Here is a 57,671-nt window from a genome sequence, read left to right on the forward strand (position 1 = left end):
CATGAGCAGGAGCATCAAAACTGATTGTTGAATAACCTGCTTTAACTAATTCATCAGCTATTTTAACCAATTGTGTTCCTCTTCCGGACCATCCGTGAACCAATAATATTTTCTTGTTACTTGTACCATACTTATAAATATGGACTTTTTTATTTACAGCTGGAATGTGAATGGTTTTTTGAATGCTATTGCGATCCATTTCTAATTCTCTCTTCGGAACTTTATGTTTTATAGGGGTTGTAAATAATTTGGCAGCATATAAGGTTACTAGTTTTGGGGATATAAATGCGATTAATTTGCCAGTTAATACTATAATCCTTGGAATTTTTAGTGTTTTTTCAGGATTGTTGCTGTTTTTTGTCATTTCAATAAATATTCATTCGGTTTCTTATTGTACGTATTTTTTTCTAAATTTAGAAAACTTAAATGTAGTATATTTTTCAAAAAAAATAATACATAAATAGCATTTACTTAACCATAAATAAAGGTAGGGATTAACAATAGTGCGTAGTATTGTTATTCAATAATAATTATCAATAAAAATTACAGATGGAAATTTTTCATATAAGTGCCGAATGTTATCCCGTTGCAAAAGTTGGTGGTTTAGCCGATGTGGTAGGTGCATTACCAAAATATCAAAATAAAGCAGGGCATAAGGTTAGAGTTGTAATTCCATGTTATGACACTAAATTTAGAAAAGAAAATGTTTTCGAAAACGTATATTCTGGTAATGTACTAATTGGGAATTTTAACTATTCTTTCAATGTTCTTAAAGAAACTACAGACAAGTTGGGATTTGAATTGTACTTGATTGATATCCCAGAATTATTTGAAAGAAAAGATGTTTATGGCTATACGGATGATATTGAAAGATTTTTGTCTTTTCAAATAGCTACTTTAGATTGGGTCCTTTCTAGAAACAAAATTCCAGATGTAATCAATTGCCACGATCATCATACTGGTCTGATTCCGTTTATGATGTTATATGCAAATAAATACCAAAAACTAAAAGAAACACCTTCAATAATTACTATCCATAATGGTTTGTACCAAGGTCAATTTGGTTTTGATAAAATGAATTATTTGCCAGAATTTGATAGGTCTCATACTTCAATTTTAGAATGGGACAATTGTATTAATTCATTAGCTGTTGGAATAAAATGCGCTTGGGCCGTGACAACAGTTTCCCCTAATTATTTGAATGAAATCAATTATTCTGCCAATGGATTAGAATCTTTGTTTAATTCCGTAAGGTATAAATCAAGAGGGATTTTAAATGGGATAGACATTGAAGTTTGGAATCCAAAAACGGATGAGATGTTAGCTAAAAATTACTCTATTAAAGATCTAGTGAAAGGGAAACAAGCTAACAAAGAAAAACTATGCTCTCAATTCAATTTAGATCCATCTAAACCTCTTTTTAGTTTTATTGGAAGACTATTTGATGAAAAAGGAGGAGATCTTTTACCAAAAGCCTCAGAAATTGCTTTGACTGATAATAAAGAGGCTATTAACATCTTGATTCTAGGTTCTGGAAATCCAAACATAGAAAAAGAACTTACTCATTTGCAATCCGTCTATAATGGAAATTTCAATGTGTTTATAGGATATAATGAAGAATTGGCTCACTTGATTTATGCGGGAGCCGATTTTATATTGATGCCCTCAAGGGTAGAACCCTGTGGTTTAAACCAAATGTATTCTCTAAGATACGGGACTATACCTATAGTTAGACGAACGGGAGGTTTAAAAGATACCGTAATAGACTTTGGCGATGATGGAAACGGAATATGTCATGACCAAGCTAGTGTTGAAGATATTTGTTATTCGATTCAAAGGGCCGTGAATTTATATAAGGATAAAACACATTTAAACAAAATAAGAAAAATAGGGATGAGCACTGATCATTCTTGGGAGCGTGTTTGTCAAGAATACTTAGATGTTTACAATTTAATAATTAACAAAATATGAAACCAAAAAAGAAAAATGTTATTGCAATTATTTTAGGTGGAGGACAAGGTTCTAGATTATATCCATTGACTGAATCAAGGTCTAAACCAGCTGTTCCAATAGGAGGTAAATATAGACTTGTAGATATTCCGATTTCAAACTGTATGAATTCAGATATTTATAGAATGTTTGTATTGACCCAATTTAATTCAGCATCCCTAAATGCTCATATAAAAAACACCTATGCATTTAGTGTTTTTAGTCAATCTTTTGTTGACATTCTTGCTGCTGAGCAAACTCCTGATAACCCTACTTGGTTTCAAGGAACTGCTGATGCTGTTAGGCAATGTATGCCACATTTTTTAAACCATGAATTTGATTATGCTTTAATTCTTTCAGGAGACCAGTTGTATCAAATGGATTTTAATGAAATGATAGAAGCGCATATTAAAAGTGAAGCTGATATTTCAATAGCTACTTTGCCAGTAAACGCAAAAGATGCACCGGAATTTGGGATTCTTAAAACGAATAATGAAAGTTGTATCGAATCATTTATTGAAAAACCAGCTAAGGAGTTGTTGCCAGATTGGAAATCAGATGTAAGTGAGCAAATGAAAAGTGAAGGCAAGCATTATTTAGCCTCAATGGGGATTTATATTTTCAATAAAAAACTATTGGTTGAAATAATGAAAAACCCTGATACTAAAGATTTTGGTAAAGAAATTATTCCCCAGGCTGTCGGTACTAAAAAAATATTAAGCTACCAATACGAAGGGTATTGGACTGATATTGGAAATATTGATTCCTTTTTTGAAGCAAATATTGGTTTGACAGATGATGTTCCTAAATTTAATTTATTTGATAACAACAATAAAATATATACGAGACCAAGATTATTACCTCCATCAAAATTCAAAAAAACAATAATTGATAAATCACTAATTTCTGAAGGTTGTATTTTGAATGCAAAAGAAATTAAAAATTCTGTTATAGGAATTCGATCCAGAATAGGAGAGGGTACTATTATTCAAAACTGTTATGTGATGGGTAATGATTTCTATCAAAGTATTGAGGGGATGAACGAGGAAAAAGCAAATAATAAAACATTAATTGGAATTGGTGAAAGATGTTTTATTAATAACGCAATTGTGGATAAAAATTGCCGTATAGGGAATGATGTTTACATTAATGGAGGGAAACATTTAGATGATTTCTCAAATGAATTATATTCTATAAAAGAAGGAATAGTTGTAATCAAAAAAGGATCTACCATTCCAGACAATTATAAAATTAATTAAGCTTTATAATTTTTATTAAATTAATATTCTAATTTGTTTTTATTCAAATGGAATTATACTCTAACATATGACCAAAGTTACCCCGCATTCTCTTTTTACTGATTTTGATATTGATTTATTTAAAGCAGGAAAGCATTTTAGACTTTATGAAAAGCTAGGTGCTCACCTGATAGAATTAAACGGCGTCAAAGGAGTTTATTTTGCTGTATGGGCACCAACAGCGCAATCAGTATCAGTTGTAGGTGATTTTAATTTTTGGACTCAAGGAGAACATCTTCTAGAAGTTAGATGGGATTCTTCAGGTATTTGGGAAGGATTTATCCCAGATCTTGATAAAGGAGCGATTTATAAATATAAAATAGAATCTAATAACGGAGGAATTACAACCGAAAAAGCGGATCCTTTTGCATTTTACTGCGAAAAACCACCACATACCGCCTCAGTAATTTGGGATTTAGAGTATAAATGGCAGGATGCTAAATGGATGGATACCCGTAAAGATCATAATGGTTTAGACAAACCTTATTCGGTTTATGAAGTACATTTAGGCTCTTGGAAGAGACATCCTGAAGACAATCGTTTTTTAACTTATCTAGAATTTGCTGAGGATTTAGTGGATTATGTGAAAGAAACTGGCTTTACTCATGTAGAGTTTATGCCTATCATGGAATATCCCTATGATCCTTCATGGGGATATCAATTAGTGGGTTATTTTGCCCCGACTTCTCGTTTTGGGAAACCTCAGGATTTTATGGTATTGGTTGATAAATTACATCAGGCAGGAATAGGAGTAATCCTGGATTGGGTTCCATCACATTTTCCGGATGACGCTCATGGCTTAGGATTTTTTGACGGATCGAATCTTTATGAACACCCAGATCGTAAAAAAGGTTATCATCCTGACTGGAAAAGTTTAGTTTTTAATTATGGACGTAATGAAGTACGTTCTTTTTTAATCAGTAATGCGATCTTCTGGTTGCAACATTATCATGCAGATGGTTTGCGTGTAGATGCTGTAGCCTCAATGCTATATTTGGATTATTCTAGAAAAGAAGGAGAATGGGAGCCTAATATTTATGGAGGACGTGAAAATTTAGACACGATCAGTTTTTTAAAAGATTTCAATGAAGCTGTTTATGCTAATTTTGAAGGTGTTCAAACCATTGCTGAAGAAAGCACTTCTTTTCCAATGGCTTCAAGACCAACAGATATGGGAGGTTTAGGTTTTGGTATGAAATGGATGATGGGATGGATGCACGATACTTTAGAATATTTTCAAAAGGAAACGGTGTATCGTAAACACCATCAAAATGATTTGACTTTTTCAATGACCTACGCTTTTTCTGAAAATTTTATGTTGCCATTATCTCATGACGAAGTGGTTTATGGTAAAAAATCCATAGCAGGTAGAATGCCTGGGGATGAATGGCAGAAATTTGCTAATTTGCGATTAATATATGGATATATGTTTACTCACCCAGGGGCCAAATTATTATTTATGGGTTGTGAGTTTGGGCAAAGTAAAGAATGGAATTTTGAAGGAAGTTTAGATTGGCATCTTTTGGAATATCCGTATCATGAAGGAGTGAAGCAAGCTGTTACTGATTTAAATTCATTGTATAAAACGCAACCAGCACTTTATGAAAAACAATTTAGTGACGATGGTTTCGAATGGATTAATTATTCAGATCATCAAAATGCAGTTATTTCTTTTATTCGAAAAGGGAACGACCCTAAAGATGATGTGATTGTGGTTTGTAATTTCACTCAAATAGTACGTTCTGATTATAGAATCGGTTTACCGAGAAATGGTAAACTAATAGAGATTTTTAATAGTGATGCCAATTTATATGGAGGAAGTGGTGTACAAAACTCTGGTAAATTAAAAATAGAATCTACCCCTTACGATGGTAGAGAATATTCTATAGCATTAACTCTACCTCCTTTAAGTGTTGTTGTTTTTAAAATTTCATAATTCAATTTTATTGAATTATTCAGGCATTTAAGTTAGCTATACAATATTCTTACTTTAAGATTTAAGGTATTGAATAACTACATCGTTTTCGTGAATAATACCTTTATTCCAAATAGTTAGAATAGAATTTTCGTATGTTTGAACCCAGTAAATTAAGGGTTTAAAATTAATTTTTTTTAAGATGATTACAAATACAGAATTAGAATTTAAGGGTGATTTATACCCATCAAAAATAGTTTCATTTGAGCATGATGTTGATTCCGTATATTTTCATACAGACAACAGTGTAATTTTAAAAGTCAGTGTATTAAGAGACAGTTTAATCCGTTTTCGTTTCACAACAAAAGGATATTTTAGTAATGATTTCTCCTATGCAATTGATAAAAGCCATTCCCATGGATATAATTTTCTTGAAGTCACTGAAGAAGCTGAATACTACCAGATAAAAACCAGTAAAGTACAATGTAGAATTCAAAAAATAGACATGAGATTGTCTATTTTTGATTTAAAAGATAATGTTATACTCGAAGATGAATTGGGTTTTCATTGGGAAGAGAGCTATGAGTACGGTGGAAATATTGTAAAAATGAGCAAAGCCTCAAAAGACGGTGAATGTTTTTACGGTCTTGGAGATAAAGCAACCCAATTAAATTTAAAAGGGAAAAGGTTAGAGAATTTTGCCACTGATCAATATGCTTTTCAAAAAGATCAGGAACCATTGTATAAGGTAGTTCCGTTTTATATTGGATTACAAAATAAACAATCTTACGGTATTTTCTTCGATAACACTTTTAGAACTTTTTTTGATTTTTGTCATGAAAGAAGAAACGTAACCAGTTTCTGGTCAGAAGGTGGTGAGATGAATTATTATTTCATTTATGGACCTCAGATGCAAGATGTGGTTACTACATATACAGACCTAACTGGAAAACCTGAACTACCTCCATTATGGACTTTAGGTTACCACCAATGTAAATGGAGTTATTATCCTGAGAGCAATGTGAAAGAAATTACAGCTAAATTTAGAGAACTTAAAATTCCGTGTGATGCAATTTATTTAGATATTGATTATATGGATGGTTTTCGATGTTTTACTTGGAATAAAGAATATTTTCCAGACCCTAAAAGAATGGTGGCAGAATTAGCTGCTGATGGTTTTAAAACTGTAGTTATAATAGATCCAGGAATAAAGATTGACAAAGATTATTCGGTTTACAATGAAGCATTAGAGAAAGATTATTTCTGTAAAAGAGCGGATGGACCTTATATGAAAGGAAAAGTTTGGCCTGGAGAATGTAATTTTCCAGATTATACAAATCCCGAAGTAAGAGAATGGTGGGCTGGATTATTTAAAGAATTAATTTCAGATATTGGGGTAAAAGGTGTTTGGAATGATATGAATGAGCCTGCAGTAATGGAAGTTCCTAACAAAACTTTTCCTATGGATGTGCGCCACGATTATGATGGAAACCCATGTAGCCATAGAAAAGCACATAATATTTATGGAACCCAAATGGCAAGAGCCACTTATCATGGAGTAAAAAGATTTGCCTACCCTAAACGTCCTTTTATTATTACAAGGTCTGCTTATTCTGGTGCACAGCGCTATTCTTCTTCTTGGACTGGAGATAATGTAGCTACCTGGGAGCATTTATGGATTGCAAATATTCAAATGCAAAGAATGTCTATTTCGGGAATGGGTTTCACAGGATCTGATATAGGTGGTTTTGCTGAACAACCTTCTGGAGAATTGTACGCACGATGGATTCAATTAGGGGTTTTTCATCCTTTTTGTAGAACCCATTCCTCAGGTGATCATGGAAGTCAAGAACCATGGGCATTTGACGAGGAGGTCATCAATATCACCCGTAAATTTGTAAACCTCCGTTATCAATTATTACCCTATTTATACACAATGTTTTGGCAATATATTGAAGAAGGAATTCCTATGTTGAAACCTTTAGTATATTATGATCAAGATGACACGCAAACCCATTATAGAAACGACGAATTTATATTTGGAAATCAAATTTTGGTTTGCCCCATTCTAGAGCCAAATGCTTTAGGTAGACGTATGTATGTTCCTAAAGGCGAATGGTATAATTATTGGACCAATTCCTTAGTTGTTGGAGGAAAGGAAATGTGGATAGATACTAAATTTGATGAAATTCCACTTTTTATAAAATCTGGTGCGATTATCCCAAAATATCCAGTTCAACAATATGTAGGCGAATTAGAATTTGACGAGTTAACTTTAGATATTTATTATAAAGAAGGTAAGGAAAAATCAGTTGTATATGAAGATGCACAAGATGGTTATGATTATAAAAAAGGAAGGTATAGTTTTCTGTCTTTTCAATTGACTGGGAAAGCTAATAAATTAATCATTCAATTGCATAAAGAAGGAAAGTACGTTACTACTTATTCAAAGTATAAATTAAATCTAATAGGCTTGCCATTTAAAATAAAGAGTATCAAAATTGATAGCGAAAAAGTTGCTTTTGATAAAGAAGCTTTTGAAATAGATAATTATCTTATTGTAGATAAGGAATTTGCCGTTTTGCAACTTATCGGTGAATAGAAATACCAAAAAAATGAAACATTTGAATTTAATTTTATAAATAAATGTTTAACTTTAATTGTATTTTTGTTCTATTAAACTCAATTATCATGAAAAAACATATAATATTAGGAGCTTGCACTTTGGGATTACTATTTTCTTGTGCTACAAATCCTGTTACAGGTAAAAGAACATTGAACTTTGTTTCCAATAGTGAATTGTTTCCGTCTTCTTTTCAGCAATACGGTACTTTTTTGAAAGAAAACAAAGTGATTACGGGTACATCCGATGCAAGAAGTGTAGAGAATGTTGGGATAAAAATTAAAGTGGCAGCAGAGAAATACCTTGCCTCATTAGGGCAAACTGAATATTTAAATGACTACCGATGGGAATATAAATTAGTAGACAGTAAAGAAGTTAACGCTTGGTGTATGCCAGGAGGAAAAATCGTTGTTTACTCCGGAATTTTACCTATTACTAAAAATGATGCTGGTTTAGCTACAGTTATGGGACACGAAGTATCTCACGCACTAGCAAATCATGGAGCCCAACGTATGAGTGCTTCGCAACTTCAAGGACTTGGAGCTGTAGGTGTAGCTGTTGCAACTGGGGGACAAAGCGAGGAAAAACAACAAATGTGGCAGCAATATTACGGTATTGGTTCTCAAGTAGGAGTAATGTTACCATATAGTAGAAATCATGAAACGGAAGCTGATAAAATTGGCCTTACATTAATGGCTATTGCAGGATACAATCCTGATGATGCAATTGCATTTTGGACCAGAATGGCACAAAATTCAAGTGGTCAAGCACCACCAGAATTTTTAAGTTCTCACCCTTCAGATGCTACAAGGATTGCTAATTTAAAAGCGATGATTCCAGAAGCAAAAGCAACAGCTGCAAAATTTGGAGTGATATTTAAATAAAAATATGAAACGTATAAACAGAAAGCCATTTCAATCGATTTGGCTTTTTTTTGGTTTATATACAAATGAAATTTTTATATTATTTAACTTTTTATTGGGTTTACTGTTAAAAAATAATAAATTCGTAAAAAATAAAATACAATGTTAGATTTAAAAAAAGGGGATAAAAAGTTAATAAACGCTTGGGCATTTTACGATTGGGCTAATTCAGTTTACAGTTTAGTTATTGCAACTGCAGTTTTTCCCATTTATTATGAAGCAGTAACTAGTGACAATAATGGTATTGTCCACTTTATGGGTACTGATTTCAATAATTCCTCTTTGTTATCTTATTCTTTATCATTTTCCTTTTTAATTATTGCAATTCTTTCTCCAATATTGTCTGGGATAGCTGATTATACAGGGAACAAAAAACGGTTTATGCAGTTTTTTTGTTATTTGGGTTCGTTATCAGTTATGGGGTTGTTCTTTTTTAAGGGTCAAGACACTTTGTGGATTGGAATTACAGGTACTATTTTAGCCAGTATTGGTTTTTGGGGAAGTATTGTATTTTATAATTCCTACTTACCTGAAATTGCTCATCCTGAACAATATGATAGAGTAAGTGCAAAAGGATTTATGTATGGTTATATTGGATCTATTCTTTTATTGGCTTTTAATTTAACTATGGTGATGATGCCTGAATGGTACGGGATAACAGATTCTTCATTACCTGCTAGGATTTCATTTTTAACTGTTGGTATTTGGTGGATTGGTTTTGCACAAGTGACTTTTCATTATTTACCTAATAATGTTTATCATAAAAAACCGGAGAAAGATTTTATCTTTAAAGGATTGAGAGAGCTCAAAATAGTTTCAAAAAGCATCAATAACCAAACAAATCTAAAACAATTCTTGACTGCTTTTTTTCTTTACAGTATTGGTGTGCAAACAATTATATTACTAGCTGGAATTTATGGAAAAAAAGAATTAGGTATTGGCACAAGTAAACTAATAATTCTAATTTTATTAGTAAATGTAGTTGCTATTTTTGGCGCATACATATTTTCAAGAATATCAGAAAAAATAGGGAACATAAAAACACTTAAACTGACTATAGCAATCTGGGGATTTATTTGTTTTTCGATTTATTTATTAGAAGCAAAAAATAAATACATTGACATTCAGTTTATGGCTATAGGAGGTGTGATAGGAATGGTTCTTGGTGCTATTCAATCATTGTCACGTTCAACATTTTCTAAATTATTACCAGAAACAGAAGACCACGCAACCTATTTTAGTTTTTTTGATGTAACCGAAAAAATATCAATTGTCGTAGGGACATTTATTTTTGGATTTGTTGCCTCCATAACAAATTCGATGCGAAATTCAATTTTCATACTTGCTATTTTTTTTCTATTAGGTTATATCGTTCTTAGCTTTATGAAAAACAACAAAAAAATATCTAAATTATAAACCATATAATTTGTCAAATAGACATTTTATTTTTGTGTGATATCTCCTGAACCATTTACTTTGGTGTCTTTAGTTTTTGGGTTACCCTTGTAATCAATGTTTCCGGATCCAGATACTCTTGCTTTTATGTTATTAGTGCAAAATACTGATGTATCTCCAGAACCTGCAATTGAAACATCGGCATTTTCAACTCTAAAAGCATAAGCTTCTATATTTCCTGATCCCGCTATTTTAGACATGAAATCTTTTGCGTTTCCTTTTAAAATAATATTTCCGGATCCATTTAAACTTGCTTCAGTTTTTGATGCTTCAACAGTTAATTTGATATCTCCGGAACCTGTTAATTTTGTAGCAAAATGAGCTGATTTTATAGTGTTTTTTGAGACTATGCCACCAGAACCTGTAAGCGAAATGCTATTGATACTTTCAAACGGAACAGTAATCACTAATTTTTTTCCGGTACTGATACTAATGTTTTTATCGGTATATATTTTCAAAGCGGAACCTTTCACCTCAATTTTAATATATGAGACTATGTTTTCTTCTCCATAAATACTGATATTACCTTCTTTTCCAGAAACTAATTCTACATCGAGAAAACCGGAAACATTAATTTCATCATAAGAAGTTGTATTTCTTTGTTCAGTAATCATTTTTCCGTTTCCTTTTATTCTGTCTTTTAAGTACCATTGTGCATTTGCAATAGTGGTAAAAAACAATGTAATACAGATCACTGATTTTAATGTGGTTTTCATAATTAATGGTTTGTCATTGGTTAATCAAAACAAATTTAACGATATATGAATTAATTTGAATCTATATGACGTTTTTATTTTATAGTATATTACGTATGTTTTAATTATAGTTATAAAATCTAAATTTAATATAAATTGGATTTTCTGTATCCTTAATATAAGTTTTAGGCTATTATTAATTCTATTATGGCACAAAGATTGCATTTTTTATATGTTCGAATGAATATCTGGGTTTAATGCCTGTTTTATATAAAATTATAATGAGGATGCCTTATATTTGTTTTCAAATGAATTTTTTTAATGACAAAAAGACTTAAATATAATATGTCAAACCATAAAATACTTACTATTGACAATCTGTCACTTCAAGAATTTGACTCTGAAGCAGAATTAATACCATTATTGACTCCCGAAGACGAGGAAGAAATGATTAATGAAGAATTACCAGATTCATTGCCTATTTTACCTCTTCGTAATATGGTTTTATTTCCTGGTGTTGTAATTCCAATTACTGCCGGACGTGATAAATCCATAAAATTGATAAATGACGCTAATGCTAATGGAAAAATCATTGGAGTTGTTTCTCAAAAAAATGAGGAAGATGAAGAACCAACTAAAGATGATATTCATACAGTAGGAACCGTTGCTAAAATTTTACGTGTTCTAAAAATGCCTGATGGAAATACAACTGTTATACTTCAAGGGAAAAAACGATTCGAAATTGACACTGTTGTCTCTGAGGATCCTTATATGACAGCCACTATTAAAGAGTTTACTGAGGACAGACCAAATAGTGAAGACACTGAATTTTTAGCTATTCTTGAATCTGTTAAGGAATTAGCGATCCAGATTATTAAGGAAAGTCCAAATATTCCTAGTGAAGCTACTTTTGCAATTAAGAACATTGAAAGCCAGTCTTTCTTAATTAATTTTGTGACCTCTAATATGAATCTTTCTGTTGAAGAAAAGCAAGGCTTGCTTGAAATTAACGGACTTAAAGAAAGAGCATTAGCGACTCTTCGTTATATGAATATTGAGCTTCAGAAACTGGAACTTAAAAACGATATTCAGTCTAAAGTTCGTTTTGATTTAGACCAACAACAAAGAGAATATTTCTTGCACCAACAAATGAAAACCATTCAAGAAGAACTAGGTGGTGTTTCACAAGAGGAAGAAATGGATGAAATGCTTCAAAAGTCCAAAACTAAGAAGTGGGATGAAAAAACGCAGAAGCATTTTGAAAAAGAATTGTCAAAAATGCGTCGTATGAATCCTCAAGCGCCTGATTTTGGGATTCAAAGAAATTATCTTGAGGTATATTTAGAGTTGCCTTGGGATGTTTATTCGAAAGATAATTTTGATTTAAAAAGAGCACAAAAGATTCTAGACAGGGATCATTTTGGATTAGAAGAAGTTAAGAAAAGAATGATAGAACATTTGGCTGTTTTAAAACTTCGTAATGATATGAAATCGCCTATTATTTGTTTAACAGGACCTCCGGGTGTTGGAAAAACTTCAATTGGTAGATCAGTAGCAGAAGCTTTAGGTAGAGAATATGTTCGAATTTCTCTTGGAGGGTTACGTGATGAAGCTGAGATTCGTGGTCATAGAAAGACCTATATTGGAGCTATGCCAGGTAGAATTATTCAAAGTTTAAAGAAAGCAGGAACATCAAATCCTGTGTTTGTATTAGATGAAATTGATAAATTATCGAGTAGCAATCAAGGAGATCCGTCTTCGGCTTTGTTGGAAGTTTTAGATCCGGAACAAAACAACTCTTTTTACGATAATTTCCTTGAAATGGGTTATGATTTATCGAAAGTGATGTTTATTGCCACTTCAAATAATATGTCTACAATTCAGCCTGCATTGAGAGATAGAATGGAGATTATAAAAATGTCTGGTTATACTATTGAAGAGAAAGTAGAAATTGCTAAACAACATTTATTTCCAAGACAGTTGAAGGAGCACGGAATGACTTCGAAGCATTTAACTATAGGAAAAAAACAACTTGAAAAAATCGTTGAAGGGTATACACGTGAGTCTGGAGTTCGTGGATTAGAAGCCAAAATTGCACAGGTAATCCGTAATGCAGCAAAATCAGTTGCGATGGAAGAAGAGTACAATAAGAAGGTTACAGATGAAGATATTATTAAAGTTTTAGGTGTACCAAGATTAGAAAGAGATAAGTACGAGAGTAATGACGTTGCAGGTGTCGTAACAGGTTTAGCTTGGACGAGTGTAGGAGGAGATATTCTTTTTATTGAGTCTTTAATTTCTCCGGGTAAAGGAACTATGACCATTACAGGTAATTTAGGAACTGTGATGAAAGAGTCGGCAACTATTGCATTAGAATATATTAAAGCCAATGCGGAACTTTTAGGTTTAAATCCAGAAATTTTATCTAAGTACAATATTCACTTGCACGTTCCTGAAGGAGCTACGCCAAAAGATGGACCAAGTGCGGGAATAGCTATGCTTACTTCACTAGTGTCGTTATTTACTCAAAAAAGAGTAAAGAAAAATATCGCTATGACTGGTGAGATTACTCTAAGAGGAAAAGTATTGCCTGTGGGTGGAATCAAAGAAAAAATACTGGCAGCTAAACGTGCTAATATTAAAGAGATTATTTTGTGTCATGAAAATAAAAGTGATATTGATGAAATCAAACCAGAATATATTGAGGGACTTTCGTTTCATTATGTAAAGGAAATGAGTGAGGTATTGAAAATTGCAATTACGGATCAAAAGGTAAAAAACGCTAAAACGCTTTAATTCCCTTTATAATTTATAATAAGATTCCAAAATCAAAGCTTATGGTAAATAAGTGATGATTTTGGAATTTTATTTTTTAAGAAGTTGAAGTTAAAAAAAGATAAGTTTCACTAATATAATTTTATCTTTACATCCGCGTTTTATTATAGTAATGGAGACATAAAATATGCTCAGAAAATTGATGTTGGTTTTTTTATTTCTTTTTTGTGTCGTATCATACGGCCAGATAGGAGGGAAGTACGTATATCAGTTTTTGAATCTCGTGACATCACCGAGACAGGCAGCTTTGGGAGGTAAAACGATCACGATTTATGACAATGATGTGAATCAGGTTCATTTTAATCCGGCTACTATAAATGCAGATATGGATAATAATCTGGCTTTGAATTACGGTAGCTATTTTAAGGAAGTGACTTATGGAACTGCTTCTTATGCTTATACCTATGACAGACATTTGCAAACATTTCAGGCAGGAGTTAATTATGTTAATTATGGTAAATTTGATGGTTATGATCAAAACGGACAGGCAACATCACAATTTACAGGAAACGAAATAGCTCTTTCATTGGGATATGCCTATTCGATTCCTAATACGGATCTATTCATAGGTGTAAATACTAAATTAATTTCGTCTACTCTAGAGAGTTATCATTCTTTTGGAGCGGCAGTGGATTTGGGGTTTTTATATATAGATGAAAAGAATGATGTCAATTGGGGGCTTGTGGTGCGAAATATTGGTACTCAGATTACAAGTTATTCCGGTGTAAATGAAAAATTACCCTTAGAAATAATAGTTGGTGTTTCTCAGGAGTTAGAAAATGTACCAGTAAGATGGCATCTTACATTAGAGAATCTGCAACAATGGAATATTTCTTTTTCAAATCCTTCCAGTACAGAGTTATCTATCGACGGAAGTGTAAAAGAGCAAAAAGTGAGTTTTATAAATAACGCTATGCGCCATGTTATTTTTGGCGTTGAGCTTTTTCCTAAAAAGTCTTTTAATCTTCGATTAGGATATAACTTTAGGAGAGCCGAAGAGTTACAGGTTTTAGAACAACGAAATTTTTCGGGAGTATCTCTGGGTTTCGGGTTGAAAATGAACAAGTTGAAATTCAATTATTCCTATTCCAGGTATACATTGGCAGGGAATACAAGTCTTTTTGGGTTAACTATTAACTTTCAAGAATGATTTTTAATCAATACAAGGCGAGAGTGATAGATGATAGTGATTTGGATTAAAAATATAATATTAAAAATTAAAGAAATGAAAAAGCTATTTTTTGTTTTGATTTTTATTGGGCTGGTATTTTCGAGTTTCAATAAGAATCCTAAGAGTGAATTAATTGGAGAAAAACTCGATGATCAGGTAAAAGAAGTAAAAGCAATAATTAATAAAAATCCAAAATACAATAAAGAAATTGCTTTTTTTATTGATATGAGTATTCCATCAGGTAAAAATCGATTTTTTATATATGATTTGAAAAATGATAAAATTATTGATGAAGGTTTAGTTGCGCACGGTTTGGGATCAGAAACAGAAATTAAAGGAATTCTGAAATTTAGTAACACAAATAATTCACTTTGCACTTCATTAGGGAAATATTCAATAGGAAAATATTATAATGGAGTATTTGGGAAAGCATATAAATTACACGGGTTGGACAAAACTAATTGTAATGCATTTGACAGAAATATAGTTTTACATAAATACTCTAGTGTTCCCTATGAAGAACAAGACGAATTTATTTGTAAAAGTTTTGGTTGTCCAATGGTTAATGAAAAATATTTTGAAAGGCTGGAAAAAATATTAGACAATTCTAAAACGAATATCATTTTGAGTATTTATTACTAAAACGAATAGTTTTATATTCATAAAATTAAATTAAAAAAGAAATTGAAAAAAATTACCATCGCGATAGACGGATTTTCATCCACAGGAAAAAGTACTTTAGCCAAACAATTGGCCAATCATTTGGGATATGTATATGTTGATACAGGCGCTATGTATCGTGCAGTAGCGTTATATGCGATGCAAAATGGATATATAGGGAGTGATTTTTTTGATAAAGATTCGCTAATTAAGAGTCTGCCTTTGATAAAATTGCAATTTAAATACAATGCTGATCTGGGTTATGCCGAAATGTATCTAAATGATGTTAATGTGGAAACTGTTATCCGTACAATTGAGGTTTCTGGTTTTGTGAGTAAAGTGGCCGAAGTTTCGGAAGTGCGAGCAAAATTAGTGGAGCAACAACAGGAAATGGGTAAGGATAAAGGGATTGTAATGGATGGTAGAGATATTTGTACCGTTGTTTTTCCTGATGCCGAACTTAAAATATTTATGACAGCAAGTGCTGCAACACGAGCACAAAGGCGATATGATGAACTAGTGGAAAAGGGAGATGCCGTTACATATGAAGAAGTTTTAAAAAATGTTGAAGATCGTGATTATATTGATACTCATAGAGATGACTCTCCGTTGGTAATAGCGGATGATGCTATTGAGATTGATAATTCACATCTTAGCCGTAAGGAACAATTTGAAGTTGTTTTAGAATTAATAAATGAATTAACTAAAACATTGTAGGTTTCATTTTAAGTATTAGATTTACGGGTGAATATTTTTTAAAAATTAAAAACTTTATTAATGAGTATCAAGTTTAGGTTAATTATAATGAGTTTTCTTCAATTTTTTGTTTGGGGAGCTTGGTTGATCACAATTGGAACCTATTGTTTTAATACAAAAGGCTGGTCTGGAGCAGAATTTGGAGCAATTTTTTCAACACTTGGAATATCATCTATTCTAATGCCTGCATTTACTGGTATTATTGCTGACAGATGGATAAGCGCCGAAAAGTTATATGGATTATTACATATCTTTTATGGTTTAGTTTTATTCTATGTGCCTACAGTTGATAGTCCTAGTGAATTATATTATGTGATTTTATTGGCTATGCTTTTTTATATGCCTACTATTTCATTGTCTAATTCTATTGCTTTTACGATATTAAAAAACAATAAATTTGATGTTGTTAAAGTATTTCCACCTATTCGTGTATGGGGAACTATAGGTTTTATAGTCGCTATGTGGATTACGAATCTTACTGGAAATAAAGCCTCTGCAAATCAATTTTATATAGCAGCAATTGTCGCGATTGCATTAGGGATTTATTCATTTACTTTGCCTAATTGTCCTCCTCAGAAACTTACTAACAAAGATTCGTCTTGGATTGAATCTTTAGGATTAAATGCATTTAAGTTATTTGGAACTTATAAAATGGCTTTATTCTTTATATTTTCAATGTTTTTAGGTGGCGCATTGCAGTTAACTAATATGTATGGAGACACTTTCTTGTCTGATTTTGCTAATATTCCAAAATACGCTGATTCATTTGTGGTTAAATACTCCACTATAATATTGTCTATTTCTCAAGTTTCAGAAACTGTTTTTATTCTAGCGATTCCTTTCTTTTTAAAGAGATTTGGTATAAAACAGGTTATGCTTATTAGTATGTTTGCTTGGGTTTTACGTTTTGGTTTATTTGCTTATGGCGATCCAGCGGATAATTTATGGATGATTATATTGTCATGCGTTGTATACGGAATGGCATTTGATTTCTTTAATATCTCAGGATCTTTATTTATAGAGACATCTACTGATTCAAGTATACGTTCTAGTGCACAAGGATTGTTTATGATGATGACAAATGGTTTTGGCGCTGTTTTTGGAAGTTTTGTAAGTGGTTATTTAATTGACGCTTATTTTACAACACCTACTGGAAAAGATTGGCCTAACATTTGGCTTTCCTTCGCGATGTATGCTTTGGTTATAGCAATTGCTTTTGCTTTTATGTTTAAACACAAGCACAATAGAAGTGAGATGGAAAATATAACTCACTAGAATTAATATAGTTTATACTTGACCCGATCGTTTTATAATGATCGGGTTTTTTATTGTTAATAATCACTATAATAGCTTTGTAGCCCTGATCGAACTGATATCCTCTTTGTTCCGATCTTTAGGGACAAAGAGATAAAGGGGAGAGCAGGAACGATGTTTATAAACAGGATTGAATCATTCGCTTCTGATTATCAGCAACTTACAACTTCGGTGGGTTTTGATTTTCTTTCTGTAATTTTTTTGTAATTAAATAAAAATGAATTATCTTTGCACACCTTTTGGTGGATAAGAGTTTCCATTGGGTATCAATTAATTATACAAACAACTTCTGTTGTTTTCTATCACTTTAAGAAACTCGAGAAAATACAGAATACAAATTTTTATCAGCATGTCTGAACAAATCCAATCACAAGAAGAGTTTTTAGCAAATTTCAACTGGCATAACTTCGAAGAAGGTATTGATCTAGTAGATGAGAAAAACTTATTAGAATTCGAAGAATTAGTATCAAAAACTTTTATCGCTACTGACCAAGAAGAAGTAGTAGATGGTACTGTTGTTAGAATTACAGATAGAGACGTAATCGTTGATATCAACGCAAAATCGGAAGGTGTTATTTCATTAAACGAATTCCGTTACAACCCAGCATTAAAAGTAGGTGATACTGTAGAGGTATTAATTGACATCCGTGAGGATAAAACAGGTCAATTAGTATTGTCTCATAGAAAAGCACGTACTATCAAATCTTGGGATAGAGTTATTTCGGCTAACGAAACAGGAGAAATCGTTAATGGTTTTGTAAAATGCAGAACTAAAGGTGGTATGATCGTTGACGTTTTCGGAATTGAAGCTTTCTTACCAGGATCTCAAATTGACGTTAAGCCAATTAGAGATTACGATGTGTACGTAAACAAAATGATGGAATTCAAAGTTGTGAAAATCAACCACGAATTTAAAAACGTTGTTGTATCTCACAAAGCGCTTATTGAAGCGGATATTGAGGTTCAGAAGAAAGAGATCATCGGTCAATTACAAAAAGGACAAGTATTAGAAGGTGTTGTTAAAAACATTACTTCTTATGGTGTGTTTATTGATTTAGGTGGTGTTGATGGATTAATTCACATTACTGACCTTTCTTGGTCAAGAATTAACCACCCATCTGAAGTTCTTGAATTAGATCAAAAATTAAACGTTGTAATCCTTGATTTCGATGATGAGAAAACAAGAATTCAATTAGGATTGAAACAATTAAACGCTCACCCTTGGGATGCTCTAGATGCTAACTTAGCAATTGGAGACAAAGTAAAAGGTAAAGTAGTTGTAATCGCTGATTACGGTGCATTTATCGAAGTTGCTGAAGGTGTTGAAGGTTTGATCCACGTTTCTGAAATGTCATGGTCTACTCATTTACGTTCTGCTCAAGATTTCGTAAAAGTAGGTGATATTGTTGAGGCTCAAATCTTAACTTTAGATAGAGATGACCGTAAAATGTCATTAGGTATCAAACAATTGTCTCAAGATCCTTGGACTGATATCACTACTAAATATCCTGTAGGTTCTAAACATTCAGGTATCGTTAGAAACTTTACAAACTTTGGTATCTTCGTAGAACTTGAAGAAGGAATTGATGGATTAATTTACATCTCTGACTTATCTTGGACTAAGAAAATCAAACACCCATCTGAATTTGTAAATGTTGGTGAGAAACTTGATGTAGTAGTATTAGAATTAGATGTTGACGGACGTAAATTATCTTTAGGTCACAAACAAACTACTCCTAATCCTTGGGATCAATACGAAGGTTCATTCGCAGTGGGAACTATCCACAACGGAGAAATCTCTGAAATTGTTGACAAAGGAGCTACTGTAGAATTTGGAGATGATATCGTTGCTTTCATTCCTACTCGTCACCTTGAAAAAGAAGACGGTAAGAAATTGAAAAAAGGTGAATCTGCTGATTTCAAAGTAATCGAATTTAACAAAGAATTCAAAAGAGTTGTTGCATCTCACACTGCTATCTTCCGTGAAGAAGAAGAGAAAAATGTGAAAACTGCAACTGAAAATACTTCATCTGCTTCTTCTGCAAATGCACCTGCATCTACATTAGGAGATAGTAATGATGTATTAGCTGCATTGAAAGCTAAAATGGAAAAGTCTGAGAAAAAATAATTCTCAATCTTTCTTATAATAGAAAAGCCTCACAGTAATGTGAGGCTTTTTTTTTATGTTGTAATTTCTGATTGTTTTTATTAATTCTAATTATGTAAATGATTTAAAATTATAATTGGTTATATATTTTTTTGTAATAAATATTTTACTAAATTTGAGGATATAATCTTAATCTTTATTAAAATGGAACAAAGTATAATGACAAAAAATTTTGAATTTACAGATGAAACACATGGGTTTTTAAAAGAAACAGCAAAGTGGACTTACTTTTTATCAATACTTGGTTTTATAGGTATAGGATTTATGGTAATTCTTGCTTTGTTTGTAGGTACTATTTTTTCAAAATTAGGTGCTTTAAGCGGAGGGGGTGCTCCTTTTGCCGGTATTGGTACAGGATTTATTACGGTACTATATTTGATTCTTGCCCTTATATATTTTTTCCCTGTTTATTATTTGTTTCAATTTTCTTCAAAAACAAAAAATGCCTTTAAAAATAATGACAATGAATTATTGAATGAATCTTTTAAATATTTAAAATCCCATTTTAAGTATATAGGAGTAATTGCTCTTATTTTTATTTCACTATACAGTTTCGTAATTTTACTAGCTGTATTTGCGGCAATATTTAAATAAAAGAGGAAAAAAAAATATGTTTTTTAAATTACTTTTAATGCTTTTTTAAAAAGTACATTACATTCAATGTTATTATAATCATATTTAGTGATACTTATAAGCTTCAAAGCAAAAAATCCCAATTCTATTTTTAGAATTGGGATTTTTACATTTAAAAAAAAATATATTTTTATCTTAAACTTGCACCAAGTTCTGTTTCAAAATTCTTTTGCAGTTTGCTCATAATTTTATCAATTTGAGTATCTGTCAAAGTTTTTGCACTATCTTGAATGATGAAGCTTAGAGCGTATGATTTTTTTCCTTCCGGTAGATTCTTCCCTTCGTAAACATCAAATAAATTGATCTCTTTTAAAAGGCTTTTCTCTGTTTGTCTCGCAATAGCATAAATACTGTCATAAGTTACATTTTGATCAACTAGCAAGGCTAAGTCTCTACGTACTTCTGGATATTTAGGAATTTCAGTGAATTTAATTTTGCTTGAAATCATTTTTAATAAAATATCCCAATTGAAATCAGCATAAAACACTTCCTGCTTAATTCCGAAAGTTTTCAAAATAGATTTTTTTACAACTCCAAATTCAACTAAGGCGTTATGACCAACACCAATTGCAATTCCTTCTGAAAAAATATCTGAAGTTACTGGAGTGTTTTGCGTTTTTTGGATTCCAAATCGAGCAAGAATTGCGTCAACATATCCTTTGAATAAAAAGAAATCAGAAGGTTTTTGAGCGTTTGTCCAGCTTTCTTTGTTTCTGTTTCCTGTAAGGAATAAAGTTAAATGTTTGTGTTCTTCAAATCCTGAAAGAAATTTATGGTATGACTTCCCAAATTCAAATAATTTTAAATCACTGTTCTTGCGATTAATATTATAAGATATCGCTTCCAGCCCAGAGAACAATAAAGATTGTCTCAAGGTGGCTAAATCATTACTTAGTGGATTTAACATAGTAACATTATGTTCTTCCTTAAGCATATCTGACAGTTCAACGTAAGAGGCTGTTGTCAATGAATTTGCCATCATTTCATTAAATCCTTGTGAATTCAATTGTGTGGCAACTATATTTTGGATTTTATAATCTTCATTTCTAGGAGCGTTTGAAACCGTAGCATTTAATTTCTTTGAAAAATTAATGTTATTGTATCCGTATACTCTTAATATTTCCTCGATAACATCAATTTCTCTTTGTACATCAACACGGTAAGAAGGAATTGTCAATCCTAATCCTGTTTCTGAAACACTATTCACTTTTATGTCTAAAGAAACTAATATTTTCTTGATAGTATCTTTAGGTAATTCCTGACCAATAATTTTTGCCGCTTTATCAAAGTTTAAAAAGACTGCAAAGTCTTCAATTTTCTTTTGGTAAATATCAGTTACATCCGATGTGATTTCTCCACCAGCCACTTCTTGAATCAAAAGAGCCGCACGTTTTAATGCGTAAGCGGTAATAGTAGGGTCAATTCCTCTTTCAAAACGGAAAGATGCATCAGTATTTAATTGGTGTCTTTTGGCTGTTTTTCTAATGCTTACCGGATTAAAATAAGCGCTTTCTAAGAAAATCGAATTTGTATTCTCAGAAACTCCTGATTTTGTTCCACCAAAAACCCCTGCAATACACATAGGACCTTTTTCATCACATATCATTAAATCTTCCTCATGTAAGGTTCTTTCCACATCGTCCAAAGTGGTAAACTTTGTTCCTGCAGGAAGTGTTTTTACAATTACTTTACCAGTAATTTTTGAAGCGTCAAAAGCGTGTAATGGCTGCCCTAATTCGTGTAAAACGTAATTAGTGACATCAACTATATTGTTTTTTGGAGCAATTCCTATCGCTTTTAGTCTGTCTTGTAACCAGTTTGGAGATGGCTTAACGGTAATTCCTGAAATTGTCACACCACAATATCTTGGTGCTAATGTTGTGTCTTCAACGTTAACATCAATTTTAAGTGTTCGCATGTCAACTCTAAAGTTGCTTACTGAAGGAGTAATTAATTCAACATTAACTCCTTTTTGCAATAATCCTGCTCTTAAATCACGTGCAGTACCATAATGACTCATTGCATCAGCACGGTTAGGCGTAAGGCCTATTTCAAATACTTCGTCATTTTCAATCTTAAATACGGTTGCTGCTGCTGTACCAGGAACTAATGATTCATCTAAAACCATAATTCCGTCGTGTCCCTCGCCAAGACCTAATTCATCTTCAGCGCATATCATTCCGTGACTTTCCTGTCCACGAATTTTACCTTTCTTAATAGTAAACGCAACTCCTGCTGCATCATATAAAACGGTTCCTATAGTAGCCACAGGCACTTTTTGACCTGCATCAACATTTGCAGCACCACATACAATTTGTACAGGTGTTCCAGTACCAAGATCTACTGTAGTAATTTTTAATCTATCGGCATCAGGATGCGGAACACATGTAAGTACATGTCCAACCACGATTCCTTCTAATCCTCCTTTTATAGATTGGTATTTATCGACAATCTCTACTTCCAGACCTAAATCAGTTAGTAAAGCAGCTGTTTCTTCTGAATTCCAGTCTATTTTGATGAATTGTTTTAACCAATTGTAAGATATCTTCATTTTATGTTTTTTTCAAGACTGCAAATATAAGGATTGCAGAGGTAGTAGGAAACAATTTTTTTGGTTTTTTGGCACATTATAGTATTGTTAAAAAAGGCTTTTTCAGTACCCTCGAATCTAGCTGGGTTGTTTTTTAGGAGCAGAATAATTGTTCTTTTAAGAACGCCTCTTCCTGCTGTCCGCTATATCCACGCCAAAAAGCATGGGATGCCGCTTCCATCAGGGCTAAAGAGAGCGTTATTGTTTTCAAAAACAAATAGTTCATTCCGATACCGACACATCGGGAGAGGAATGGCATCCAGTATTTCCGTATCTGCAGGATTTTTTATTTTTATTGTCGATGTGTTTCAGTGTGATAGCTTTCTCCAGGGCAAACAGGTCGTTCCTTGCTATGACTTTGATTGCGGAACAGTATTGTTTGTTCAACGTTTTTTTCGAAACCGTGTCCCAAAAGTTCCCGAGAACGTAGAACAGGTTTATATACGTTTAACCAATTAAATTGATCTACCACCAAACAATAAAAAAAGACAAATAAGTTCCGTTATGTTTTTGCCAGCACAATGGCGCTTGCTTTTCATTTATGCTTGTGTTAATTTGATTTTCGACACCTTCATAGTCTGTCCAAATTTCATTTTCCGAAGGATCCATTCCCCATTCCTTTTTTGAAGGTAAACAATACAATTTTTCAGGATTGTCAAGGCTAATAAATGTATCTAAGTTTACATAATAGCCTTTGATAGCTTTTTCATAAATAGGAGCTAATTTGGTTTTGAATTCATAAGGAACAAACAAGGAGACCAATAAACATAGCGCTTGAGTAACGCAGCTGATGTCGATAGTATCAAAGTTTGAAGCAGTACAGTTATGGTACAATAAAGGAAATTGTTTTGTCTTTAACTTGTCTAATTTCTCGGTTAAAGAATCGTTTCTATTCGGACCTATCCAGTTATTTATGATTTCCGAAGAAATACTAGGATCAAACAAGTAGAATTTATAGGCTAATTCCAAGTGAATTAACTTCTTTTCAATACTGTTTTCAATTATAAAATCAATTTCACCTATGGTTTTCTGATCTTCAACTATCTGAAAATTTTCATATAGAACATTGTAATTTACTGATGATTTAATCAATTCAGAAACAATTTTTTCAGCTAAATGACCTAGCCTTATATTTGTGGGTAATTGAAATTCCAGGTCATTTGGAAGGTTCAATTCTGATAAATGAAATGTTGGTAAACCGGTAACAGTAGAATCTAAACTATTCCCTTTTACTATTGATGCTATCCTAGATTTGGTTTTCATTTTGAATTGAGTTTCTTTTCGATTGAAAGGTAGTAAATGTAAGGAAAGTTTTTACATTGAAGATTACCGAATTATTTTGTTTTCACAGCGTGTGTCCGTAGTTGTGTTCCGAATGTTTTTGGATAGCAGAGACTTTAATTTGATGCACTGTGTCATTGCGAGGAACGAAGCAATCTCATCCAGTATTTCCGTTCCAATAGGCTTTTTTATTTTAATTGTCGATGTGTTTTAGTGAGATAGGAATTTGATGTAGTGGGTCATTGACAAGAATGAAGCAATCCCATCCAGTACTTCCTTTACAATAGTTTTTTATTTTGATTGTCGATGTGTTTTAGTGAGATAGCTTTCTCCACGGCGAACAGGTCGTTCCTCGCTATGACTTTGATTACGGAATAGTATTGTTTGCTCAACGTGTGTCCTAAGTCAGGTCCCGAAAGTCTTCGGGATCGTAGAGCCTTTAGATTTGCATAATAAATTATTCGTAAGGGTTTACAGATTTCGTAATTTGATGGACTATGTCATTGCGAAGAATGAAGCAATCCCATCCAGTACTTCCTTTACAATAGTTTTTTATTTTGATTGTCGAAGTGTTTTAGTGAGATAGGAATTTGATGTAGTGGGTCATTGACAAGAATGAAGCAATCCCATCCAGTACTTCCTTTACAATAGTTTTTTATTTTGATTGTCGATGTGTTTTAGTGAGATAGCTTTCTCCACGGCGAACAGGTCGTTCCTCGCTATGACTTTGATTACGGAATAGTATTGTTTGCTCAACGTGTGTCCTAAGTCAGGTCCCGAAAGTCTTCGGGATCGTAGAGCTGGGGACTTGATGCGAAACGGTAACTCCACTAAATTCCAGCTATATCAAAACAGCTGTTATAGCCAGGTTTTATTTTTCTTCAATTATAGTTCTAATTCTTTTGTAAAGTTCATTTGATAAATTTCGGTAACCTTCATCATTCGGCAAATATTTCAATGCTCTGTGATGTCCTAAGTCTGAAGGAATATCATTGAATGATTGTGTTATTGGAATTACTATTTTTCCAAGTGTATGAGCAATTCCAGTTTCATACATAACGTTTGGATTTCTTTCGCTAAAATCTACGATAACTATTCTTGAGCAAAATATTAAGTCAAAAATATCTTGTATAATAGTTGAGTTTTCCCAAATGTCGTCAGCTCTTAAACACTCTAATTCCATATGGTCGGCAACTCGTTTTATTGCTTCATATGTCCCACGATAAGCTGGGCTAAAAGGCATCATTACTGAAATTAATTTCGAATTTGTTGGTTTCTTAGGTATTTTGAATACAGATGGCGTAAAAGTAATTTGTTGTATTGCTTCAATTTCGCTAATACCCGTAGAAATAAATTGTCCAGTTAATGTTGTTAGCAAATATTGTCCGTCAGCTTTCTCTTTGAGTATTATTTTTGATGATTTTAAGGACTTATTTACATCTTCAACAGCTTTTTTATGGTCTAATTTATCATCAAAAAGAAAATAATCTGGATTCACTAATGATATTATTGCTTTAATTAAATCTCTATTTGGCAAATTATCTTCTTCAATTGATTGTTCATTAAGTTTATTTAAAACGTCTTGAACCCATAAATGCCTAGTAGAGCCATCGTGTACAAAGTCGAGGTCGTTATCTATGAAAAATTTTGTCAACTGAGATGAAGAACGATAAGGAAAATGATTGAATGCTTCGTTTCCACATATCATTTCGGATAATTTCATAATTGCAGGTCTGCTAATTTTCATTCAAGTGTTCTTTATTGTTGATGTCGTTCTAAACTTGGCTATAACGTCAGTCTGTGAAAAAACTTCCGTTTATTTCTTTCAAATATAACACTTAATATTAAATAAAAGGAAGAAAAGTTGTATATTTAATGATGCAACACATCACAGGAATACCGCGCAATCAGATGGTCTTTTCAAGTTTAGAAGACATGATTTTACCAGATAATCCAGTTCGTTTTGTAGACGCTTTTGTGGAAGCGTTGTCAATACAGACTTTAGGTTTTAAGATTCAAACGTTAAAGACAGAAGGTCGTCCAAGTTTCGACACTAAACTGTTCCTTAAAATATATTTATATGGTTATTTAAATGGCTTGCGAAGCTCTAGAAAACTGCAAAAAGAGTGTGTTCGTAATATTGAACTACAATGGCTTTTGTGTGGAATTGTACCGAACTACCATAGTATTTCTGATTTTAGAAAACAGAATCCATCGGGATTGAAAAACTTGTTCAAACTCTTTGTTTCATTCCTCAAAGATGTGGACTTGATTGCCGGTGAAACCATTGCCATTGATGGTACTAAAAGTAGAGCGCACAACAGCAAGAAAGCTAATTTCAATCAAAAGAAAATTGATAGACATTTAGCTTATATTGAGGAGAAAACTCAAGAATACTTAACCGATTTAGATCAAAACGATTTACAAGACAGCAGTATTAAGATAACTAAAATTCAAGAGAAAATAGAGCGTTTAAAAACTAATAAAATCGGTTATGAAGTTCTGCAAGAAAAACTAAAAGCTAGTGGACAGCCCCAAATAAGCACCACTGATCAAGACGCACGAGCCCTTTTGGTACAAGGAGTAGTAGTCGAGATAAGTTACAATATCCAAGCAGCAGTTGACAATAAGCACAATTTGGTCGTAGCCACTCATACCATAAATCGTAACGATCTTAACGCTTTAGGAGCTATCGCTTTGGAAGCAAAAGAAAATTTGGGCGTAGAGACTTTCACCGTTTTGGTAGATAAAGGCTACCATAATGGAAGGGAAATTGCCCAATGCATAAACCATAACATCACCACCATTGTAGCCCATCCTACGCCAGGAACAAGTAAAGAAAGCGTCACACAACCAGATTATTTGGTAGCCAAATTCATCTACAATAAAGCCGATGACACTTACACATGTCCCCAAGGAGAAATTTTAAGAACGACGGGAAGATGGCATAAAAAAAGTGGTCGAACAGAACAAAGCGGATATCAATTTAAGAAATACCGAACACCATCTTGCAAAGAATGTCCCGTAAAACATCTTTGTACTGCAAGACCTGCAGGAAGGGAAATAGACCGTAGCGAGTATGCTAGTGCCGTTGAAGAAAATAATAAACGTTATCGGGAAAACCCACAATTGTACCGCACACGGCAAGAAATCAACGAACATATATTTGGAACCATCAAGAGACAATGGGGTTACAATCACACCAATTTGACGGGCCTCGAAAAAGTAAATGGGGAGCATAGTTTAATTATGCTTGTCTACAACATCAAACGCACGATAAATATTCTTGGTGTACCCGATTTAATTGCCAAAATCAAGAACTGGAACACACCCTACAAAGCAAAAGCTTGTATTGTCTTTATTACGAACTATTTTAGGCTTTGTAAAGACATTATTGAAAATGAGCTACAATTTGCTGCCTAAAAAAGAGCTTGTAGTAGAACGATTGTAGTGATGTTTATGAGGATGATTTTAAGTCAAAACAGCGACTAAATGAGGTTTTTTCACAGCCTGACGTTTTGCAGCTTGCAGAAGTGGCGGATTAAGGAAGTCTAAACTTTCGGTTAAACACTGATTTTGCAAGTACAAAACCAACTTTAAATTAAGCCCAAAACCCGCCATTTCTGCAAACTGCTGTGTGTGCCCTGCATGAGCAGGACCCACACTGTAAGCTCGAATAAAAATTCGAAAATACAAATTTACGAATTCTAAAACAAATCTTACAGTGTGTTATTTTTCCAGAGGGTGTAAGTCCCTTATGGGCGGATTGAAACCCCGAACCATTAGTACGTCGCAAGCTGGTTTATCGTGAGATATGCAGTGAAGGAAGCGAAACGGCAAAATCCGGTACTGACGAACAGAAACGGCATAAGAGGCTGTTATACGAGGATAAGCAAGCACAGCATTGCAACGTCCAAAGATTATCAAAATCGTATCTCAGTAGATGTCGCAGGGATTGGACGAAGGAAAAAGCTCTTACCAGGGGAGGTCTTTGCAACCACGAGTTGGTAAAGTAAAGAAGTCAGCAGAAGTCATAGTACTTGGGGCAACGAGTTGCGAATAGATACCGCACAAGTCTCACAAACAAGGAAGGACTGAACGCAAGTGGTTCTTAATTTCTAAAGGAATGACGCAAGTTATAGCCCTAGAAAAGCGGAACAGTAAGAATTTAATGTAAAACTTAAGAATGATTGCACAAGTAACACATCCTTACAATCTCCAAAAGGCGCTACGTCAAGTAGTAGTCAACAAAGGTAGTGCTGGCGTTGATGGTTTAAAAACCACTCAGCTGACGGATTATTTCCGTGAACATAAATCTGCATTACTGGAAGATATTAAGAATGACCGTTATCTACCGCAACCCATCCTTGGGGTGGAGATTCCCAAAGGAGGCGGAAAGTTCCGACTCTTGGGAATCCCAACAGTAGTCGACAGACTACTTCAACAAGCCGTATCACAAGCGATGATGCCAAGATTCGAAAAGGATTTTAGTGTGAATAGTTTCGGATTTCGACCCAATAAAAATGCCCGCCAAGCGGTAGGCAAAGCCTTGGGAAACATTCACGAAGGCTACAATTATATTGTAGATATTGACCTAAAGAACTTCTTTGACGAAGTCGATCATTGCTTGTTGCTGAACCTAATTTACCAAAAGGTAAAATGCCCAACGACTTTACGGTTAATCCGCAAATGGTTGCGAGTGCCTATACTCATCAAAGGAAAACTAGTCAAACGTAGAAAAGGAGTTCCGCAAGGAGTCCAATTAGTCCGCTTTTGTCAAATATCCTACTCCACGAATTGGACAAGGAATTGACAAGAAAAGGAGTGAAGTTTGTTCGTTATGCCGATGATTTTAGCATTTACACCAAATCGAAAACCCAAGCCAAAACGGTTGGTAATGCTATCTTTCTGTTTTTGAGAGACAAGCTAAAACTGACTATTAATCAAGAAAAGAGTGGGATTAGAAAACCGATTCAGTTCACGATATTGGGCTTTTCGTTTGCATCGACCTATCAAAAAGGCGTAAAAGGCAGGTATCAATTAACGGTAGGAAAGAAAGCTTGGGCAAAACTCAAGCAAAGTTTAAAGGAAGCGACCCGCAAAACTGCACCTAGAAGTTTCGAGGAACGTATCCGAAAAATCAATGAAATTCAACGAGGATGGTTAAACTATTTTCGGGGAACGAGTATTCAAGGAAAGCTACGAGATATTGATGGTTGGTTGCGCAATCGTCTGCGCTATTGCATTTGGACGGATTGGAAGAAACCCGAACGCAAAAGGAAAAACCTGATGCGACTAGGAGTTGATAAAGACCACGCCTATGCTTGGAGCAGGACAAGAAAAGGAGGCTGGCGTATTGCTCAAAGTCCGATTCTAACTTCTACAATTACCCTACTACGGCTTAAGAAGAAAGGCTATCGGTCTATGTTGGAAACACACATTGAACTCAACCCATCACTTTGCGAACCGCCGTATACGTGACCCGTACGTACGGTGGTGTGAGAGGCGCACTCCGTTAGTTTCTAGCGGAGCCGTCTACTCGATTAGTGGCTGGCTTTACTTCAACTTATTATTAAATTTTTAAACCAAAGCTTTTGATTTCTTTCTGAAAAAATTCTTAATCAATGGACAACCAATTATTAGAATCCAAAATAATGGCAAGAAGATGGCATAAATAGGTCGAAGTGGTTCGTATCTCAAGTAAGGATTAGTATGAGTATACCATTCAGGTGTGGTATCAAGCCAATCATAAATTCCCAATATCAAATAAATTCCTAAAAAGAAAACGACTTTGTACCTAATATTTATGAAATTTGCAAAGTTACTATCGTTAGTTTCAAATGAAGTATTCTTAACTGCAATTAAAGCTATGATGCCATATATCAATCCTGGAGACCAACCAGTATAAGGAATTATTTTTTCATATAATTGTTCACGAGCAAAGATTAAGGGTAATGTACATACAAAAAATAAGGGTACTGAAAACCAGAATAACCACTTTAAATCTGTTGGGAATAGTCTAGTTTTTGCATTCAATTCACTTAAATAATCAGTAATTATTTTCATTTCTATTTCTTATGTTTTATTTTAATAGTTTCTCCTGTCGTTTTTTAAGCTTGCCACTAACGTCCCGCTGCTTTGAGATGGCTGGAAGTTCGTAAACGCTCAATTTTCGGCTTAACGAAAACTTGATGAGAAACGGTAGTTCCAGTAAACTCCAGCTATATCAAAACAGCTGTTGGCAGTCTGGGCTTTTATACTCAAAGTTTTTATTCGGTTTCTAAATTTTTGTCTGTAAACATATTTAATTGTTGTGTCGTGTCTATTTTTTTTGACTTCTTTCGATGACCAATTGTTTTTATTGGCTGATTGTCTTCGCCATAATTTGTTACATTTATGACTTCTCTTGATGTTTTAGTTTCTTCAGTTTCTATGTTTGATGTAGAAACTGTTTTAAGTTCACAATTTATAAATGTTCCATTGCTAAATTTTATTTGTTTTCCATAAACTTGTTGTAAAAAATCTTTGTCAGATATTTTAAAGTCTATTGGAATGTCTTCAAAGATACCACGCCAAGCGGGACTTTTTTTTCCTTGAATTAAAACAGGTGCCACAATATAAATTTTTGCTTCTTGGGTTTCTTCTGTTTTTTCTGTTGTTTCAGTTATAATAAAACTATTGAAATCTTTTCTTTCAACAACAATTATTATCGGCTGAATTTTAGAATACGTTACTGTCGTTGTCTCAATTTTTGTGATTTCAGTTTCCTTTTTAGCAGATTTAAAAAAGATACTTTTTTGTTTACGCAAATCTTTATCATTACTGGCAATGTAATCGAAATCATTATAGGTTAAACTTCCAGCTTTTATTTGTTCTTTTATGCTTTGTAGGTTTTCTAGTTTTTTTGCAGTTTCATCAGTTTTGTGTTTTGCAGATGAAAATTTTGAATCAAAAAATTTGGTCGCAAAAATTGTGATTAAAGCAAGTGCAGTTGTGCGAATTTCTGGATTATTAACAGCTACGGTAAAAACGTCGATTAAACTTCCTTCTTTTCGAGGTTTGATTTTTATTTGTAAAGTGTCCTCAAAATATTTTTCAGTGCTTTTAATTACTTTAATAAATTGTCTTTCACATTCGTTGAAAACTTCCGCGTTCATAGAGTGCAAATTTTCATCTTCAAAGCAATAGCGAAGTTGGATTGTTAAAGCTTGATTTGAACTTTCTGTTTTCATTTCTTTTTTTTACGCTATTTTTAGCTTTTTCAAAATATTTGGTATTCGGAGTATTAATTTTTGAGTAATCATATTCTTTAGCCTTGCTGCCAACGTTCCCTCGCTTATGGCTGTTGTGGAGCTTTTAAAACGATTATTTTCGGCTTTACGAAAATACGATTTAAAACGATAATTCCACTAAATTCCAGCTAGCTCAAAATGGTTGTTAGCCGTTCGTTGTTTTTATTTGTTTAATTCATAAAACGGTTCAGTTTGCTTATAAGTTTTAAATTTTTCATCTTCAAAAATCATAATAAATGAACCGCCCCAAATACTTTTAGGATTTTTAAGTATTTGATTTAATTCAGTTTTTAGAGGTTGCATTTCGATTATTTGTAACACTTCTTCAATAGGCAACCATTTATATTCTTTTTCTTTGTCTTTTGGTTGTGAAATTTCTCCATCTTTAAGTTTAGAAGTATAATAACTTCTAAATGATACAACTTGATTGTCCTTAAGTCCGCTGTATTTGTAAGTTGTTAATCCAGCTAACCTTAATCTATGGATTGAAATACCAATCGGGTTTACTAAACTATCTATACCTTCTTTCAAAGATAAATTTTCATTAGAACGGATTACTGGTGTTTTCCATCCATATTTATCTTTCATTAATAAAATTTCTTTTTTTTGATTAAAAACTATTAACCATTGAATTGTGTAATTATCAATTTTCTTTATTGGTTCATTCTTTTTTGTTAATGAGTTGGATTCGTTATATTTTTTTTCTGATAGTACATAAAATTCTTGTAATATTTTTGTTTTCCAATTTCCATTTTCTTTGAACTGTGATAAGGAACCGCCCCAAATTTTATCGGGATTGTTCATAATTTGCCCAATCTGTATATTTATGTGTGGAAAAGTAATCAGCTCCACAGCCTTATTAATAGGTAACCATTTTGCATTATCTATTCCTTTTGGCATTTTTAATTCCCTATCTTTAGTTTTAGCGGTATAAATATTTCGTATTGAATTTGATAGTTCTCCATTTATATCTCTTTTAAGATGAAAAATTCCTTTTAATTCTGGTACTTCTATTTTAAGTCCATATGTGGTTGCTATGCTATCTAAACCTTGTCTAATTGTTTGTTTAGTTTGATAAAATCCAGGTGTTACCCACGTGTCTGTATTTTGAATTTTCACAACTAATAACTCATTTTCTGAATTTAAAATCAAGAGTCTGTTAAAGACTGCAATTTCCTTTTCAACTTGTCCAAAAGTATTTAAACTTATTAATAGCAAAAAAACTGTTGAAATAAAAATTTTAAATTGATTAGTTGTTATCATAATTATTATTTTAGTTATTGAATTCAGGGCTGTTCTGCACAATGACGGCTAACGTTCCAGTACTACAGCGGGTTTGGTACTAAATTAAGCTCTATTTTCGGATTTGCCTAATACAAAACCAACTCTCCATTAAACCAATTGCCTAAATCCGTTGTAGTAGCTGTGTGTGCCCTGCATGAGCAGGACCCACACTGTAAGCTCGAATAAAAATTCGAAAATACAAATTTACGAATTCTAAAACAAATCTTACAGTGTGTTATTTTTCCAGAGGGTGTAAGTCCCTTATGGGCGGATTGAAACCCCGAACCATTAGTACGTCGCAAGCTGGTTTATCGTGAGATATGCAGTGAAGGAAGCGAAACGGCAAAATCCGGTACTGACGAACAGAAACGGCATAAGAGGCTGTTATACGAGGATAAGCAAGCACAGCATTGCAACGTCCAAAGATTATCAAAATCGTATCTCAGTAGATGTCGCAGGGATTGGACGAAGGAAAAAGCTCTTACCAGGGGAGGTCTTTGCAACCACGAGTTGGTAAAGTAAAGAAGTCAGCAGAAGTCATAGTACTTGGGGCAACGAGTTGCGAATAGATACCGCACAAGTCTCACAAACAAGGAAGGACTGAACGCAAGTGGTTCTTAATTTCTAAAGGAATGACGCAAGTTATAGCCCTAGAAAAGCGGAACAGGAAGAATTTAATGTAAAACTTAAGAATGATTGCACAAGTAACACATCCTTACAATCTCCAAAAGGCGCTACGTCAAGTAGTAGTCAACAAAGGTAGTGCTGGCGTTGATGGTTTAAAAACCACTCAGCTGACGGATTATTTCCGTGAACATAAATCTGCATTACTGGAAGATATTAAGAATGACCGTTATCTACCGCAACCCATCCTTGGGGTGGAGATTCCCAAAGGAGGCGGAAAGTTCCGACTCTTGGGAATCCCAACAGTAGTCGACAGACTACTTCAACAAGCCGTATCACAAGCGATGATGCCAAGATTCGAAAAGGATTTTAGTGTGAATAGTTTCGGATTTCGACCCAATAAAAATGCCCGCCAAGCGGTAGGCAAAGCCTTGGGAAACATTCACGAAGGCTACAATTATATTGTAGATATTGACCTAAAGAACTTCTTTGACGAAGTCGATCATTGCTTGTTGCTGAACCTAATTTACCAAAAGGTAAAATGCCCAACGACTTTACGGTTAATCCGCAAATGGTTGCGAGTGCCTATACTCATCAAAGGAAAACTAGTCAAACGTAGAAAAGGAGTTCCGCAAGGGAGTCCAATTAGTCCGCTTTTGTCAAATATCCTACTCCACGAATTGGACAAGGAATTGACAAGAAAAGGAGTGAAGTTTGTTCGTTATGCCGATGATTTTAGCATTTACACCAAATCGAAAACCCAAGCCAAAACGGTTGGTAATGCTATCTTTCTGTTTTTGAGAGACAAGCTAAAACTGACTATTAATCAAGAAAAGAGTGGGATTAGAAAACCGATTCAGTTCACGATATTGGGCTTTTCGTTTGCATCGACCTATCAAAAAGGCGTAAAAGGCAGGTATCAATTAACGGTAGGAAAGAAAGCTTGGGCAAAACTCAAGCAAAGTTTAAAGGAAGCGACCCGCAAAACTGCACCTAGAAGTTTCGAGGAACGTATCCGAAAAATCAATGAAATTCAACGAGGATGGTTAAACTATTTTCGGGGAACGAGTATTCAAGGAAAGCTACGAGATATTGATGGTTGGTTGCGCAATCGTCTGCGCTATTGCATTTGGACGGATTGGAAGAAACCCGAACGCAAAAGGAAAAACCTGATGCGACTAGGAGTTGATAAAGACCACGCCTATGCTTGGAGCAGGACAAGAAAAGGAGGCTGGCGTATTGCTCAAAGTCCGATTCTAACTTCTACAATTACCCTACTACGGCTTAAGAAGAAAGGCTATCGGTCTATGTTGGAAACACACATTGAACTCAACCCATCACTTTGCGAACCGCCGTATACGTGACCCGTACGTACGGTGGTGTGAGAGGCGCACTCCGTTAGTTTCTAGCGGAGCCGTCTACTCGATTAGCCGTTCGGTTTTATTTCTTATTAAATAACTGTATTATTTCTAAATTTTCTTTTTCTATCTCTTTTTTATATTCTTCTTTTGTTATTTTTATTGAACGTAAACTTTCAATTTTCGAGTTAAATAACTTTTCTTTTTCAATTTCGATTGTTGCAAAATATTTTTTAATTATTTCTGTTGGTTGAAAATATATTTGGTAAATTCTTGGAATATTATCAAGTCTTCTAAAAAAAATGTTTTGGCAATTTAATTCTTTTAAAAACTCATAAACATTATTATGTTTTGGTGAGTTTGCTAATTGAATTTTATAAATGTTATCATTTATTTTTTCGCCATTTCTATAATATACACCTAAAAGAAAAGATAGCTTTTTTTCATTGCTATTAAATAAACTATCATTTAAGTTATTCTTAATATAAAATGAGTTCATTAGGTTGGACATTTCTTTCGAAATAAAACAATTTTTTTCTTCAATCAAATTAATTTTAAAATCTATTTTTACAATGCTATCTACGAATTTCATTAATGGTTTTTCAGATGTATAATACCTATCAAACTTGTTTTCTAAACTACCATAATTATAACTCATATAATCATTCAGAGTTCCTAAAAGTAAAAAGGTACTATTTATTTTTACTTTTGTTGTGTCAATTTGGTTTGGATTTCTAATAGTAATACCATTAATTTTCTTCTCATCTGTTTGTGAAAATATATTTGTGAATGTCAATAGAATAATAAAGTAAAGTAGGTTATTTTCTTTCATACGTAATATTTTTAATGTGAACCGAAATTTTCATTTGCTTAGTATTCGTTTTTCTGCGCCAAACTGACGGCTAACTAGTATATAAGCGATATAAAACTTCGCCAATCTATCCTTTTTCGGGTGTATATGCGAAGTTTTTTATCGTTTTATATTTTAATCAAATGTATAATAAAATTAAGAATTAACTTATTTTTTTTGCAACTACTTCCCGCAATTAACTACTTTTTATATAAGTAATTTACAAGAAACCGTAAATACCATTATTATATACAAAATTTATAGCCCCGGTAACAGTGAAAGTCCTTGTAGGTAGAAAATCGCTTTTTTCTGGTTGTGGAAGTGCGACTGGAAGAAGCTCCTGCAACAAGCCTAGAAAAAGAGTTTTATAGTAAAAGGACTGTAACGAATGACGGGAAGAGCTCCTAAAAGAGAAAAGGTTCTCGATACATTTTGTATTTCGTTACACTACATAAAAAACACTCGAACTGACGAGTAGTAGTAAAATTAATGAAAGCTTTTTTATTTCGTTACACTGCATAAAAAACACTCGAACTTCCGATTTACAACAATTCCTCTACGTGTCTTTTGATGTTTTCGGCGATTTTTTTGGTTGGTAAATCATTGTCGTCGTTACCAAAAGGATCTTCTATTTCCTCAGCAATTAATTCTAAACTTGCCAACACATAGAAAATGAAAACTACAACAGGAATTACATAATACCCCAAACTAAAAACATAACCAAAAGGCAAGGTCATCACATAAAAGAAAATGAATTTTTTAAGGAATGCGCTGTAAGAATAGGGGATAGGAGTGTTTTTAATTCGTTCACAGGCACCGCAAATATCGGTGAATGATAGCACTTCACCGTTAAGAATGATGAGTTGGTCACCAGTTATTTTATGTGAAGTATATAAATCGTTTACTTTCTGGAACAACATTTTAGCCACTTGATTGGGTCTGTGTTTGTGATGGTCAATTGCTAAATAGACATCTTCAAACAATTGTTTGCCCGTTTCTTCATCTTTCAAATGCTTGTTTAAAATGGAAGCGTAACTTGGGATTATTTTTCTAAAGAAAGCGCGATCACTTTCCTCTTTTAAAATAACCGATAGTTTTATGGACAGATTTCTACTGTTGTTCACTAAACTTCCCCATAATTTTCGACCTTCCCACCAACGGTCATAAGCTGTGTTTGTACGGAAAACTAGCAATAACGAAATAACGAAACCTAGCATTCCGTGCATAATAGTGATGTTTTTTACGTGACTATCGTCTGGTAAAACCCAATATTCGATTTCGAAATAGGCTATTGCAGCCGAATACAATCCAATAAAAATCATCAATGGAATCAATTGCCTGAAAGTATCGGCTTTGTGAAAACGAAAAATAAAGGTAATCCAGTCTTTAGTATTGTAAGAAATCATATAGTGCGAATTGTTTTCACAAATCTAATTTAAAAATTTATGGTTCCTGCTAATTCTTTAAGTGCAATTTCGGATAATTTAGCTTGGAATTGCGCATCGCTATAACGCACTTTTGCATTTACATAGTTCAATTGAGCCGTTCTAAATTCTAATGTGGTTATGGTACCAATACGAAATTTATCCAATGTAATGTCCAGATTCTGCTTAGCAATTGCTTCATTAGTTTCTTCTAATGACACTAATTCAAGATTGGTCAAATAAGTTTGATATGACGTTGCTAGTTGTGTGCTTAAGGCTAAATTTTGTTGCTCAATTTGTAATGTGGAATTCTCTATTTGAATGGATGCAATTTTTTCATTTCGTCTTTGGGCAAAGCCATCAAATAAATTTAAAGAAGCCGTGAAACCATAATTTAATCCTCGTGCTGAAGATTGCGTGTTAAAACCAAGACTGGATTCATTCTCCGCAAAATTGTAACCCGTGTTTACTCTTACAGTAGGGTAACGCCCGGATTTCACTTGTTTTAACTCTAATTCGGCTACTTTCTTATTGATAATCAATGCTTCAATCTGAGGATTTTGCTTTTCAGCCAAAGCCTTTAGTTCGGTTAAATCCAACTTGGTTTCCATTGTGAATTCGGATGCAACTTTAAAATCAGTTTGAATATCACGAGCTAAAATCTGATTCAATAAAATCTTGGTATTTACATATAATTCCTTTTGTCTCATCAAAGCCACTTTATCAGTATTGATGTCAACTTGGGAGTTTAAAAGCTCTAATTTAGAAGCTTTTCCTATCGTAAAACGGTTTTGTGCAAGTTTTACCCTTTGATTCGAAATAACAATGGTGGTGTCTAAAGCGGCCAATTGTTGCTGTTGTTGAACTAAATTATAGTAAGCTGCCTGAACATCGCTGATTTTTGTAATGATAGTCAGTTTCAACTGGGCTTCACCTAGTTTTTGTAGTTCTTGTAATTGGTCTTTTCTGGCAAACATTCTAAAGCCGTCAAAAATGGTCCAACCTAGACTCACGCCATAATTAAGACTGTTGTTTTTAGCATTATCAAGACTGATGGTATTACCGTCAACACGGGTTTGCGTTAGATTTTGTAAATTGTTATTTTGCGAAATCGAAGCAGTTGCTGTTGGTAACATTCCTGCATTTCCAGCCGCAACATTAGTTTGATCTATTTTTAAATCATTCTTGGCAATCTTAATTTCGTAATTATTTTCTAAAGCTATTTTTACAGCATCTTCTAATGATAAAACTTCCTGTGCATTTCCTTCGAAAAAACAAAAAGTCAGTAGGAGCACGCTTTTTAATATTATTTTAAAGTTCATCTTTTTATTTACTTTCGTTTTCATATTCTTCAATGCGTTCAAATTCAGGATAATGTTTTTTGGCTTTAGACCACATAAAATATAGCGCCGGAATTACAAATAAGGTTAACACCAAGGAGAAAATAGTTCCTCCCACGATTACAACTCCCATTCCAATTCTACTCGTAGAAGCTGCTCCAAGTGACATTGCAATAGGTAATGCTCCTAATGAAATGGCTAAACTTGTCATTAAAATAGGTCTTAAACGCGCCTCTGAAGCTTCTAGAATGGCTTCCAGTTTTGGTTTTCCTTGTTCTCGTAGTTGATTCGCAAATTCGACAATTAAAATTCCGTTTTTGGTCACTAGACCAATCAACATTACAGTTCCAATCTGGCTGAAAATATTCCAAGTCTGGTCAAACAACCATAATGAAAATAAAGCTCCTGCAACCGCCATAGGAACAGTTAAAATGATAATAAATGGATCAATGAAACTTTCAAACTGTGCCGCCAAAATTAAAAATATCAATAGCAAGGCCAGTCCAAAAGCTAAAGAAGTATTCGAACTACTCTCCACAAAATCTCTAGATTCTCCACCTAAATCCGTAGTAAAAGTGTCGTCCAGCACTTTTTCTCTTATTTCTTCCATAGCTTCTATACCGTCACTGATACTTTTGCCTGGTGCAAGTGCTGCAGAAACGGTTGCTGCCATAAAACGGTTGTTGTGATACAACTGTGGCGGCTTACTTTGTTCCTCAATGCTCACAATATTGTCCATTTGGATTAGATCTCCTTTGTTGTTTTTCACGTACATAGAGGTCAAATCCAAAGGTTTAGAACGGTCTTTTTGGTCAAATTGTCCAATTACTTGGTACTGTTTCCCTTTTTTCATAAAATACCCAAATCGCTGTCCACTTAAAGACAATTGCAAGGTTTGAGCAATATCTATTACGGATATTCCTAAACTCTCTGCTTTTTCTCTATCGATAGTTACATTGATTTCAGGTTTGTTGAATTTCAAATTCACATCTGTCATTACAAAAGTAGGGTTGTTAGCCGCTTCCTCCATAAACAATGGAATTTTCTCTTCTAACTTACTGAAATTTTGAGTTTGAATGATGTATTGTATTGGCAAACCACCACGTCTGTTAACAGCAATTGTTGGTTGTTGCGTAACCGATGTTTTGGCATTTGGATATTGCTTGGTCCATTTGGTTAGTTTGTCCGCAATTTCTTCTTGGGATAATTTTCTATCACTAGGATCTTTTAGTGAAAGACGCATAAAACCACTATTTACTGAAGTAGAAAGAAAACCTGGGGAAGTCACCACTAAACTCACTTTTTTCTCCGGAATGGAATCATCCACAAGTTTTGATATTTCTTGCATAAAACGATCCGTATATTCATAACTGGAACCCTCAGGTGTTGACATTCTTAACATTAAAGAACTTCGGTCATCATAAGGGGCCGTTTCTTTTTGGATTAAATTGTAAAAAACAAATATTAGTACGAAACAACCAAAAAGAATAGGGAAACTCAGCCATTTCTTTTCCATAAAACGGCTTAAAGATGCGGCATAGTTGCTATTCATTTTTTGGAAAAACGGTTCCGTTGCGATATAGAATTTAGATTTCTTTTGTTCGCCACCTTTCATTAAATAGGCATTCAACATAGGTGTTAATGTCAAGGAAACAAATGCCGAAATTAAAACGGCTGCACCAATGACGACGCCAAATTCTCGAAACAATCGACCCACAAAACCTTCAAGAAATATTACAGGCAAAAACACAGCAGCCAAAGTGACTGATATCGAGATAACGGCAAAAAATATCTCATTAGAACCTTTTATCGCAGCCTCAATAGGAGACATTCCTTCCTCCACTTTTTTATAAATGTTTTCAGTAACCACAATTCCATCATCTACAACAAGGCCCGTTGCTAAAACAATGGCAAGCAAAGTTAAGACGTTAATGGAAAAACCAAACAACCACATAATAAAGAACGTAGCGATTAAGGACACAGGAATATCAATTAACGGTCTAAATGCGATAGCCCAATCTCTAAAAAACAAGTAGATAATTAAAATTACCAAGAAAATAGAAATTCCTAATGTTTCTGCTACCTCCAACACTGATTTTTTTACAAAAATGGTGTTGTCAAGTGCAATGTTTAATTTAATATCTTCAGGAAGATCCTTTTTTAAGGCTTCGAATTGCTCATAAAAAGACTTTGAAATATCTAAATAATTAGCTCCTGGACGCGGTACAATCGCAAGACCAATTAAAGGCAATCCAGACTGACTCAATTTGGTTTCTAAATTTTCAGGACCTAATTCGGCTTTTCCTATATCGCTTAAACGGACGATTTTTTCTCCATCAGTACGGATAATAACATTGTTAAACTCTTGAGCAGTTGCCAAGTTTCCAACCGTTTTTACGGTCAACTCCGTATTGTCACCCGTTAATTTTCCAGAAGGCAATTCTACATTTTGTTTATTCAAAGCAGTTCGTACTTCCGCCACTGTCAATCCGTAGGAAGCCAGTTTTACAGGATCAATCCAAAGACGCATTGCATAACGTTTTTGTCCCCAAATTTGGACTCCACTTACTCCCTGAATGGTTTCTAGACGTTGTGAAATAACATTCTCGGCATAATCACTCAATTCTAATTGACTTCGAGTATCACTTTGTACCGTCATCGAAATAATCGCATCACTATTGGCATCAGCCTTAGAAACAACAGGAGGTGCATCAATATCTTGTGGCAAACTTCGGATTGTTTGGGAAACTTTATCACGCACATCATTAGCCGCTTCTTCTAAATCTTTGTCGAGGTTAAATTCTACCGTAATAGAACTGCTTCCTTGCGCACTGGATGAAGTGATATTTCTAATTCCATCAATAGAATTAATAGCTTTTTCAAGAGGCTCTGTAATTTGGGACTCAATAATTTCCGAATTAGCTCCTGTATAATTTGTTCTAACAGAAACCTGTGCTGGATCAATAGAAGGGAATTCCCTAACTCCAAGATAGCTGTATCCAATAATCCCGAACAAAACAATAGCTAAGTTCATAACTATTGTCAACACGGGTCTTTTAATACTTAATGTAGATAAACTCATTTGGTTTATTAATTTATGGTTTTTTATAGTTTTTTAAAAATGCATAGGAGCAAAGAGTGAAACTAAAAATCTATTTTTGTACTGTTATTTTTACTGGAGCATCATTCTTTAAGGACATAACGCCACTTGTAATTACTGTATCGCCCGCTTTAAGTCCTGATAAAATTAATATTGAAGCATCAGTTCTTGTAGCGGTTTCGACCATAATTTCTTTGGCTTTCCCCATATCAGAAATGAAAACTTTTTTTCCGTTTTGTACTGGAATCACCGCTTGGCTAGGAACAACGATAGCGTCTTTAATGACATCTAACGGTAATTCCACATCTGCAAAAGTTCCTGGTAATAGTTTTCCATCCTTATTTTCAGTAATGGCACGAACTTGTAATGTTCTGGTAGCTATTTCCACTGTAGGTTCAATGGCATACACTCTAGCTGTATAAGTTGTGGTTGATCCTGCAACATTAAAATTTAAAGTAGTGTTGGTTTTTAGTTGATTCGCATATTTTTCAGGTATCGAAAAAGTGATTTTTAGTTTACCAATATTAACTAGATTCGCTACCAAAATACTTGGTGTAATATACGTTCCTACAGATATCGAACGCAAACCTATTTTACCTGAAAAAGGTGCTCTAACAGCTGTTTTTGCTATTTGTGCGTTTATCAATTGGCTTTGTGCACGTGTAGAAGCATATTCAGCTCTTGCAACATCATATTCTTCTTGGCTGATGGCTTCTTTATGCAATAAAAGTTTGGCTCTTCTTTCGTTTTCTGCAGCTAAACTTTCTTTGGTTTTGGCCTGACTCAATTGGGCTCTCAACTCCAAATCGTTTACTTTAAAAAGTAATTGCCCTTTACTGACATTACTTCCTTCTTGGAAATTAATACTTTGCACGATTCCGGATACTTCAGATCTAATTTCTACTTGTTCATTAGCTTCAATAGAACCCGAAAGAGATAAATTATTATCAAATGATTGCGGTTGTACCACGATTCCAGACAATTTTGTTGCTTTAGGTTTGTCCTGCTTCCCTTTATCAGCATTACCATCTCCTTTGTTCTCAATGATTCGGTAAGTTATAAATGCTCCAAAACCGACAATCAGTAAGCCGTATATTAGGTGTTTTAATTTCATTTTATTTAGTATAGATAGTTTTATGTATTTGTAATTATTTGTTGTTTAAAAATTTCAATCGAAATTAGTAATGAAGAACTCGTTAATTATTGTTTAACATTTGTGCATACAAATATGATGAAAAAATTAAGACCTCAAAAGGAATTTATTTATAAATGCTGAATACAAGTCTTTATAGATTTTCTGAAAGTCTGAATATCAATTAAATAATTAAACAACGGCAAAAAGCCAAAAGTTAGATATTAAAAATTGGTAAAGGTTTAATGTGTTGATAAAAAAAAATATATTGTATATCTATTTTTGAGTCAGCTTGATTTTGACGACATTAATTCAAGTTCAATGCAAAAAGGGACTGCTTATTACAGCAGTCCCTTTTCTATTACTAAGATTTACGATTAAACCTTTATCTAAAAGTATTATTGGCAGTGGTGAGTATCAATATAATAACCAATAATAGTTCCTTCACGAAATACCTCTTCTTTAGTAACTCCATTTGAAGTCGCTGGTAAAACGAAGGTTGAATATGCTGGTCCATTTCCTTTAGCAGGTGTTATTATCGTTTTCGTACCCATTACATCCAATCCATTGAAATACATATCTATTATTGACGCAGACGAAGATATACTACTTTCGGCACCGCTTAAGCGTGCAGCTCCAAGTTGAAAAAATGCGTTTAAGGTTTGGTCTCCACCTCTTCCTCTGTCGATGCTCCAAATTTCGTTTCCATTTGCTTGCGAATAATTTACTCCACCAATAGTCAATCCATTTGTCCAAAAGTTACTTGCTGCATTATGTGTGGCTCCATTTGCAAAGAAATAACCTTGTGAGTAGGAGCAACGTGCTGTTTTTGGGCAACCAGGAGCAGCAATTTGACCTGAATTACAAGAACTTCCTGCTTTTATCCATCCTGTAGCTGTTGTGAAAGTTTCATAACCGCGATCAAACTTTAATACTAATACCCAAGAAGTAGCTGCTGGAAGGTTGTTAAATTTCACAAAGTTAGTTGTTATTGCTTGTGGGTTACAAGTTGTTCCAGATCCTTCAGTTGGTGAAAGGTCAGCTTGTAATCCATTTACCTTAGCCCCAATAATGTCACCAAAAGTTGCGCTTTCTTCTCCACAGTTATTAAGGTCAATTATGAAATGACTTAGATTCTTGGCGTTTACCAATTTTCGCGTAATTAAATAAGTCCATTCTGAACCATCAGTACTTACTGAGACATTGATATTATAATCTCCCCAATTACTCATTGAATTGGCGGATTTAGAAGTAAGGTTTTGGTTATTCTCAGCAGATGCATCTGCTAGATTCACTGATTCATTACTGCAACTAAATGTAACGAAAGTTACCATTAGGACAAGAAAAATTTTTTTCATTGGTTAATTGTGATAAAGTGTATAATATTTTACGTTTTGTTAATTAATAAATTAAAATGCTTCATTAATTTCAAGCAAATTTTACGCAATAAATTCTTATAAAAAATAAAAAACGTTTAAGTTCTATAAACATTGCCAAACTGCAGGTTTAACTATATTTTAACAAGTAATTTATTAAATACATTTAAATTAAAACAAGTAAAAGTAATGGGGAATCAGCTGTTTAGCTTAATAAATATTTGCTAAAAATTAAAAAATACCGTGTCGTTACATATTTAGTTTAATAAAAAATTAACTAATATAATTCCAGATGTTTTTCTTTTTGGTCAGTTCCATATACACAGCTCTAAGTGTGGCGTGTTCAGGTTTTTGTAAAGGAGCGTCTTCTTTTAATATTTTCATTGCGTGGTTTCTGGCTAGAGCCAAAATATCCCTGTCTCTAACGATATCGGCGATTTGAAGATTGAGCACGCCACTTTGTTGGGTTCCCATTAGATTTCCGAGACCACGAAGCTTTAAATCCACTTCGTCAATTTCAAAACCATCATTAGTACTTTACCTTTTCCGTCAAGTTCTAACTGTTTTCTTACCAATGAATTGTCTTCAAATAATTTTAGCGTACTAATTTTTCCTGAAAACACCTTTTTGACACCAAAATGAATGAAAATAGGATCAACACAACTAAGAAGTGTTCCTTACTCATCACAAAGGTCTGCAGTTGTAAACATATTTATAATAGGAGTTTAAAGCATTTTATTAATAGGTAAAATTTGAAAAGGCAACATGCTTAGATGTTGCCTTTATCAATAAACAGAGTATGAATTATTTTTCTAAAACAAGTTCTTTTTTTGACTCATTTTTTTTGCTTTCAAACTGATCACTTGTGTTTTTTGCTCCATCAGCTTTTAAAGCTTTATCTCCAGCAAAGAATGTTTTATGGTCATCGCCAAGATTAGATCCCGCCATTCTTTGATGTTTTACACAGGCAACCCCTTTTCGGATTTCTTGTCTCTGAACCCCTTTAACATAAGCCAACATTCCTTCTTCTCCATAATATCCTTGCGTTAAATCATTCATATGAAGTGCCGTAGTATGATACGTAGGTAAGGTAATCAAGTGATGAAAAATTCCAGCTTCTCTTGAGCTATCTATTTGGAACGTTCTAATTCTGGCATCTGCACGACGGCACAAGTCCGAACCATCGTACTGAGAATCCATTAAATTAGCTCTATCATAATTTGTCATATCTTCTCCTGTAGCAAGCATTTCATCATAAGCCTGATTACGGAAATTTAATGTCCAGTTAAAAGAAGGTGAGTTGTTGTAAACCAATTTGGCATTTGGAACTACTTCCTTAATTCTGTTCACCATATTTGCGATTTGCTTCACATTTGGCGTTGGAGTTTCAATCCATAAAAGATCTGCTCCATTTTGCAAGCTCGTAATACAATCTAAAACCACTCTGTCGATATTAGAACCCTCTTTAAATTGGTACAAACCATTTGCTAATCGCACAGGACGTACTAATTTACCGTCTCTTTTAAGAAGCACATCATCTTCTTTAGCATCATTAATATTTATTTCTTCTGCTTCTACAAAAGCTAGATATTGAGAAGCTAAATCTCCTTGCTCAGTGCTTACTGGTAATTTTTGAGTAAGACTTGCGCCTTCTGAATCTGTTCTTGCAACAATAATTCCGTTATCGATGCCTAATTCTAAAAACGCATAGCGGATAGCGTTAATTTTTGCAAGAAAATCTTCGTGTGGTACCGTCACTTTTCCGTCTTGGTGTCCGCATTGTTTCGCATCCGAAACTTGATTTTCAATTTGGATTGCGCAAGCTCCCGCTTCAATCATTTTTTTAGTTAGCAAATAAGTCGCTTCTTCGTTTCCGAAACCGGCGTCAATATCAGCAATAATCGGAACGATATGCGTTTCAAAATTATCGATTTGATCTTGTACATCTTCTCCTTTTTCAAGTCTTCTGAACAAATCATTTAACTCAATTGCATCTGCTTGACGCAAGAAATCGTAAATTTCTTTGATTAAAGCGGGAACAGTCGTTTTTTCGTGCATAGATTGATCCGGTAACGGTCCAAATTCTGAACGTAATGCAGCAACCATCCATCCTGATAAATAGATGTATCTTTTATTAGTTGTTTTATGATGCTTCTTAACAGCAATAATATTTTGCTGTGCAACAAAACCATGCCAAGAACCTAGAGATTGAGTATAATTAGAAGCATTAGCATCATATTCCGCCATGTCTTTTCGCATAATAGCTGCTGTATATTTGGCAATATCTAACCCTGTTTTAAAACGATTTTGAGTAACCATTCTTGCTGCACTTACAGGATTAATTGCATTCCAAGTAGTTCCATACTTTGCTTTTAAATCTTTTACAGTTTGCAAAGCAGAACTATAATTACTTTGTTCTAAATTTTTCATAATTTTGTGTTAGGTTATTTTTTGTTAATAATTAGATCCTGTTGATTGTGACCGCAATCGCAGGATTGTTTTTTTTATATGTATTTGTAAGCGGGTAGAGTTAAAAACTCTTCAAATTCTTCAGAAACTACAAGTTCATCAAAGAGTGAAACAGCTAATTTAATTTTGCTTTTCGGTATGTTCTCTTCTCCAATTTCAGTAGCGATTTTTGCTACTTCATCTTCTAGTAATTTCTTATATAATTCGGTGTTGAATTTTCGTCCATCTTCAAGTTTCACTTCGTTTTTTAACCATTGCCAGACTTGAGTTCTTGAAATTTCTGCGGTTGCGGCATCTTCCATTAAATTATAAAGAGCTACAGCACCATGACCTCTTAACCAGGCTTCTATGTATAAAATACCGACATTGATGTTTTTCCGAATTCCTTCTTCTGTGACGGTTCCTTTTGGTATTTCTACTAGGTCTTGTTCTGTTATGTTTACATCATCACGTTTTACATGTAATTGGTTCGCCGTTGGCATGTGTTTATTAAATTCAGCCAAAGCAACTGCTACTAATGCCGGATGTGCAACCCAAGTACCGTCATGCCCATTTATTACTTCGCGTTCTTTGTCTTTTCTTACTTTTTCTAAAGCAGCAGCATTAGCTTCTTCATTATTTTTAATCGGAATTTGTGCTGCCATTCCGCCTATTGCAAGAATGCCTCTTTTGTGACAACGTTGTATGACCAATTTTGAATATGCATCCATAAATGGAGTAGTCATAGTTACTTGATCGCGATTTGGAACTACAAAATTGGTGTGGTTTCTAAATTTCTTGATGTAAGAAAAAATATAATCCCAACGACCACAGTTCAAACCAACAATATGATCTTTCAGTTCGAAAATTATTTCATCAAGCTGAAAACTAGCGGTAATTGTTTCGATTAAAACAGTTGCTTTAAAAGTTCCTTTTGGCACTTCTAAATACTCTTGCGCAAATTCAAAAACTTTGTTCCACCAACGCGCTTCTAAATAGTGCTCTAGTTTTGGTAAATAAAAATACGGTGCAGTTCCATTTTGTGTCATCGTTTGCGTGTTATGGAATACATACAAACCAAAGTCAACCAAACTTCCTGAAGCAACTTTGTTGTCTATTATCAGATGCCTTTCGTCTAAATGTAATCCTCTTGGTCTTACAAGTAACACAGCTGTTTCTTGGTTTAAAGTGTATGACTTATTGCGTTTTGTGTCAGTTAATGCAATGGTTTTTTTATTAGCATCTATTAAGTTTTGTTGTCCTGAAATAGTATTTTCCCAAGAAGGAGCGGTGCTATCTTCTAAATCTGCCATAAATGTTTTGGCACCAGAATTTAACGCATTGATAATCATTTTTCGATCTACTGGGCCAGTAATTTCTACACGTCTATCTTGTAAATCGTGCGGAATTGCAGCGGCAGTCCAATCTGTATTTCGGACGTCCTTAGTTTCTTTTGGAAATTCTGGAAATTTTCCGTTATCAAAAATTGTTTGCTGTTTAACTCTACGGTCTAACAGTTCCAGTCTTTCAGAATTGAATTTCTCATGCAGTGCTTTGATAAATACTAATGCTTCATCAGTTAGAATTTCTGGATAGTAATTGTTAACCTCATTTGAAAAGTTAATTGTCGATTGTTTTAAAAATGTGTCTTCCATTGTGCTTATAGATTTATAGTACAATTTTAAAACAATTATTTTTGAAAAACAAGCGAACGTTCGTTAAATATTGTATTTAGTCTAAAAATGAATGTTCGCTAAAATTGTAAAAACGACTATTTTTAAAGAAGATTATGTTGGATTTTAGTTTTGTTAAAACTTCGCTAAGTAAGTGATTACGGTGTCTGATTGCTATTTTGGCTCTTGATCGGTATAGTTTAGTAAGCTCATGTATAATTAAAATTAATGAGGAAAAATAAATTATTTTAATTAGAGAATTTGTAATGCATTCAGAGAAATCTGATGATATTTATCAATTGTTGGAGATCTAAAGCCGAAAAATTTTTAAAATTATAAGAAAAGGAATTTGAGTTTTCTTGCTTTATTGATTTGTCAAACAAGTGTGTCCTGCATTAAAACTTTGGTTTTCATATTGATATATAAGAGTACGGAAACCAATAAGTGAATTGACTAATTTATTGGTCATAGAAATAGTTAGAACTATTTACTTTAGTGAATTTCGTTTTAACTTCTAAAAAATGGGTGGCCACAGATTAAATGGATTATCACAAATCAATCTCTGTGAATATTTTTAATCCGTGGAAAATTGAAAGTTTATTCTTGCAGACTTTAAGTCTGTAAAACCAAATCTATGGGGTTCAAGTGTATGGTGATTTAGTTTACCACATAGAGTCATATAATTTTTTTGAGCGTAAAAAAAATATTCCTATTATATCGGAAGACTAATCTATGTGATAAGTAAAAATTCTAAAAAGGATTCTTTTATTAAGACAATATAGGCTATGACTCTATGTGGTAAAGAGGAAAATAATTAGTGTAAATTCTATAGCTTAACTAATATAATTCCAGATGTTTTTCTTTTTGGTCAGTTCCATATAAACAGCTCTAAGAGTGGCGTGTTCCGGTTTTTGTAAAGGAGCGTCTTCTTTTAATATTTTCATTGCGTGGTTTCTGGCTAGAGCCAAAATATCCCTGTCTCTAACGATATCGGCAATTTGAAGATTGAGTACACCACTTTGTTGGGTTCCCATTAGATTTCCGGGACCACGAAGCTTTAAATCTACTTCGGCAATTTCAAACCCATCATTAGTACTTACCATAGTTTCAATTCGGGTTTTACTGTCAGAACTCAATTTATGGCTCGTCATCAGGATGCAGTAACTTTGATCAGCACCACGCCCCACGCGACCGCGTAATTGGTGCAATTGTGATAGTCCGAAACGCTCGGCACTTTCGATAATCATCACCGAAGCATTAGGAACATTTACACCCACTTCAATCACCGTTGTAGCGACCATAATATTAGTTTTTCCTTCTGAAAAGCGTTTCATCTCGGCATCTTTATCTGCCGGTTTCATCTTTCCGTGTAAAATAGAAATTGAATATTGAGGTAAAGGAAAATCACGCGAAATACTCTCGTAACCGTCCATTAAATCTTTATAATCCATTTTCTCCGATTCCTGAATCAATGGATAGACAATGTAAATTTGGCGTCCAATGGCAATCTCATCCCGAATGAATTTCCAAACTTTCAGTCGGTTACTGTCAAATCGATGAACCGTTTGAATGGGTTTTCTCCCCGGAGGCAATTCGTCAATCACGGAAATATCCAGATCGCCATACAAACTCATCGCCAGCGTTCTAGGAATAGGGGTTGCCGTCATTACTAAAACGTGCGGCGGAATGGTGTTTTTCTTCCATAATTTAGAACGTTGCTCAACTCCAAAACGGTGTTGCTCGTCAATAACAGCCAGTCCTAAATTTTTGAATTTAACCTTGTCTTCCAGTAAAGCATGCGTTCCTATAAGGATTTGCAAACTTCCATTTTCTAGCTCTTCGTGAATCGTCCTTCTAGCTACAGTTTTACTTGAACCAGTGAGCAGTTTTATGTTTAGATTCAGTTCTTTAGCAAGCTCAGATAATCCTATAAAATGTTGATTAGCCAAGATTTCTGTGGGCGCCATCAAGCAAGCTTGAAAACCATTATCGAGTGCCAATAACATTGTCATAAATGCCACAATGGTTTTTCCGGAACCTACGTCACCTTGTAATAAACGATTCATTTGGGCATTGCTGCCCATATCAGTTCGTATTTCTTTAATCACTCTTTTTTGGGCTCCTGTGAGCTCAAAAGGAAGGTGATTTTGATAAAATTCATTAAAAAATTCACCTACAATAGTAAAAGGATGTCCTTTTATTTTGTGTTTCTGAATCAGGTTTTTAGTAATTAACTGCAATTGGATAAAAAACAATTCTTCAAATTTTAATCGGAATTGGGCTTTCGCCAAAGCTTCTGGGCTTTTAGGAAAATGAATGTTGAATAAAGCTGCTTTTTTGGAGATCAGATTCAATTCGGTTATCAAATAATCTGGAAGTGTCTCGGTAAACAAGGAATGCGTTTCTTGAAACAGCTGCTGCATCATCTTGTTTATCGTTCGGTTTGAAATCCCACGATTAGTCAGGGTTTCTGTCGAAGGATAGACGGGTTGCATAGCCGAGCGCAAACTTTGTTCGTGCTCACTAAGCAATTCAATTTCGGGATGTGCCATATTGTACATACCATTAAAAGAAGTACATTTTCCGAAAATCACACTTACTTCATTAATTTTTAAGGATTCCTTTACCCATTTATGTCCTTGAAACCACACTAGTTCTAATTGCCCTGTGTCATCTACAAAAGTGGCTACAAGACGTTTCCTGCCTTTACCAAACTCCACCGTTTTGACATTGATAATTTTACCGATTATTTGAACCTCGGCAACATTGTTTTGCAATTCGTTGATTTTGTAATAACGGGTGCGGTCAATGTAACGATTAGGATAAAAATTGATTAAATCCCCGTACTTATGAATCCCCAATTCCTTACGCAGCAATACGCCCCGATTAGGACCAACGCCTTTGAGGTATTCGATAGGAGTAAGCAAGAGGTTGTTAGACATTTTGGATTATTTGGGAAATAGAATAAAGAGAATATAGATGTTAGAAGTCTTTTTTATTTGTTCTATTTCCTTTTCTCTATTTGAAAGCGAAGATAGTTTATTGTTTGGAAATTTGGAAATGAGTTTGTTTGAAAGTGATGTAAGAAAAAAGAGTATATTTGGATTTTCCATTTGAATTTTAAAAATCTATGAAACAAGCTTTAACCATTTTATTATTTATACTTTCAATTAGTATCGAGATGAATGCTCAAAAAAACAAAGAAATTTATAAATTTTCTGAGGATATAAACAATAAGATAGAAAAGGATACTGTTCCGTGGAGATATCAAGTAGGAGCAACCGAATTTTCAATAAATGGAAATTATAAAAAAGCATTGCAAACGTGGGATAGGCAAGGAGCTAAAAAAAAATCGGTTTCTATAAAAGACAGCTTGTATTTTAATGAATTCCAGCCAAAAGACGCAAAGGATTATATTATAAATCGTTCAAAAAAGGAAAGAGTAATAATAATCAATGAAGCCCATAATAATTCTAGACATAGAGTTTTTACCACCTCTTTATTGAAAGGTCTTTATAAAAATGGGTGTCGCTATTTTGGGATTGAAGCATTATATGATTCATTGGTTAACACGCGTAAGTTTGCAACTCTAGAAAGTGGGAGTATGTATTTGCATGAATCACAATATTCTAATTTAATCAAAGAAGCTTTGGATATTGGTTTTGTTTTATTCGAATATGAGTATAAAGTAGGTAAAACTGGCAAAGAGAGAGAAATAGAACAAGCAGAAAATATTGCTAAAATGATGGCGAAACATCCTAATGATAAGTTTTTAATTCACTGTGGATATGATCATCTTAATGAAGGAATTCCAGGAATTAGCAGTTGGGAAAAAGCTATGGCAGCAAGGTTAAATGATATGACAGGAGTTAACCCTTTTACAATTGATCAGGTACCGAGTTCAGAGAGTGGCTCTCCAGAATTTAATAATCCGTACATAAGAATAGCAAATACAGTAAAACCAGTTATTATGATTAATGGTAAAGGTGAAACATTTAACGGAAGTGTAAATTATGGAATTGCCGACTGTAGAATAATTCATCCTGTGACTATTTATAAAAACGGCAGACCAGATTGGCTGACTTTAGACGGAAGAAGAAAAGCATATCGTATTGCAACAGATTCTATTTCAGAATTTCCCGTTTTGGCCTTGGCATATCGAATTAATGAATTTGAAAAAGAAGGGGTTCCAGCAGATGTAATTGAAATAAATAACAAGGATCAAGAAGCTAATTTAATTTTGGATAATGGAATTTATCGAATAATAATAAAAAACAGAGGTTATAAAACGATATTAGATTACCAAAAGAAAATTTAATAATATATATTGGAACTGTTACTAACGGTGTGTTCTCGATAGCATTGTAAAAATCAAATAACATTCACAAATAAAACTCATAAAATGAAAAACACACTATTCCTATTGACAAGTTTGTTTGTTTTAAACTCTTATTCGCAAGAAAAAAAGATGTGGGCAAAATCAATTATTAATCAAAAAGCACCAGAATTAACAGTAGAGAAATGGCTTTCAGAAAAGCCTAACACAAAAGGTAAATTTGTGTTAATTGATTTTTGGGCAACATGGTGTGGACCCTGTAAAAGAGCTATTCCTGATTTAAACAAGTTTAAAACGGAATTTGAAAACGATTTAATAGTAATAGGAATTAGCGATGAATCAAAAGACGAAATAAATAAACTTACGAGTCCTAAAATTGAATATTATAGTGCAATGGATACACAAAGAAAAATGTATAATTTGCTTGAAGTAAGAGGAATTCCACATTGTGTTTTGATTGACCCTAATGGAATTGTACGTTGGGAAGGCTATCCTATATTAACAGGTTTTGAGTTAACTTCAAAAGTCATTAAAGACATAATTGAAAAGTACAAACAATAAAATTTAAGTTATAAAGAAACCAGTTTTATTATGATATCGACTTAGGATATATTTATTAAACTCAAACAGAATTTTCTAATTTAATAAAATTGTGAATTCTACTTCAAACGCAATACCTTTGCGACAATAAAAAAGCTTAAAAATGATAACTCATCTCGCATTACTTCGTGGTATCAATGTTTCTGGACACAGTATGATAAAAATGGATGCTCTTAAAAAGGCATTGGAAAACATTGGTTTTCAAAATGTTGAAACCTATATTCAATCTGGAAATGTTTTTGTAGATACTGAGGAGGAAAGCGCATCTAAAGTTGGATTCCAAATCAAACAGGAAATTTTCAAAGTATTTGGTCATGAAGTGCCTGTTGTTGTGGTTGATAAAAATGATTTACTCGCTTGTTTCAGCAATAATTCTTTTTTAAAGGAAAAAGAGGTAGATACTAAAAAGTTATACGTGGCTTTTATTTCTACTGTATTGAGAAGTGACAGTATCAACGACTTAAAAATTAGTCAGTTTAAACCGGACGAGGCCAGCATTGATGGAAATAAAATTTTCATTAAATATGCTGTTGGAGCTGGAAAAACTAGGTTTGACCAAAAATATATCGAGAAGAAACTAAATGTTACGGCAACTGTAAGGAACTGGAATACGGTTACCCAATTGTTAAAAATGTATGAAGAGCGTTAGTTTAATTTTCAAATAATTAAGTAAGTATATAATATAGTATGATTTCGAATAGAAAAATTATTCAAAAATGGGCATTAGCTATAAAGGTGATGCCCATTGTGATTTTGGTTGCCACATTAAAATTTTTGGTACATAAGTTAGGTTTTGAGCTTATGGAATTAAATGCATTGTTCACTAGTTTAGTTGCGGGAACCATATTTCTAATTGGATTTTTAATTAGCGGAGTATTATCTGATTATAAAGAAAGTGAAAAACTTCCAAGTGAGTTATCCGCAGGAATGAGAACACTTTATGATGATGCTTATACTATTCATAAAGGAAAAAATAGTGAAGCAGCGTTACAATTTATAGAATTTCATAAGTCATTTATGAATTCATTGATTGATTGGTTTTATAAAAAAGAAAAGACACAATCAATTATTCATAAGATAAGTTTAATGAATGATTATTTTGTTGCTCTAGACAATGAAGGTATTCAAGTTGGATATATTGTTAAAATGAAAAATGAACAAAATAATATTAGAAAAATGGTTTTGAGAATTGATACCATAAGAGATACTGATTTTATTAGTTCGGCTTATGCAATTCTGGAAGCTATGGGGTTCTTGATCGCATTCGGACTTATCATTATTAAAATAGAACCTTTTTACGCCTCTTTGTTTTTTACCGTATTGGTTATTTTTATGATTTCGTATATGTTCTTTTTAATAAAAGATCTTGATAATCCGTTTGATTATTCTGCTAATGGAGAATCTGGAACAGAAATTTCTTTAAAACCTTTTCGAGATTTTTTAGAAGAAATAAATAATTGTAAATAAAATTAAACTGATTTAATAAATTTTCCTTGGCTCTAACTACGGAAAATTTTTATTTTTCAACCAAATCACAATACCAAAACCCGAAATCATAAGCATCTGTTGCACTTGTGTCGCAAGCGGTATTGGAAGAATCTACTTCTTTTGGTTTTTCATATTTTCGATATACGATTTCGCCAATTTCAAAATCAATGGGTTTTGAGAAAATAGGCCCATCGAAAGTGAAGGTGTGGAATTCACCGTTTTCCCCGCAAACATCCACATTGTCAGGTAAATCATTGATAAAATCCTGATCTATCACACGACCAACGAAGCTTTTGTCAAGATAGCGTTCGTTCACGCAAACCACAATGGTTTTAAATCCTAGATCAATGAATTCTTTAATCAAATCAATTGTTGGCTCTTTCCAAAGCGGAAAAACACCTTCAAATCCTATTGTAGCTATTTTATCCTCTCTGTATTTTCGCAAATCTTCCAGAAAAATATCTCCAAAAACGGAATGGGTATTTCCTTCTGATTTTAGTCTTTCCAATGTTTCCTGCATCACTGATTCATAAACTTCCATCGTAGGCATTTCTGGGATTTGCATAATTTCGAGAGGTAGACTAATGCTATTAGCTTGCTGGTGTAACAATTCAACCCGAACCCCATGCATCGAAATGCGCTGAAACTGTTGGTTAACACTCGTTAGTAAACAGCTGATTTCAAACTCAGGATCTTGTAAGATTTTGTATAAGGCTAAAGCCGAATCTTTTCCGCTGCTCCAGTTAAATATAGCTTTCTTTTTCAAAGTGTTTTTCTTGTAAATTTCCGTTGGTAAACTTACAAAATTACTTCTATATGTTAGGGAAACCTTTGTAACTTTGGGACTCAAATCAAACCTTTTAATGCCATTATTTAAAAATAAATTTAAAACCGAATCGAATAGATTGAAAAACTGGGATTATTCTAGTGAAGCAATTTATTTTATTACTTTGGTTACACAAAACAGGGAATGTATATTTGGAAATATTGATGATGATAAAATGGTATTAAATAATAACGGGAATATTATTGAAACGGAATTGTTGAAATCAATTTCAATTAGAGAACGGTGGTTTTTTCACAATTGGATTATAATGCCTAATCATATTCATTTGTTAGTTGAAATTTTAGAGACGCACGACGTAGAGACGCACGACGTAGAGACGCACGACGTAGAGACGCACTGCAGTGCATCTCTACAACAATCGAAATTTTCGAAATTATCACGTAAACCCAATTCCATTTCGTCCTTTGTTGCAATTTTAAAATCGGTTACAACCAAACAAATTAATTCACAGCACAAAGACGCATCACGTAGAGACGCATCACGTAGAGACGCATCACGTAGAGACACATCACGAAGAGACGCACTGCAGTGCGTCTCTACAGAACCCCAAAATAAAATCTGGCAATCCAATTACCATGATCACATTGTACGGGATTACGCTTCATTTGAGAAAATTTATTATTACATAAAAAACAACCCTAAGAATTGGAATCAAGATTCCATAAATCCCCATTAGAATGAAATACCTATTTCTTTTCCTTTCTACAATAACATTTGCGCAACAAACCCAATACGTCGATTTCAAATCGGTTTTAGGGAAAATTGCGATAAATCCTAAAGAGAAATCAATTTCCGGAGATGTCGATTATCAATTTGAGGTGTTACAATCTGTTGACACCATTAAAATCGATGCTCAAAATATGGTTATTTCGAATTTAAAACTAAACGGAAGTGAATTTCAATTTGTAAATACTGGTAAGCAATTACAGCTGATTTATCCATTTACAAAAGGAAAAAACCAACTGACTTTTCATTATTCGGCTATACCTAAGCAGACTTTGTATTTCGTGGATGACCAAATATGGACTCAAGGGCAAGGGAAATATACAAGTCATTGGTTTCCTAGTTTCGATGATGTAAATGAGAAATTGGTTTTTAATATGAATGTAGTTTTTAATGAAAACTATCAAGTGATTTCAAACGGAGTTTTGCAGTCTAAATCGGGAATTGATGGGATGTCGATTTGGAATTATGCTATGCAAAAATCTATGAGTTCCTATTTATTGATGCTTGCCATAGGGAAATTTGATAAGCACCTTCAAAAATCAAAATGTGGCATTCCTTTAGAATTATATATCGAGAATAAAGATTCGGCAAAATTCGAACCCAGTTATCGCTATTCCCAACGAATGTTTGATTTCTTGGAAAAGAAAATAGGAGTGAAGTATCCCTGGGAAATATACAAACAAATTCCCGTTAGAGATTTCCTTTATGCTGGGATGGAAAACACATCGGCCACACTTTTTTCAACCCGATATATTGTGGATACCATAGGTTTTGAAGATCGAAATTATATTAATGTAAATGCACATGAATTAGCGCATCAATGGTTTGGGAATTTAATTACTGCCCAAAGCGGGAAGCATCATTGGTTACAAGAAGGTTTTGCAACTTATTACGCTTTATTGGCAGAACGCGATATTTTTGGAGATGATTATTTCTATTCTAAATTATACGAATCAGCACAGAATATAAAATATGCTTCAAGAACGGACACCATTCCGGTTTTGAATGCCAAAGCAAGTTCGCTGAGTTTTTATCAAAAAGGAGCTTGGTCTTTGTTTGTGTTGCATAACGCAATCGGGGACAAGGCATTTAATAAAGCGGTTCGAAATTATTTAAAAAAACACTCTTTTCAAACAGTGATTACCCAAGATTTCTTTGATGAAATTAAAAAAGTATCCGATTATGATTTGGATTCCTATAGTAAAGAATGGCTTGAATCAACGGTATTTAACAATCAGTTAGCTAATGAGTTATTAAGTAAAAATAAAACGACAAAACTGTTGTTAGATGTCGAAAGTATGAAAAGAAAACCACTTTCGGAAAAAGAAGATTTTTTTGTGGAAATTCTAAATTCAGACGTCTATGGTACAGTTAAAGAAGCAGTTATTAATCAGTTAAAAAATGAAAATTTCTTTGCCAAAAGGAATTTGTTGAAACTTGCTTTGGATACTCAAAATATCCAAGTTAG

At 33.6% G+C, this 57,671-nt stretch carries 39 protein-coding genes and 2 pseudogenes (2 of these 41 cut by a window edge); 22 read left to right on the top strand and 19 right to left on the bottom strand.

Annotation, left to right across the window (positions count from 1 at the left end; translation table 11 throughout):
- A protein-coding gene (locus FLAK523_RS11095; RefSeq protein WP_248903381.1) for an alpha/beta fold hydrolase crosses the window boundary here: on the bottom strand, positions 1–364 show its beginning. Its footprint begins 503 nt before the window's first position; only the first 364 of its 867 coding nucleotides appear in the window; it begins with the start codon at positions 362–364; its stop codon lies off the left edge, out of view.
- 185 nt (positions 365–549) lie between these two features.
- On the opposite strand from FLAK523_RS11095, the gene FLAK523_RS11100 reads away from it, so the two are divergent.
- From FLAK523_RS11100 to FLAK523_RS11125, 6 genes are all read left to right on the top strand, one after another.
- Entirely contained in the window at positions 550–1,971 is a 1,422-nt protein-coding gene (locus tag FLAK523_RS11100) for a glycogen synthase (protein WP_248903382.1), read from the top strand.
- The gene (locus FLAK523_RS11105) at positions 1,968–3,248 is read left to right on the top strand and encodes a glucose-1-phosphate adenylyltransferase (RefSeq protein ID WP_248903383.1); all 1,281 of its coding nucleotides are present in this window, start codon (positions 1,968–1,970) and stop codon (positions 3,246–3,248) included. Before FLAK523_RS11100 ends, FLAK523_RS11105 begins: the two co-directional genes overlap by 4 nt.
- 67 nt (positions 3,249–3,315) lie before the next feature.
- A complete protein-coding gene (gene glgB / locus FLAK523_RS11110; protein ID WP_248903384.1) occupies positions 3,316–5,223 on the top strand; it encodes a 1,4-alpha-glucan branching protein GlgB in 1,908 nt (635 codons plus the stop codon).
- 181 nt (positions 5,224–5,404) lie between these two features.
- The gene (locus FLAK523_RS11115) at positions 5,405–7,804 is read left to right on the top strand and encodes a glycoside hydrolase family 31 protein (protein WP_248903385.1); all 2,400 of its coding nucleotides are present in this window, start codon (positions 5,405–5,407) and stop codon (positions 7,802–7,804) included.
- Between the two features lie 89 nt (positions 7,805–7,893).
- Entirely contained in the window at positions 7,894–8,709 is an 816-nt protein-coding gene (locus FLAK523_RS11120) for a M48 family metallopeptidase (protein ID WP_248903386.1), read from the top strand.
- A gap of 141 nt (positions 8,710–8,850) precedes the next feature.
- Positions 8,851–10,164, top strand: a complete 1,314-nt coding sequence (locus FLAK523_RS11125) for an MFS transporter (RefSeq protein ID WP_248903387.1) — start codon at positions 8,851–8,853, stop codon at positions 10,162–10,164.
- 26 nt (positions 10,165–10,190) lie between these two features.
- On the opposite strand, the gene FLAK523_RS11130 is transcribed toward FLAK523_RS11125, so the two are convergent.
- Complete coding sequence (locus tag FLAK523_RS11130) at positions 10,191–10,919, bottom strand: head GIN domain-containing protein (RefSeq protein ID WP_248903388.1); 729 nt, start codon at positions 10,917–10,919, stop codon at positions 10,191–10,193.
- Between the two features lie 324 nt (positions 10,920–11,243).
- Between FLAK523_RS11130 and lon the strand changes: the two genes are divergently transcribed.
- The 7 genes from lon (at position 11,244) to FLAK523_RS11165 (ending at position 20,395) form a co-directional block, all read left to right on the top strand.
- The gene (gene lon, locus FLAK523_RS11135) at positions 11,244–13,694 is read left to right on the top strand and encodes an endopeptidase La (RefSeq protein ID WP_248903389.1); all 2,451 of its coding nucleotides are present in this window, start codon (positions 11,244–11,246) and stop codon (positions 13,692–13,694) included.
- 166 nt (positions 13,695–13,860) lie between these two features.
- Positions 13,861–14,883, top strand: a complete 1,023-nt coding sequence (gene porQ / locus FLAK523_RS11140; protein ID WP_248903390.1) for a type IX secretion system protein PorQ — start codon at positions 13,861–13,863, stop codon at positions 14,881–14,883.
- A gap of 75 nt (positions 14,884–14,958) precedes the next feature.
- A complete protein-coding gene (locus FLAK523_RS11145) occupies positions 14,959–15,546 on the top strand; it encodes a murein L,D-transpeptidase catalytic domain-containing protein (protein ID WP_248903391.1) in 588 nt (195 codons plus the stop codon).
- Between the two features lie 42 nt (positions 15,547–15,588).
- Positions 15,589–16,281 (top strand): (d)CMP kinase, encoded by a 693-nt coding sequence (gene cmk / locus FLAK523_RS11150; RefSeq protein ID WP_248903392.1) that lies wholly within the window; start codon positions 15,589–15,591, stop codon positions 16,279–16,281.
- A gap of 60 nt (positions 16,282–16,341) precedes the next feature.
- Positions 16,342–17,595: a nucleoside permease gene (locus tag FLAK523_RS11155; RefSeq protein ID WP_248903393.1), complete on the top strand. Its 1,254-nt coding sequence runs from the start codon at positions 16,342–16,344 to the stop codon at positions 17,593–17,595.
- A gap of 388 nt (positions 17,596–17,983) precedes the next feature.
- The gene (gene rpsA / locus FLAK523_RS11160) at positions 17,984–19,762 is read left to right on the top strand and encodes a 30S ribosomal protein S1 (protein WP_248903394.1); all 1,779 of its coding nucleotides are present in this window, start codon (positions 17,984–17,986) and stop codon (positions 19,760–19,762) included.
- A gap of 198 nt (positions 19,763–19,960) precedes the next feature.
- Positions 19,961–20,395 (top strand): hypothetical protein, encoded by a 435-nt coding sequence (locus FLAK523_RS11165; protein ID WP_248903395.1) that lies wholly within the window; start codon positions 19,961–19,963, stop codon positions 20,393–20,395.
- Positions 20,396–20,564: 169 nt separating this feature from the next.
- Here FLAK523_RS11165 and pheT read toward each other — a convergent pair whose 3' ends face one another.
- From pheT to FLAK523_RS11180, 3 genes are all read right to left on the bottom strand, one after another.
- On the bottom strand, positions 20,565–22,985 hold the full coding sequence (gene pheT, locus FLAK523_RS11170; RefSeq protein ID WP_248903396.1) for a phenylalanine--tRNA ligase subunit beta: 2,421 nt from the start codon (positions 22,983–22,985) through the stop codon (positions 20,565–20,567).
- 504 nt (positions 22,986–23,489) lie between these two features.
- Positions 23,490–24,287, bottom strand: a complete 798-nt coding sequence (locus FLAK523_RS11175) for a DUF1853 family protein (RefSeq protein ID WP_248903397.1) — start codon at positions 24,285–24,287, stop codon at positions 23,490–23,492.
- Positions 24,288–25,176: 889 nt separating this feature from the next.
- The gene (locus tag FLAK523_RS11180) at positions 25,177–26,052 is read right to left on the bottom strand and encodes a hypothetical protein (RefSeq protein WP_248903398.1); all 876 of its coding nucleotides are present in this window, start codon (positions 26,050–26,052) and stop codon (positions 25,177–25,179) included.
- 128 nt (positions 26,053–26,180) lie between these two features.
- On the opposite strand from FLAK523_RS11180, the gene FLAK523_RS11185 reads away from it, so the two are divergent.
- Together FLAK523_RS11185 and ltrA (FLAK523_RS11190) are read left to right on the top strand one after the other, a co-directional pair.
- Complete coding sequence (locus FLAK523_RS11185; RefSeq protein WP_248903399.1) at positions 26,181–27,728, top strand: IS1182 family transposase; 1,548 nt, start codon at positions 26,181–26,183, stop codon at positions 27,726–27,728.
- A 763-nt stretch (positions 27,729–28,491) separates the two neighbouring features.
- Positions 28,492–29,786 (top strand): annotated as a pseudogene (gene ltrA / locus FLAK523_RS11190) (group II intron reverse transcriptase/maturase).
- 99 nt (positions 29,787–29,885) lie between these two features.
- On the opposite strand, the gene FLAK523_RS11195 reads toward ltrA (FLAK523_RS11190), so the two are convergent.
- The 3 genes from FLAK523_RS11195 to FLAK523_RS11205 form a co-directional block, all read right to left on the bottom strand.
- A complete protein-coding gene (locus FLAK523_RS11195) occupies positions 29,886–30,371 on the bottom strand; it encodes a hypothetical protein (RefSeq protein WP_248903400.1) in 486 nt (161 codons plus the stop codon).
- 203 nt (positions 30,372–30,574) lie between these two features.
- Positions 30,575–31,537, bottom strand: a complete 963-nt coding sequence (locus FLAK523_RS11200; protein WP_248903401.1) for a hypothetical protein — start codon at positions 31,535–31,537, stop codon at positions 30,575–30,577.
- A gap of 222 nt (positions 31,538–31,759) precedes the next feature.
- Positions 31,760–32,860 (bottom strand): NUDIX hydrolase, encoded by a 1,101-nt coding sequence (locus FLAK523_RS11205; RefSeq protein ID WP_248903402.1) that lies wholly within the window; start codon positions 32,858–32,860, stop codon positions 31,760–31,762.
- Positions 32,861–33,573: 713 nt separating this feature from the next.
- Between FLAK523_RS11205 and ltrA (FLAK523_RS11210) the strand changes: the two genes are divergently transcribed.
- Complete coding sequence (ltrA, locus tag FLAK523_RS11210; RefSeq protein WP_248903403.1) at positions 33,574–34,869, top strand: group II intron reverse transcriptase/maturase; 1,296 nt, start codon at positions 33,574–33,576, stop codon at positions 34,867–34,869.
- Between the two features lie 76 nt (positions 34,870–34,945).
- Here the strand turns inward: ltrA (FLAK523_RS11210) and FLAK523_RS11215 are convergent, their stop codons facing one another.
- The 10 genes and pseudogenes from FLAK523_RS11215 to recG all read right to left on the bottom strand — a co-directional run bounded on the left by FLAK523_RS11215 (position 34,946) and on the right by recG (position 51,148).
- The gene (locus FLAK523_RS11215; protein ID WP_248903404.1) at positions 34,946–35,695 is read right to left on the bottom strand and encodes a hypothetical protein; all 750 of its coding nucleotides are present in this window, start codon (positions 35,693–35,695) and stop codon (positions 34,946–34,948) included.
- Positions 35,696–36,255: 560 nt separating this feature from the next.
- Positions 36,256–37,119, bottom strand: a complete 864-nt coding sequence (locus FLAK523_RS11220) for a bestrophin family protein (RefSeq protein WP_248903405.1) — start codon at positions 37,117–37,119, stop codon at positions 36,256–36,258.
- A 29-nt stretch (positions 37,120–37,148) separates the two neighbouring features.
- Positions 37,149–38,459, bottom strand: coding sequence for a TolC family protein (locus FLAK523_RS11225; RefSeq protein WP_248908087.1), 1,311 nt, complete (start codon positions 38,457–38,459; stop codon positions 37,149–37,151).
- Between the two features lie 4 nt (positions 38,460–38,463).
- A complete protein-coding gene (locus FLAK523_RS11230; protein ID WP_248903406.1) occupies positions 38,464–41,559 on the bottom strand; it encodes an efflux RND transporter permease subunit in 3,096 nt (1,031 codons plus the stop codon).
- 70 nt (positions 41,560–41,629) lie between these two features.
- The gene (locus tag FLAK523_RS11235; RefSeq protein ID WP_248903408.1) at positions 41,630–42,691 is read right to left on the bottom strand and encodes an efflux RND transporter periplasmic adaptor subunit; all 1,062 of its coding nucleotides are present in this window, start codon (positions 42,689–42,691) and stop codon (positions 41,630–41,632) included.
- Between the two features lie 416 nt (positions 42,692–43,107).
- Entirely contained in the window at positions 43,108–44,067 is a 960-nt protein-coding gene (locus FLAK523_RS11240; RefSeq protein ID WP_248903410.1) for a hypothetical protein, read from the bottom strand.
- Positions 44,068–44,358: 291 nt separating this feature from the next.
- Positions 44,359–44,619, bottom strand: a pseudogene (locus FLAK523_RS11245) (ATP-dependent DNA helicase RecG); the annotation flags it as partial.
- Positions 44,620–44,889: 270 nt separating this feature from the next.
- On the bottom strand, positions 44,890–46,515 hold the full coding sequence (locus tag FLAK523_RS11250) for an isocitrate lyase (protein ID WP_248903412.1): 1,626 nt from the start codon (positions 46,513–46,515) through the stop codon (positions 44,890–44,892).
- Positions 46,516–46,589: 74 nt separating this feature from the next.
- The gene (aceB, locus tag FLAK523_RS11255; protein ID WP_248903414.1) at positions 46,590–48,188 is read right to left on the bottom strand and encodes a malate synthase A; all 1,599 of its coding nucleotides are present in this window, start codon (positions 48,186–48,188) and stop codon (positions 46,590–46,592) included.
- A gap of 851 nt (positions 48,189–49,039) precedes the next feature.
- Positions 49,040–51,148 (bottom strand): ATP-dependent DNA helicase RecG, encoded by a 2,109-nt coding sequence (recG, locus tag FLAK523_RS11260; protein ID WP_248903417.1) that lies wholly within the window; start codon positions 51,146–51,148, stop codon positions 49,040–49,042.
- Positions 51,149–51,336: 188 nt separating this feature from the next.
- Between recG and FLAK523_RS11265 the strand changes: the two genes are divergently transcribed.
- The 4 genes from FLAK523_RS11265 to FLAK523_RS11280 all read left to right on the top strand — a co-directional run bounded on the left by FLAK523_RS11265 (position 51,337) and on the right by FLAK523_RS11280 (position 54,609).
- On the top strand, positions 51,337–52,524 hold the full coding sequence (locus tag FLAK523_RS11265; RefSeq protein ID WP_248903419.1) for a hypothetical protein: 1,188 nt from the start codon (positions 51,337–51,339) through the stop codon (positions 52,522–52,524).
- 84 nt (positions 52,525–52,608) lie between these two features.
- The gene (locus FLAK523_RS11270; RefSeq protein WP_248903421.1) at positions 52,609–53,103 is read left to right on the top strand and encodes a TlpA disulfide reductase family protein; all 495 of its coding nucleotides are present in this window, start codon (positions 52,609–52,611) and stop codon (positions 53,101–53,103) included.
- A gap of 142 nt (positions 53,104–53,245) precedes the next feature.
- Positions 53,246–53,791 (top strand): DUF1697 domain-containing protein, encoded by a 546-nt coding sequence (locus FLAK523_RS11275; RefSeq protein ID WP_248903423.1) that lies wholly within the window; start codon positions 53,246–53,248, stop codon positions 53,789–53,791.
- 38 nt (positions 53,792–53,829) lie between these two features.
- Positions 53,830–54,609 carry a hypothetical protein gene (locus tag FLAK523_RS11280; protein ID WP_248903425.1) on the top strand — a complete coding sequence of 260 codons (780 nt, stop codon included), beginning with the start codon at positions 53,830–53,832 and terminating at the stop codon, positions 54,607–54,609.
- Between the two features lie 49 nt (positions 54,610–54,658).
- On the opposite strand, the gene FLAK523_RS11285 is transcribed toward FLAK523_RS11280, so the two are convergent.
- Positions 54,659–55,396: a diphthine--ammonia ligase gene (locus FLAK523_RS11285; protein ID WP_248908089.1), complete on the bottom strand. Its 738-nt coding sequence runs from the start codon at positions 55,394–55,396 to the stop codon at positions 54,659–54,661.
- Positions 55,397–55,493: 97 nt separating this feature from the next.
- Here FLAK523_RS11285 and FLAK523_RS11290 point away from each other — a divergent pair, with 97 nt between their 5' ends.
- Together FLAK523_RS11290 and FLAK523_RS11295 are read left to right on the top strand one after the other, a co-directional pair.
- Positions 55,494–56,153 (top strand): transposase, encoded by a 660-nt coding sequence (locus tag FLAK523_RS11290; protein ID WP_248903428.1) that lies wholly within the window; start codon positions 55,494–55,496, stop codon positions 56,151–56,153.
- A 1-nt stretch (position 56,154) separates the two neighbouring features.
- Positions 56,155–57,671: the 5' portion of a M1 family metallopeptidase gene (locus FLAK523_RS11295; RefSeq protein ID WP_248903430.1), read on the top strand. 529 nt of this gene lie beyond the right edge of the window; the window shows 1,517 of its 2,046 coding nt (coding positions 1–1,517); its start codon is at positions 56,155–56,157; the stop codon falls past the right edge of the window.

It is taken from the genome of Flavobacterium sp. K5-23, from assembly GCF_023278045.1.
Classification (GTDB): Bacteria; Bacteroidota; Bacteroidia; order Flavobacteriales; family Flavobacteriaceae; genus Flavobacterium.

What these genes read in the sequence shown, in the direction of transcription:
- FLAK523_RS11100 (WP_248903382.1), top strand. Translation starts at nt 550, where the DNA reads ATGGAAATTTTTCATATAAGTGCCGAATGTTATCCCGTTGCAAAAGTT.
- FLAK523_RS11105 (WP_248903383.1), top strand. Translation starts at nt 1,968, where the DNA reads ATGAAACCAAAAAAGAAAAATGTTATTGCAATTATTTTAGGTGGAGGA.
- glgB (WP_248903384.1), top strand. Translation starts at nt 3,316, where the DNA reads ATGACCAAAGTTACCCCGCATTCTCTTTTTACTGATTTTGATATTGAT.
- FLAK523_RS11115 (WP_248903385.1), top strand. Translation starts at nt 5,405, where the DNA reads ATGATTACAAATACAGAATTAGAATTTAAGGGTGATTTATACCCATCA.
- FLAK523_RS11120 (WP_248903386.1), top strand. Translation starts at nt 7,894, where the DNA reads ATGAAAAAACATATAATATTAGGAGCTTGCACTTTGGGATTACTATTT.
- FLAK523_RS11125 (WP_248903387.1), top strand. Translation starts at nt 8,851, where the DNA reads ATGTTAGATTTAAAAAAAGGGGATAAAAAGTTAATAAACGCTTGGGCA.
- FLAK523_RS11130 (WP_248903388.1), bottom strand. Translation starts at nt 10,919, where the DNA reads ATGAAAACCACATTAAAATCAGTGATCTGTATTACATTGTTTTTTACC.
- lon (WP_248903389.1), top strand. Translation starts at nt 11,244, where the DNA reads ATGTCAAACCATAAAATACTTACTATTGACAATCTGTCACTTCAAGAA.
- porQ (WP_248903390.1), top strand. Translation starts at nt 13,861, where the DNA reads ATGCTCAGAAAATTGATGTTGGTTTTTTTATTTCTTTTTTGTGTCGTA.
- FLAK523_RS11145 (WP_248903391.1), top strand. Translation starts at nt 14,959, where the DNA reads ATGAAAAAGCTATTTTTTGTTTTGATTTTTATTGGGCTGGTATTTTCG.
- FLAK523_RS11155 (WP_248903393.1), top strand. Translation starts at nt 16,342, where the DNA reads ATGAGTATCAAGTTTAGGTTAATTATAATGAGTTTTCTTCAATTTTTT.
- rpsA (WP_248903394.1), top strand. Translation starts at nt 17,984, where the DNA reads ATGTCTGAACAAATCCAATCACAAGAAGAGTTTTTAGCAAATTTCAAC.
- FLAK523_RS11165 (WP_248903395.1), top strand. Translation starts at nt 19,961, where the DNA reads ATGACAAAAAATTTTGAATTTACAGATGAAACACATGGGTTTTTAAAA.
- pheT (WP_248903396.1), bottom strand. Translation starts at nt 22,985, where the DNA reads ATGAAGATATCTTACAATTGGTTAAAACAATTCATCAAAATAGACTGG.
- FLAK523_RS11175 (WP_248903397.1), bottom strand. Translation starts at nt 24,287, where the DNA reads ATGAAAACCAAATCTAGGATAGCATCAATAGTAAAAGGGAATAGTTTA.
- FLAK523_RS11180 (WP_248903398.1), bottom strand. Translation starts at nt 26,052, where the DNA reads ATGAAAATTAGCAGACCTGCAATTATGAAATTATCCGAAATGATATGT.
- FLAK523_RS11185 (WP_248903399.1), top strand. Translation starts at nt 26,181, where the DNA reads ATGATGCAACACATCACAGGAATACCGCGCAATCAGATGGTCTTTTCA.
- FLAK523_RS11195 (WP_248903400.1), bottom strand. Translation starts at nt 30,371, where the DNA reads ATGAAAATAATTACTGATTATTTAAGTGAATTGAATGCAAAAACTAGA.
- FLAK523_RS11200 (WP_248903401.1), bottom strand. Translation starts at nt 31,537, where the DNA reads ATGAAAACAGAAAGTTCAAATCAAGCTTTAACAATCCAACTTCGCTAT.
- FLAK523_RS11205 (WP_248903402.1), bottom strand. Translation starts at nt 32,860, where the DNA reads ATGATAACAACTAATCAATTTAAAATTTTTATTTCAACAGTTTTTTTG.
- ltrA (WP_248903403.1), top strand. Translation starts at nt 33,574, where the DNA reads ATGATTGCACAAGTAACACATCCTTACAATCTCCAAAAGGCGCTACGT.
- FLAK523_RS11215 (WP_248903404.1), bottom strand. Translation starts at nt 35,695, where the DNA reads ATGAAAGAAAATAACCTACTTTACTTTATTATTCTATTGACATTCACA.
- FLAK523_RS11220 (WP_248903405.1), bottom strand. Translation starts at nt 37,119, where the DNA reads ATGATTTCTTACAATACTAAAGACTGGATTACCTTTATTTTTCGTTTT.
- FLAK523_RS11225 (WP_248908087.1), bottom strand. Translation starts at nt 38,459, where the DNA reads ATGAACTTTAAAATAATATTAAAAAGCGTGCTCCTACTGACTTTTTGT.
- FLAK523_RS11230 (WP_248903406.1), bottom strand. Translation starts at nt 41,559, where the DNA reads ATGAGTTTATCTACATTAAGTATTAAAAGACCCGTGTTGACAATAGTT.
- FLAK523_RS11235 (WP_248903408.1), bottom strand. Translation starts at nt 42,691, where the DNA reads ATGAAATTAAAACACCTAATATACGGCTTACTGATTGTCGGTTTTGGA.
- FLAK523_RS11240 (WP_248903410.1), bottom strand. Translation starts at nt 44,067, where the DNA reads ATGAAAAAAATTTTTCTTGTCCTAATGGTAACTTTCGTTACATTTAGT.
- FLAK523_RS11250 (WP_248903412.1), bottom strand. Translation starts at nt 46,515, where the DNA reads ATGAAAAATTTAGAACAAAGTAATTATAGTTCTGCTTTGCAAACTGTA.
- aceB (WP_248903414.1), bottom strand. Translation starts at nt 48,188, where the DNA reads ATGGAAGACACATTTTTAAAACAATCGACAATTAACTTTTCAAATGAG.
- recG (WP_248903417.1), bottom strand. Translation starts at nt 51,148, where the DNA reads ATGTCTAACAACCTCTTGCTTACTCCTATCGAATACCTCAAAGGCGTT.
- FLAK523_RS11265 (WP_248903419.1), top strand. Translation starts at nt 51,337, where the DNA reads ATGAAACAAGCTTTAACCATTTTATTATTTATACTTTCAATTAGTATC.
- FLAK523_RS11270 (WP_248903421.1), top strand. Translation starts at nt 52,609, where the DNA reads ATGAAAAACACACTATTCCTATTGACAAGTTTGTTTGTTTTAAACTCT.
- FLAK523_RS11275 (WP_248903423.1), top strand. Translation starts at nt 53,246, where the DNA reads ATGATAACTCATCTCGCATTACTTCGTGGTATCAATGTTTCTGGACAC.
- FLAK523_RS11280 (WP_248903425.1), top strand. Translation starts at nt 53,830, where the DNA reads ATGATTTCGAATAGAAAAATTATTCAAAAATGGGCATTAGCTATAAAG.
- FLAK523_RS11290 (WP_248903428.1), top strand. Translation starts at nt 55,494, where the DNA reads ATGCCATTATTTAAAAATAAATTTAAAACCGAATCGAATAGATTGAAA.